Origin of the sequence: Halomonas sp. 5021, assembly GCF_036663435.1 — a bacterium.
Lineage (GTDB): Bacteria > Pseudomonadota > Gammaproteobacteria > Pseudomonadales > Halomonadaceae > Vreelandella > Vreelandella janggokensis.
In genome coordinates this window covers 1-56318 of sequence record NZ_JAXOVU010000010.1, presented here as the reverse complement: position 1 = coordinate 56318, position 56318 = coordinate 1, and the positions used below count along the sequence as shown (strand labels likewise).

General features: G+C 57.6%; 55 protein-coding genes (1 of these 55 running past the window's edge). 30 read left to right on the top strand and 25 right to left on the bottom strand.

Annotation, left to right across the window (positions count from 1 at the left end):
- On the top strand, window positions 1–1172 hold the 3' portion of the coding sequence (locus tag R3F64_RS14885) for a DUF3413 domain-containing protein (protein WP_332612288.1). 670 nt of this gene lie to the left of the window's left edge; only the last 1172 of its 1842 coding nucleotides appear in the window; the start codon falls outside the window, past its left edge; its stop codon occupies window positions 1170–1172.
- A gap of 2 nt (window positions 1173–1174) precedes the next feature.
- Here the strand turns inward: R3F64_RS14885 and R3F64_RS14880 are convergent, their stop codons facing one another.
- The 6 genes from R3F64_RS14880 to R3F64_RS14855 all read right to left on the bottom strand — a co-directional run bounded on the left by R3F64_RS14880 (window position 1175) and on the right by R3F64_RS14855 (window position 6316).
- The gene (locus tag R3F64_RS14880; protein WP_332612286.1) at window positions 1175–1555 is read right to left on the bottom strand and encodes a hypothetical protein; all 381 of its coding nucleotides are present in this window, start codon (window positions 1553–1555) and stop codon (window positions 1175–1177) included.
- Between the two features lie 121 nt (window positions 1556–1676).
- Window positions 1677–2828 carry an alpha/beta hydrolase gene (locus R3F64_RS14875; protein ID WP_264824447.1) on the bottom strand — a complete coding sequence of 384 codons (1152 nt, stop codon included), beginning with the start codon at window positions 2826–2828 and terminating at the stop codon, window positions 1677–1679.
- A gap of 131 nt (window positions 2829–2959) precedes the next feature.
- The gene (locus R3F64_RS14870) at window positions 2960–3385 is read right to left on the bottom strand and encodes a Rid family hydrolase (protein ID WP_085920260.1); all 426 of its coding nucleotides are present in this window, start codon (window positions 3383–3385) and stop codon (window positions 2960–2962) included.
- Between the two features lie 78 nt (window positions 3386–3463).
- Entirely contained in the window at window positions 3464–4846 is a 1383-nt protein-coding gene (locus R3F64_RS14865; RefSeq protein ID WP_264824445.1) for an ATP-binding protein, read from the bottom strand.
- Window positions 4815–5501: a response regulator transcription factor gene (locus R3F64_RS14860; RefSeq protein ID WP_085920258.1), complete on the bottom strand. Its 687-nt coding sequence runs from the start codon at window positions 5499–5501 to the stop codon at window positions 4815–4817. The genes R3F64_RS14865 and R3F64_RS14860 overlap by 32 nt, the downstream gene beginning before the upstream one ends.
- Window positions 5501–6316: a MipA/OmpV family protein gene (locus R3F64_RS14855; protein ID WP_199284767.1), complete on the bottom strand. Its 816-nt coding sequence runs from the start codon at window positions 6314–6316 to the stop codon at window positions 5501–5503. The genes R3F64_RS14860 and R3F64_RS14855 overlap by 1 nt, the downstream gene beginning before the upstream one ends.
- 211 nt (window positions 6317–6527) lie before the next feature.
- Here R3F64_RS14855 and R3F64_RS14850 point away from each other — a divergent pair, with 211 nt between their 5' ends.
- The 3 genes from R3F64_RS14850 to R3F64_RS14840 are packed head-to-tail and all read left to right on the top strand — an operon-like array spanning window position 6528 to window position 11856.
- A complete protein-coding gene (locus R3F64_RS14850) occupies window positions 6528–7649 on the top strand; it encodes an efflux RND transporter periplasmic adaptor subunit (protein ID WP_332612281.1) in 1122 nt (373 codons plus the stop codon).
- Window positions 7646–10705 carry an efflux RND transporter permease subunit gene (locus tag R3F64_RS14845; RefSeq protein WP_332612279.1) on the top strand — a complete coding sequence of 1020 codons (3060 nt, stop codon included), beginning with the start codon at window positions 7646–7648 and terminating at the stop codon, window positions 10703–10705. The genes R3F64_RS14850 and R3F64_RS14845 overlap by 4 nt, the downstream gene beginning before the upstream one ends.
- A gap of 8 nt (window positions 10706–10713) precedes the next feature.
- On the top strand, window positions 10714–11856 hold the full coding sequence (locus tag R3F64_RS14840) for an amidohydrolase family protein (protein WP_332612277.1): 1143 nt from the start codon (window positions 10714–10716) through the stop codon (window positions 11854–11856).
- A gap of 206 nt (window positions 11857–12062) precedes the next feature.
- Here the strand turns inward: R3F64_RS14840 and R3F64_RS14835 are convergent, their stop codons facing one another.
- Complete coding sequence (locus tag R3F64_RS14835; protein ID WP_422823505.1) at window positions 12063–12584, bottom strand: hypothetical protein; 522 nt, start codon at window positions 12582–12584, stop codon at window positions 12063–12065.
- Window positions 12585–12726: 142 nt separating this feature from the next.
- Here R3F64_RS14835 and R3F64_RS14830 point away from each other — a divergent pair, with 142 nt between their 5' ends.
- Both R3F64_RS14830 and R3F64_RS14825 read left to right on the top strand, forming a co-directional pair.
- Complete coding sequence (locus R3F64_RS14830) at window positions 12727–12879, top strand: hypothetical protein (RefSeq protein WP_176243727.1); 153 nt, start codon at window positions 12727–12729, stop codon at window positions 12877–12879.
- 28 nt (window positions 12880–12907) lie between these two features.
- Window positions 12908–13474, top strand: coding sequence for a sugar O-acetyltransferase (locus R3F64_RS14825; protein ID WP_199284770.1), 567 nt, complete (start codon window positions 12908–12910; stop codon window positions 13472–13474).
- A gap of 137 nt (window positions 13475–13611) precedes the next feature.
- Here R3F64_RS14825 and R3F64_RS14820 read toward each other — a convergent pair whose 3' ends face one another.
- The gene (locus R3F64_RS14820) at window positions 13612–14355 is read right to left on the bottom strand and encodes an SDR family oxidoreductase (RefSeq protein WP_268901059.1); all 744 of its coding nucleotides are present in this window, start codon (window positions 14353–14355) and stop codon (window positions 13612–13614) included.
- Between the two features lie 201 nt (window positions 14356–14556).
- On the opposite strand from R3F64_RS14820, the gene R3F64_RS14815 reads away from it, so the two are divergent.
- A complete protein-coding gene (locus R3F64_RS14815) occupies window positions 14557–15477 on the top strand; it encodes an AraC family transcriptional regulator (RefSeq protein ID WP_264824440.1) in 921 nt (306 codons plus the stop codon).
- A 25-nt stretch (window positions 15478–15502) separates the two neighbouring features.
- Here R3F64_RS14815 and R3F64_RS14810 read toward each other — a convergent pair whose 3' ends face one another.
- Complete coding sequence (locus R3F64_RS14810; protein WP_264824439.1) at window positions 15503–15895, bottom strand: RidA family protein; 393 nt, start codon at window positions 15893–15895, stop codon at window positions 15503–15505.
- A gap of 140 nt (window positions 15896–16035) precedes the next feature.
- On the opposite strand from R3F64_RS14810, the gene R3F64_RS14805 reads away from it, so the two are divergent.
- Together R3F64_RS14805 and R3F64_RS14800 are read left to right on the top strand one after the other, a co-directional pair.
- Entirely contained in the window at window positions 16036–16950 is a 915-nt protein-coding gene (locus tag R3F64_RS14805) for a LysR family transcriptional regulator (RefSeq protein ID WP_085920188.1), read from the top strand.
- Between the two features lie 89 nt (window positions 16951–17039).
- Window positions 17040–18695, top strand: coding sequence for an FMN-binding glutamate synthase family protein (locus R3F64_RS14800; protein WP_199284773.1), 1656 nt, complete (start codon window positions 17040–17042; stop codon window positions 18693–18695).
- A 49-nt stretch (window positions 18696–18744) separates the two neighbouring features.
- Here R3F64_RS14800 and msrQ read toward each other — a convergent pair whose 3' ends face one another.
- Both msrQ and msrP read right to left on the bottom strand, forming a co-directional pair.
- Window positions 18745–19365, bottom strand: coding sequence for a protein-methionine-sulfoxide reductase heme-binding subunit MsrQ (msrQ, locus tag R3F64_RS14795; protein ID WP_264824437.1), 621 nt, complete (start codon window positions 19363–19365; stop codon window positions 18745–18747).
- Window positions 19365–20384 carry a protein-methionine-sulfoxide reductase catalytic subunit MsrP gene (gene msrP / locus R3F64_RS14790; protein WP_199284775.1) on the bottom strand — a complete coding sequence of 340 codons (1020 nt, stop codon included), beginning with the start codon at window positions 20382–20384 and terminating at the stop codon, window positions 19365–19367. The genes msrQ and msrP overlap by 1 nt, the downstream gene beginning before the upstream one ends.
- Before the next feature lie 369 nt (window positions 20385–20753).
- Here msrP and R3F64_RS14785 point away from each other — a divergent pair, with 369 nt between their 5' ends.
- The gene (locus R3F64_RS14785) at window positions 20754–20978 is read left to right on the top strand and encodes a GDYXXLXY domain-containing protein (RefSeq protein WP_332612368.1); all 225 of its coding nucleotides are present in this window, start codon (window positions 20754–20756) and stop codon (window positions 20976–20978) included.
- A 9-nt stretch (window positions 20979–20987) separates the two neighbouring features.
- Here R3F64_RS14785 and R3F64_RS14780 read toward each other — a convergent pair whose 3' ends face one another.
- Window positions 20988–21899 carry a LysR family transcriptional regulator gene (locus R3F64_RS14780; RefSeq protein ID WP_264824432.1) on the bottom strand — a complete coding sequence of 304 codons (912 nt, stop codon included), beginning with the start codon at window positions 21897–21899 and terminating at the stop codon, window positions 20988–20990.
- A gap of 150 nt (window positions 21900–22049) precedes the next feature.
- Here R3F64_RS14780 and ycaC point away from each other — a divergent pair, with 150 nt between their 5' ends.
- From ycaC to R3F64_RS14765, 3 genes are all read left to right on the top strand, one after another.
- On the top strand, window positions 22050–22673 hold the full coding sequence (gene ycaC / locus R3F64_RS14775) for an isochorismate family cysteine hydrolase YcaC (RefSeq protein ID WP_085920196.1): 624 nt from the start codon (window positions 22050–22052) through the stop codon (window positions 22671–22673).
- Between the two features lie 88 nt (window positions 22674–22761).
- Window positions 22762–23343 (top strand): antibiotic biosynthesis monooxygenase, encoded by a 582-nt coding sequence (locus R3F64_RS14770; protein ID WP_085920197.1) that lies wholly within the window; start codon window positions 22762–22764, stop codon window positions 23341–23343.
- Between the two features lie 100 nt (window positions 23344–23443).
- On the top strand, window positions 23444–24391 hold the full coding sequence (locus R3F64_RS14765; protein ID WP_085920198.1) for a pirin family protein: 948 nt from the start codon (window positions 23444–23446) through the stop codon (window positions 24389–24391).
- A gap of 52 nt (window positions 24392–24443) precedes the next feature.
- Here the strand turns inward: R3F64_RS14765 and R3F64_RS14760 are convergent, their stop codons facing one another.
- Window positions 24444–25310 carry a pirin family protein gene (locus R3F64_RS14760; protein WP_085920199.1) on the bottom strand — a complete coding sequence of 289 codons (867 nt, stop codon included), beginning with the start codon at window positions 25308–25310 and terminating at the stop codon, window positions 24444–24446.
- Window positions 25311–25619: 309 nt separating this feature from the next.
- Between R3F64_RS14760 and R3F64_RS14755 the strand changes: the two genes are divergently transcribed.
- Window positions 25620–27347, top strand: a complete 1728-nt coding sequence (locus tag R3F64_RS14755; protein ID WP_085920200.1) for a mechanosensitive ion channel family protein — start codon at window positions 25620–25622, stop codon at window positions 27345–27347.
- A gap of 228 nt (window positions 27348–27575) precedes the next feature.
- Window positions 27576–27716, top strand: coding sequence for a hypothetical protein (locus R3F64_RS14750; RefSeq protein WP_332612268.1), 141 nt, complete (start codon window positions 27576–27578; stop codon window positions 27714–27716).
- Window positions 27717–27809: 93 nt separating this feature from the next.
- Here R3F64_RS14750 and R3F64_RS14745 read toward each other — a convergent pair whose 3' ends face one another.
- A complete protein-coding gene (locus R3F64_RS14745; protein WP_332612266.1) occupies window positions 27810–30953 on the bottom strand; it encodes an acyl-[ACP]--phospholipid O-acyltransferase in 3144 nt (1047 codons plus the stop codon).
- Between the two features lie 160 nt (window positions 30954–31113).
- Here R3F64_RS14745 and R3F64_RS14740 point away from each other — a divergent pair, with 160 nt between their 5' ends.
- Window positions 31114–31863 (top strand): helix-turn-helix domain-containing protein, encoded by a 750-nt coding sequence (locus tag R3F64_RS14740; protein ID WP_199284783.1) that lies wholly within the window; start codon window positions 31114–31116, stop codon window positions 31861–31863.
- Here R3F64_RS14740 and R3F64_RS14735 read toward each other — a convergent pair.
- Complete coding sequence (locus tag R3F64_RS14735; protein ID WP_233337359.1) at window positions 31860–32009, bottom strand: hypothetical protein; 150 nt, start codon at window positions 32007–32009, stop codon at window positions 31860–31862. The genes R3F64_RS14740 and R3F64_RS14735 overlap by 4 nt on opposite strands.
- Window positions 32010–32072: 63 nt before the next feature.
- On the opposite strand from R3F64_RS14735, the gene R3F64_RS14730 reads away from it, so the two are divergent.
- Window positions 32073–32279, top strand: coding sequence for a hypothetical protein (locus R3F64_RS14730; RefSeq protein ID WP_254902977.1), 207 nt, complete (start codon window positions 32073–32075; stop codon window positions 32277–32279).
- Between the two features lie 68 nt (window positions 32280–32347).
- Here the strand turns inward: R3F64_RS14730 and R3F64_RS14725 are convergent, their stop codons facing one another.
- The 5 genes from R3F64_RS14725 to R3F64_RS14705 all read right to left on the bottom strand — a co-directional run bounded on the left by R3F64_RS14725 (window position 32348) and on the right by R3F64_RS14705 (window position 35469).
- Window positions 32348–32686: an AzlD domain-containing protein gene (locus R3F64_RS14725; protein ID WP_085920203.1), complete on the bottom strand. Its 339-nt coding sequence runs from the start codon at window positions 32684–32686 to the stop codon at window positions 32348–32350.
- A complete protein-coding gene (locus tag R3F64_RS14720) occupies window positions 32683–33405 on the bottom strand; it encodes an AzlC family ABC transporter permease (RefSeq protein WP_085920204.1) in 723 nt (240 codons plus the stop codon). Before R3F64_RS14720 ends, R3F64_RS14725 begins: the two co-directional genes overlap by 4 nt.
- The gene (locus R3F64_RS14715) at window positions 33402–33932 is read right to left on the bottom strand and encodes a helix-turn-helix domain-containing protein (protein ID WP_332612261.1); all 531 of its coding nucleotides are present in this window, start codon (window positions 33930–33932) and stop codon (window positions 33402–33404) included. The genes R3F64_RS14720 and R3F64_RS14715 overlap by 4 nt, the downstream gene beginning before the upstream one ends.
- A 124-nt stretch (window positions 33933–34056) precedes the next feature.
- Window positions 34057–34338, bottom strand: a complete 282-nt coding sequence (locus R3F64_RS14710) for a hypothetical protein (RefSeq protein ID WP_085920206.1) — start codon at window positions 34336–34338, stop codon at window positions 34057–34059.
- A gap of 516 nt (window positions 34339–34854) precedes the next feature.
- Entirely contained in the window at window positions 34855–35469 is a 615-nt protein-coding gene (locus tag R3F64_RS14705; protein ID WP_085920207.1) for a CDP-alcohol phosphatidyltransferase family protein, read from the bottom strand.
- A gap of 284 nt (window positions 35470–35753) precedes the next feature.
- Here R3F64_RS14705 and R3F64_RS14700 point away from each other — a divergent pair, with 284 nt between their 5' ends.
- From R3F64_RS14700 to R3F64_RS14680, 5 genes are all read left to right on the top strand, one after another.
- Window positions 35754–37385, top strand: coding sequence for an SLC13 family permease (locus R3F64_RS14700; protein WP_085920208.1), 1632 nt, complete (start codon window positions 35754–35756; stop codon window positions 37383–37385).
- A gap of 94 nt (window positions 37386–37479) precedes the next feature.
- Window positions 37480–38625 carry an exonuclease SbcCD subunit D gene (locus R3F64_RS14695; RefSeq protein ID WP_332612257.1) on the top strand — a complete coding sequence of 382 codons (1146 nt, stop codon included), beginning with the start codon at window positions 37480–37482 and terminating at the stop codon, window positions 38623–38625.
- The gene (locus R3F64_RS14690; protein WP_332612255.1) at window positions 38622–41225 is read left to right on the top strand and encodes an SMC family ATPase; all 2604 of its coding nucleotides are present in this window, start codon (window positions 38622–38624) and stop codon (window positions 41223–41225) included. The genes R3F64_RS14695 and R3F64_RS14690 overlap by 4 nt, the downstream gene beginning before the upstream one ends.
- Window positions 41226–41342: 117 nt before the next feature.
- A complete protein-coding gene (locus tag R3F64_RS14685) occupies window positions 41343–42083 on the top strand; it encodes a tellurite resistance TerB family protein (protein WP_085920211.1) in 741 nt (246 codons plus the stop codon).
- The gene (locus tag R3F64_RS14680; protein ID WP_085920212.1) at window positions 42083–42562 is read left to right on the top strand and encodes a phosphatidylglycerophosphatase A family protein; all 480 of its coding nucleotides are present in this window, start codon (window positions 42083–42085) and stop codon (window positions 42560–42562) included. Before R3F64_RS14685 ends, R3F64_RS14680 begins: the two co-directional genes overlap by 1 nt.
- A gap of 80 nt (window positions 42563–42642) precedes the next feature.
- Here R3F64_RS14680 and R3F64_RS14675 read toward each other — a convergent pair whose 3' ends face one another.
- From R3F64_RS14675 to R3F64_RS14665, 3 genes are all read right to left on the bottom strand, one after another.
- On the bottom strand, window positions 42643–44025 hold the full coding sequence (locus R3F64_RS14675; protein ID WP_332612252.1) for an NAD-dependent succinate-semialdehyde dehydrogenase: 1383 nt from the start codon (window positions 44023–44025) through the stop codon (window positions 42643–42645).
- Window positions 44026–44197: 172 nt separating this feature from the next.
- Window positions 44198–44824, bottom strand: coding sequence for a peptide-methionine (S)-S-oxide reductase MsrA (gene msrA / locus R3F64_RS14670; protein ID WP_442908836.1), 627 nt, complete (start codon window positions 44822–44824; stop codon window positions 44198–44200).
- A gap of 98 nt (window positions 44825–44922) precedes the next feature.
- Window positions 44923–45831 carry a LysR family transcriptional regulator gene (locus tag R3F64_RS14665; RefSeq protein ID WP_199284791.1) on the bottom strand — a complete coding sequence of 303 codons (909 nt, stop codon included), beginning with the start codon at window positions 45829–45831 and terminating at the stop codon, window positions 44923–44925.
- Between the two features lie 139 nt (window positions 45832–45970).
- On the opposite strand from R3F64_RS14665, the gene R3F64_RS14660 reads away from it, so the two are divergent.
- The 5 genes from R3F64_RS14660 (at window position 45971) to R3F64_RS14640 (ending at window position 51451) form a co-directional block, all read left to right on the top strand.
- Entirely contained in the window at window positions 45971–47488 is a 1518-nt protein-coding gene (locus R3F64_RS14660; RefSeq protein ID WP_199284792.1) for a CoA-acylating methylmalonate-semialdehyde dehydrogenase, read from the top strand.
- Window positions 47489–47514: 26 nt separating this feature from the next.
- On the top strand, window positions 47515–49176 hold the full coding sequence (locus tag R3F64_RS14655; RefSeq protein ID WP_332612249.1) for a GMC family oxidoreductase: 1662 nt from the start codon (window positions 47515–47517) through the stop codon (window positions 49174–49176).
- A 191-nt stretch (window positions 49177–49367) separates the two neighbouring features.
- A complete protein-coding gene (locus R3F64_RS14650; protein ID WP_009101184.1) occupies window positions 49368–49571 on the top strand; it encodes a cold-shock protein in 204 nt (67 codons plus the stop codon).
- Window positions 49572–49729: 158 nt separating this feature from the next.
- Window positions 49730–50398: an alpha/beta hydrolase gene (locus R3F64_RS14645; protein WP_085920217.1), complete on the top strand. Its 669-nt coding sequence runs from the start codon at window positions 49730–49732 to the stop codon at window positions 50396–50398.
- 48 nt (window positions 50399–50446) lie between these two features.
- A complete protein-coding gene (locus R3F64_RS14640; protein ID WP_085920218.1) occupies window positions 50447–51451 on the top strand; it encodes a YihY/virulence factor BrkB family protein in 1005 nt (334 codons plus the stop codon).
- Window positions 51452–51506: 55 nt separating this feature from the next.
- Here the strand turns inward: R3F64_RS14640 and R3F64_RS14635 are convergent, their stop codons facing one another.
- A complete protein-coding gene (locus R3F64_RS14635) occupies window positions 51507–52916 on the bottom strand; it encodes a PhoH family protein (RefSeq protein ID WP_085920219.1) in 1410 nt (469 codons plus the stop codon).
- Window positions 52917–53232: 316 nt separating this feature from the next.
- Between R3F64_RS14635 and ybaK the strand changes: the two genes are divergently transcribed.
- The 3 genes from ybaK (at window position 53233) to R3F64_RS14620 (ending at window position 56116) form a co-directional block, all read left to right on the top strand.
- A complete protein-coding gene (ybaK, locus tag R3F64_RS14630; RefSeq protein ID WP_332612246.1) occupies window positions 53233–53700 on the top strand; it encodes a Cys-tRNA(Pro) deacylase in 468 nt (155 codons plus the stop codon).
- Between the two features lie 94 nt (window positions 53701–53794).
- A complete protein-coding gene (gene dbpA, locus R3F64_RS14625) occupies window positions 53795–55192 on the top strand; it encodes an ATP-dependent RNA helicase DbpA (protein WP_199284795.1) in 1398 nt (465 codons plus the stop codon).
- A 45-nt stretch (window positions 55193–55237) separates the two neighbouring features.
- The gene (locus tag R3F64_RS14620; protein ID WP_199284796.1) at window positions 55238–56116 is read left to right on the top strand and encodes a PA4780 family RIO1-like protein kinase; all 879 of its coding nucleotides are present in this window, start codon (window positions 55238–55240) and stop codon (window positions 56114–56116) included.
- Window positions 56117–56182: 66 nt separating this feature from the next.
- Here R3F64_RS14620 and R3F64_RS19430 read toward each other — a convergent pair.
- Window positions 56183–56318, bottom strand: a 136-nt coding sequence (locus R3F64_RS19430; RefSeq protein ID WP_442908837.1) for a transketolase-like TK C-terminal-containing protein, incomplete at its 5' end; no start/stop codon positions are given.

Here is a 56318-nt window from a genome sequence, read left to right as displayed (position 1 = left end):
AGGCGACGGAGGGCGAGGCGCAGGATTTGGTCTACCCCTCCGCGCCCCTGAGCTGCTCGCCGTCGGTGTCTACCGACAACCTGCTGCTGGTGCTGCTGGATACCCTGCGTCACGACATGCTCACGCCTGAGGTGATGCCGAATCTTTACCGGTACGCCCATCAACCCGGTTGGTTCAGGGCGCGTGAGCATATCAGTGGTGGCAATTCCACCAAGGCCGGCGTCTTCAGCCTCTTCTATGGCCTGCCCGTCACCTACTGGGATGCATTTACTGCCAGCCAGACGCCCCCGGTGCTGATGGAGCGATTAAAGGCCGCCGATTACCGCTTTCAGGTTCTCTCTTCGGCGACGTTGGTGAGCCCTGCCTTTGACCGTAACGTTTTTGCCGGCCTCAAGGATGTCTCGCTGGAGCCAGCAAAGGGCGAGCCCTGGGAGCGCGATCAGCAGGTCACCGATGACTGGCTAGCCTGGATGGACAACGAAGAGGCAAAGTCAGATGAGCGCCCGTTCTTTGGTTTCCTGTTCTATGACGCCGTGCACGGCTATAGCCATCCGCCAGACTTCCCGCGCTTCACGCCCTATTGGGAGCATATCAACCACCTGAGCCTGGGGCCTGACTTCGACCCCGAACCTTACTGGAACCGCTATCGCACGGCGGCGCGCTATGTGGATCAGCAATTGGGGCGGGTACTCGATGACCTGGAACGTCGTGGGCGGCTTGAGGATACGGCGATTGTGATTACCTCCGACCACGGTGAGTCCTTCAACGAACATGGCAAGAACTACTGGGGACATGGCAGCAACTATACGCCGGAGCAGGTCCAGGTCCCGCTGGTGATGCATTTGCCGGGACGCTCCGGTGGTGCGCTGAAGCGGCGAACGCACCACGCCGATATCGCACCGACGCTGCTCGAGGAACTACTCGACTGTGAGTCGGCGCCTCAGCATTACACCCTGGGGCAAAGCCTGTTGGACGCCGCCCCCCATCGCGACTGGATGCTTTCAGGCAGCTACATGGGTTATGGCATCCTGATGCCCGACTATCAGGTGGCCGTGCACCCGACAGGTGCCTTTGCAGTCTATGACTACCGCATGAACGAACTCGACGATATCCAGCTTGAGGCCCGGGTGTCGAACCAGGTACTCAGAGCGCTGTCGAGGTTCTATCGCTAATTCTATGCCAACATATATATAACGACGAGAGATCCAGTACCTGCCACTCCTATTATATTGGTGAGTTCTATTATCTCATCCTCAATATGACTCAGCAGCCAAGCTGTCGTGTCTTTTGATTTTATTTTGGAAAACATGAAGGCTGTCGTGCTAGCTTCAACACTGAAGACGGCAATGATGATTTCAATTGACTTTGCATCAAGCATGATAATGGGTAAAGCTAGAAAAAGAGTTAAAGAAGTTGCTATGCGTAAAGCAAAGTGCTGTAAATGGCTTAAGCTTTCAGGAGCATCAGATAACCAAACGTTTGAAAATAAAGTCTTCTCTTCCACGCGTCGCGTTAGAAAAAAATACTTGGATAGTGAAGACTTGGATATAAGCATGTTATTTCACCTGTTTTTTCTCAACGTTCATGTGCTATACGGCGATCGCTCGACCTTCGTTACTATTGATCGGGCGGCTCATCTCAAGGAATCCTGCTAACTTCAGTCGATTTTTCGTCGCTTAGTCACCTGTCACCTCGCGGATATTGTCGAGGAGTTCGAGAAAATAAGGATTCCAGGTTAATCGGGCATGGTATTTGTCCGCATCGCGCTGCCCCCATGCGCTAAACCACAGGGTGTCAGGGTCATCGGGCGGGGTGAGGTCGTCCTGGCCGTTTTCCAGCATGAGGTAGCTTCCCGCTTCCCCGTAATACCTATTCTCCGGCGCAAACAGCACATTCATGTGGGAAAAGTTGCTGATCCGCCGGTCGGGCAGGTAGCTGGTGAGGGGCGTAACGCGGGGATCGTCGAGGTGAGCCGGGGTGTCGCCGTACCATACGAAGCGTGATGACGGATGAGTAAAGCGGGTTTGAAAGGCATCGAGCGTCGCGTCGGGGTCGAGAACGCTGTCGTGCTGGCTCATGGTCATCAGCACGGGCTTATCGAAGCGCTCGGCATGGAGGTTTTTTTGCACGGCACTGACCGAGCGATAATACAGCGAGGCGCCGCGCGACGGCAGCGACCGGTACGTGACGATATTGTCCTCGTCGTCGATGTCGAGCCAGTCCCAGAAATGGGCAATTGCCGGGGCAAGAAACAGGTAATGGCTATCGGGGTAAAAGCCTGGGGAAAACAGCAGCAGCCCGTCGACATTGTCGTCGTGGTACGCATGGGTGGTGACCAGGTTGCCTCCGGTCGAGAAGCCACCCAACCAGAGTTCATCAACTTCATCTGCAAGCAGCTTGGTGTGATGGGCAACGGCGCTTTCCCAATCGTCATGGTCCGGCAACATCAGGTCGGCGGGGCGGCTGCCATGGCCGGGCAACAGAATCGAACGTACCAGCCAGCCGTCTTCCGCCATGGCGCTGGCCATATCCGTGAAATACCAAGGGCTTGAGCCCAATCCGTGCACGAACAGGATGCCGCGTTTTGCCTGTGTCGCCGGACGGCGCTCAAACGGTGCGTTGAGCGCTATCTCGCGGTGGCGGTCGTCACCGATGAAGGCGCGATTGTCGGCAATCCACGCCCGGGTGTCGCGAACGTACTCATCGAAGCTTGGTTGATCATGGCGCGGCAGGCTGCCCGAAGGTTGGAAACGCGGGGAGTCCGGCGGTACGGCGCAAGAGGCCAGCAATACCAGGGCGGAAAGCAGTACGCTTAGGCGAAGAAACATGGAAGTCTCCATCGGTGGGTGCTTACCTTTGTCAGCGCGTCGCTATGCGTTGCTTACCGGGAATGGTCGGGTAAACGGGCGAGGCGTTAGCTTACAAGCAGAACAAGGACGCCATGAGCGCCGACGATGATTCAGTTGTTCAAGGTGAACCCTGGCAGCACCGCTTCGGCCTCGATAGCGATCAACCATTCCGGTTCGGCTAGGCCGTGTACCATCAGCCAGGTGGCCGCTGGTGGCGCACTGGAGAAGCGGCGCTTAAGCGCTTCCATTACCACGTCCTGCTCGTAACGGGCCGATTCGGCCAGATAGATTCTCAGCATCACTACCCGCGAAAGGTCGCCATCAAGGTTCAATAGCAACCGTTCGACGTTGTCCAGTGCGGCCTCTGTTTGCGCTGCCAGCTCAGGCCCCGCCAAGTGGCCCTGGGTATCGACGCCTACCTGGCTGGACATCAGCACCCGGCATCCACCCTGGACCAGCACGGCCTGGCTGTGCCCTTCGTCCAGGGTATCGGGCAGGTTGGTCGGATTCAGGGGTTGGCGCCTTAAGATTTGCATAGCAACCTCGTTGGTAAGCTGATGGTTATCACGATCACTCGATCCATTGGGCGTGATGCGCTACAGAGCGCTTTTAAATCAATCGCTATCATTGGCATCGCTCGCTCTGCATAGCGTCATGGCCAAACCGGGGTGGGCGTTGTGGGCCGTAAGCACCCAACCGTGTGCCATGGCAATCTCCTGGCAGATGGCCAGCCCCAATCCAGCGCCATGGTCGCGCCGATGCGCCCCACGCCAGAAACGTGAGAACAGCAGGGCCAATTGTTCTGGTTCGACGCCTGGGCCACGGTCACGCACAGTTATTATATTTTCCTGGATCTCCATGCTGACGAGCGTCTGCTCGGGAGCATGCTGAATAGCGTTCTCCAGCAAGTTCTTGAGCAGGGTGAAGCATGCCCCGCGATCGGCCTTCCATGTCACTCCTTGATCCGCGGCAAGTACCGTTAAATGAACGTCGGCGGATTCCGCCATGCGTTGCAAGTAGGTGGAAGCTTCGTGGGCGATGTCGTGCATTCGAACAACGCTAAACTGGTAGTTGTGCGCCTCGCTCGCTTCGGCCAGCAGTAGCAGTTGTTGCACTTGCCGGGTCATGTACTCGACATCGCTCAATAGCGCCTGGCGGTCATTTCGCCCTTCCTCAAGCAACTCAACCTGCCCGCGGATCAGCGCCAGGGGCGTTTTTAACTCGTGGGCCGCGTGGCCGAGAAACTCCTGCTGGAGGCGATAACCCCGCTCAAGGCGTTCCAGAGCGTGATTGAAGCTATGTACCAGCGGGGCAATTTCCACAGGCACGGCGTCCGTATCGAGCCGGGCGTCTATAGAGCGCGGCGAGATAGCCGCCGCCGATTTGGAAACATCGCGCAGCGGCTTGAGGGTTAAGCGCAAGGTAATGTAGGCGCATAGACCGAAGGCAACGAACATGACAAAGCCAAACACCAGTACGCCCGCTGCCACCAGTGGAAAGGCGACGAGATAGAGGACATCAACGAATCTTGAACTGGCGACGAACTGCAGATACCACGTTCTTCCACCATGCTCAAAGGGCTCCGTGGCGCCGTAGAAAGTTCTGTCATCATACTCAAAGGAAAAGGTGCCACGCGCCAAACGTAGAGCCTCGCCGTCGGCTGGCCAGAAAGCTTCTCCGGCACTCGAGGCCACTGCCACGTTCCCGGCATCATCCAGAATCCGGTACGCCGTCTCGCGTTGTGGGCCTTCGTAGAGCCAAGCGCGGTCGTTCATGCTGGCGTCGAAACCGACGGGCCGGCCACGACTGTCGAACTCGATATTATCCACCAGCCCCTCGGCCGCGTCGGCCATATCCATACGAGGCAGTAGATCGCTCTGAAGCACCACTGCGGCGGCAATGACCAGCAGTGTGATACTCAGCACCATACCCGCCAAATAGGCCAGCAGCACCTTCAGCCTGAGGCTATTGAGCGTCATCCGCTTGACGAAGCGCATATCCCATCCCCCTGACGTTGGCGATCCGCTGGCGCGAACCGATAGCAAGAAGCTTTCGGCGCAAACGGTGCAGGGCGACATCCAGGGCGTTCGGTGTCACCGCCTCACTTAGCCCCCAGGCCGCCGCCTCCAGCGCGCTGCGGCGGACTACCTCATCGTGCTTGTATAGCAGCAACTGCATGATGTGCAGCTCCGCCGGCGCGAGGGTAATGCTCTTGTCGCCGCTAAACAGAACGCCGCTTTCCGTATGCAGTCTCAGGTCGCCATAACTCGTATCGATGGGGTGGAATTCCACCGGGCGGCGCAGCAAGGCACGGACACGTGCCACCATCTCATCCATGGCAAACGGTTTGGGAAGGTAGTCGTCGGCACCGGCTTCGAGGCCTTCTAGCCGGTCATGCAGCGCATCGCGGGCTGTTAACACCAGGCAGGGCACGCTAAGGCCCGCGTTGCGCAACTTCTTGAGCAATAGCAGCCCATCGCCATCCGGCAAGCCGCGATCGAGCACCAGTGCCTGGTAGGGCATCTGCTGCACGGCAGCCCAAGCCGAATCAATGCGGTCGACCACATCAACGGCGATGCCAGCGGCCACCAACCCATTGCACATTAAATGCGCTAGCCGGTCGTGGTCCTCGATCAACAGTATGCGGCTCATCAGAAGGTATAAAGATAGCCAGCTAACACGGCGTTTTGGGTCGAACGATCCACTAGCGGACTATCTTTGATTTCGTCCGCCAGGCTCGTGACCTCAACACCTATCAGCACAGAGTGATGCTGGTCAAACTGGTACACGCCGCGCACCCCCGCCTCGATATTGACACCCGATTCCCCTGAATAGGCAGGGCGATCGAAGCGAACTTCACTATCGCGAACGCCGAAGTAGTAATCGATGTTCTTGTCGTTCTGCCAGGACGCTCCCACGTGTGGGGTTAGCATTATATGCTCGCCGAATTCCCACGTTCTCTCCAGGCCTAGGTCGAAGCGCTGCCCGTCGCTGTTGCCGGAGGCGTCGGTGAGCCATTCGGCGCTGACCTCGAACAGCTCGTTTTCCCACTCCACGTTGGCCCCCGCCCAGAAGCCCCCTTTGCGCTCGTTCATGCCGTTGAGAATTTTGGCGTCGCCTTGCTCGTAGCCGCTCTCATCGTACTGGGCGACGATACCGAAATTGAGCTGTTGTGAGTTGCTGATGACAAGACTCGGCAGTTTAAATTCGATTTCCGGACCGAAGACACTAATGTACCGGTTTTCGACCTGGAACAAGGGGAAGGGGGTGTTTTCCCTGTCGATACCGGCATAGGGGTCCTGTTCGCTTATTGCACCTATGCCCAATCCCCAAGTGGTTCCGTCTGAATATTCTTCGTCAGCGAACGCCAACGGAGAGGCAATAACAAGACCACCAATAAAGGTGGCGGTTGCCAATCTCATAGTGATGAGGCGGCCGTTCAGCAATAGCGACTGATGAGAACTCATGGTTGCACTCCTAGCATAGTGTGTAAGTGAGAACGGTATGGAAGTGCCATCATCAGGAGCGCTATCTTACGCGTTTCTTACTGGTGCCGGATTTTTTAAAACGTTACCTCAGTAAGAAATGAGAAAGGAAGGCAGGCCGATAGTGGTTCAAAAGAAATGCTTGATGTCGTTTTTCATCAACGAACAGAACATTTTGGAACAGGCCTGAATTATGTCACCTCCGACCAGAAAAATGTATTTCGGCATTATGATTGTCGTGATCGCCAGCGCTGCCGCGCTGGCGTGTATGCAGGCGGTGTCGTCGGAAAGCGATGCCGTCGCCGAACCGACGGCGCAGCCCTCACTATCCGTCAACGTGACGACCTTAGAATCTCAGACACTTCCGACGACGATTGCGGCCAATGGTGATATCGCGGCGTGGCAGGAGATCAGTATCGGCACCGAAATTAGCGGCCTGCGGCTGGTAGACGTCAAGGTAGATGTGGGTGATGAGGTTAGGGAAGGGCAAGTGCTGGCCGTTTATAACGACACCACGGTGCGCGCAGAGCTGGCGAGAAGCCGCGCCGCCGTGGCGGAAGCCGAAGCAACGCTTGCGGAAGCAACGGCCAACGCCCAGCGTGCCCGCGGTTTGAAAACCACCGGATCGCTTTCAGAACAGCAGATTCAGCGATATGAAACCGCCGAGCTCACCGCACGAGCGCGGCTAGATGTTGCACAAGCCGAGAATGAAGCTCAAGCGCTACGCCTGGCGCAGACGGAGGTGGTCGCCCCGGACGATGGCTTAGTTACCTCCCGTACAGCCACGGTAGGCGCTGTCATCGGCACTGATCAGGAGCTGTTTCGGTTGACGCGCCATGGTCGCCTGGAGTGGCGGGCAGAGGTCGCCGCGTCCGATCTGAATAAGCTGCGACCGGGCCAGACTGCCAGGGTCACCGTGCCCGGTGGATATGAGCTCGAAGGGCGCTTGCGCACCATCGCGCCGCTAGTGGACACCGCTACCCGCAATGGCCTGGTCTATGTCGATCTTCCAGTAAGCGACGTCGCCCGAGCGGGCATGTTTGCAAGGGGTAAATTCGAGCTGGGCACCCGCCAGGTGATGACGCTACCCCGCGCCTCGGTTCAGCTACGCGATGGCTTTGGCTACGTCCATCGCGTCAGCGATGAAGGCCAGATAACGGAGCAGAAAGTTGCCCTCGGCCAGCACACTGAGGATCGAATCGAAATTGTCTCAGGGCTTGAGCCCGATGACCGGGTGGTTGCCTCTGGCGGTGCGTTTCTCGGCAATGGTGACCAGGTGCGGGTGATTGAGACCGACGTCGAGGAGGGGGTATGACGTTGAATACCTCATCCTGGGCGATTCGCAATCCTATTCCGGTGGTTCTGCTCTTCATCCTATTGACCTTCTGGGGGCTCATTTCCTTCCGAGGCTTGTTTATTCAGGACTTGCCGGATGTGCAGCTGCCCCTTGTGGAGGTCTCCGCCTCGTTGCCGGGGGCGGCCCCTGCCTTGGTGGAGAACGAGGTTGCCCGCAAGATCGAGGACGCCATCGCTACCATATCCGGCGTCAAAAACATCTCTACAACGCTGACGGATGGCAATGCCGACATTGCTATCGAATTCAGGCTGGAAAAGTCCTTGCAAGAGGCTCTTGAGGATGTGCGCGACGCGGTTGCTCGCATTCGCACGGAGCTACCCGCCGACCTGCGTGATCCAGTGATTCGGAAGGGTGAGTTTTTCAGTGAGCCGATTGTACGCTACGCGGTGACCTCCTCCGATCTAGACGATGAGGCACTCTCCTGGTTCGTCGATGACAAAATGACCAAGGCCGTCTTGTCGGTGCCAGGCGTTGGCTCGGTTCGGCGTATCGGCGGGGTCGATCGCGAAGTCCGCGTGGCATTGGATCCGGACCGCCTGCTGGCACTGAATACGACAGCGCTGGATATCTCACGCCAGCTGCGCCAGGCGCAGTTGGAGGCGCCCGGTGGACGTGTGGATGTCGGCGGCGCCGAACAGGCCGTGCGCATCATTGCCAACGCTGAATCCGCCGCCGAGCTGGCGGCAATGGAGTTGGCGCTCAGCGACGGTCGGCGCATTCGCCTTGATGAGGTGGCGACGGTTACCGATACCGTGGCCGAGCGGCGCTCGATGGCATTGCTTGATGGCGCGCCCGTTGTCGGCGTCGAGATGACCCGTGCCGAGGGGTACGGCGAGGTGGATGTGGCCGAGGGGGTGCAGTCTGCGCTCGCGGCGTTGCAGGTGCAATATCCCCATGTCGAGATCGAAGAGGCCTTCAATTTCGTCGGGCCGGTGCTGGAGAACTATCAAGGCTCCTTGCACATGCTATTCGAGGGGATGGCGCTGGCGGTGCTGGTGGTGTTCTGCTTCTTGCGCAATTGGCGGGCGACACTGATTGCGGCGGTCACGCTTCCTCTCTCGATCATCCCCACCTTCGCGTTCATGCACCTGATGGGCTTCACGCTCAATGTGGTGACGTTGCTGGCGCTCTCGCTGGTGATCGGGGTGCTGGTGGACGATGCTATTGTCGAGATTGAGAACATCGAACGGCACCTGCTAATGGGCAAGCCCCCGCGCCAGGCCGCCATGGACGCGGCGGCGGAAATTGGCCTGGCTGTCGTCGCCACCACCTTTACATTGATTGCCGTGTTTCTGCCCACCGCCTTCATGAGCGGCACCGTCGGGCAATTCTTCGTTCAGTTCGGTTGGACGGCCTCGGTAGCGGTGCTGTTTTCGCTGCTGGTGGCGCGCCTGCTGACGCCCATGCTGGCTGCATATCTGCTGCGCGCACCCCAACACCCCCCTCGCGATCCAGCTTGGATCAGCCACTATCTGGTCGTTGCCCGTTGGTGCCTGCGCCACCGTAAGACAACGCTCCTCGCGGCGGCGGCCTGTTTTGCAGGCGGTATCTGGCTGGCCTCGACCCTGCCGGGAACCTTCATACCCCCCGATGATAATTCCCAGACGCAGGCGACGCTCACCTTGCCGCCCGGTAGCACCTTGTCTGAAGCGGTGGCGCTTGCCGAGCAGGCACGCTCACGGCTGGTGACGCAACGGCATGTCGTCAGCGTTTTTGCGGCCATCGGTGAGAACTCCGGCAGCAGTGACTTTGATGTGACCTCTGTGGAACTGACCATTGGTTTGGCGGAACGCGCAACCCGCGCGGGCGTTACTCAGCAAGACATAGAGCAGCAGTTGCGCGTTGCACTCGCCACACTTCCCGGCGTGCGAACTCGCGTAGGCGACGAGGGGGATGGCTATGAGTTGGTGCTCGCCGGTGAGGATAGCCGGGTGCTTGAACTGCATGCTCGCCAAGTCGAGCGGGAGATGCGCGCTATTCCCGGCATCGGTGCGGTGAGTTCGACGGCCAGCCTGGTCAGGCCTGAACTCATTGTACGCCCTGATGTTGCCCGCGCCGCTGATCTTGGGGTCTCGGCTCAGGCCATCGCCGACACGCTGAGCATCGCAACCGTGGGCGACAACGCTGAGGACCTTCCTAAGTTGAACTTCAGCTCGCGTCAGGTGCCGGTGATGGTCCGACTGGCGGATGCCGCGCGGGAGGATATGGCGACCCTTAAACGGCTACCCGTGCCTGGTGCGAACGGACCCGTGCCGCTGGAGAGCGTGGCTACCTTTGAGTGGAGCAGCGGTCCTTCGGAAATTACCCGGCATGATCGTCTGCGCAACGTCAATTTCGAGGTGAGCCTGCAAGGGCAGCCTTTGGGGGAAATCGAACAGGCCGTGCAGGCACTGCCCAGTTTACGTCAGTTGCCGCGCGGCGTGTTTCAGGCCGCAGAAGGCGATGCGGAGGAAATGGAGGAGCTTGCCTCAAGCTTCGGTATTGCCATGCTGACCGGCGTGCTGTGTATCTATATGGTGCTGGTGCTGCTGCTCAAGGATTTCACGCAGCCGGTCACCATTCTGGTGGCGCTGGTGCTCTCCATCCCCGGGGCTTTCCTGGCGTTGTTCCTCACGCAGACGCCCGTGTCGCTGCCCGCCATGATCGGATTGATCATGCTAATGGGCATCGCCACCAAGAACTCGATCCTGCTGGTCGACTACATCATTATCGCCCGTCGGGTGCATGGGTTGGAGCGCGTGGACGCCATTGTTGATGCCTGCAAGAAGCGTGTCCGGCCCATCGTGATGACCACCATTGCCATGGGGGCGGGCATGATGCCGATCGCCTTGGGCTGGGCGGGCGATCCCAGCTTCCGGGCTCCCATGGCCTTTGTGGTCATTGGTGGGCTGCTCACTTCAACGCTTTTGAGCCTGCTGGTTATCCCGGTGGTGTACAGCTACGTGGATGACATCGGCAATATCCTGGGGCGGTTCAAGCTGCGCCCAAACCACGCAACGCAAACATCGGAGTAGAAATTGTCATGAAACAGATCGAAAAAAAACTAAAGAGTCTGACAATGGGACGCCGCAGTTTTCTAACTGGCGCGGCGGCACTTGGTGTTGGTGCCGGGTTGTCCGCGCCTACCATTATCTCCAGTGCTGCTGCGACAGAGAAATCGGTCATCGCATTGCGAGACCAGGATCTGCCATTTATCGCCACGGAAGAGACCTATACTACCGAGGAACTGATCGCGCTGAACGCGATTAACGATCAACACGTAGAGTACCTCAGGGAAACGGGTCTTGCAGAACTTGGCCCTGGCCGCATCGGCGCAATGGATAAGGCGGGGATCAATGTTCAAATCCTCTCCGCGCATACGCCGGGCGTGCAGAATGTCCCTGGTCAGGAGGGCATCGATTTCGCCTATCGTCTCAACAAGATGATTGCCGATGGCCCGATGGCCACCTACCCGGGGCGGTACCAGGCCTATGCAACCTTGCCTCTGCAGAACCCGGAAGCATCAGCGGACGAACTGGAACGCGCCGTTCGGGAAGATGGCTTTCTGGGGGCCATGACCAATGGATTCATTGGCAACAAATTCCTCGACCACCCGGATTTCGAGCCACTTCTGGCGCGCGCCGAGGCACTTGATGTGCCGATATACCTGCATCCAGGCTTCCCCCCGGAAGACGTGTTCAATATTTATTACAACACCATGCGGCCAGGGTATGACCAATTGTTCCAGAACTACATTTTCAGCGGTTCAGGATATGGATGGCACCAGGAGGTGCTGACTCAATGTCTTCGACTGATCATCACTGGGGTGTTTGATAAATTTCCTAAACTGCAGATGATTATCGGCCATATGGGAGAGGGCCTGCCGTTCTACTACGAGCGTATCGTGGGAGATATGAGCGAGTCGACTGAAGACTCGCTGAACAAGCCTATCGGGCAATACTTCAGTGACAATTTCTGGTACACAACCAGCGCATTCTTCCAGGATGAACTGCTTCATCTTTTGCTGAGGTACATCAGTGTGGATCGGGTGATGTTTGGAACGGATTACCCGTTTGCAGACATGAAGCAAGGCACCGACTGGTTTAGAGCGGTGGATCTGCCCCGTGACGCCAAGGAAAAAATTGCGTTCCGGAATGCAGAAAAGCTGTTTGGAATAAAGGTCTGACGCACCGGCCCGGGATCGAATGATGCCGATTGGTTTTGGTGTCAGCGGGGCCATAATCGGAGATCACTTTGGCTGTCGCTCAAGGGTACAGCAAAAGGATGCCAAGCAAGGCCTCTTGCCTCCTTGCGCCCCTACCCGCTGCTAGAGGCTTCCACCTATTTTGATCGCTCGAAGCAAGCCGGTGTGAGCGTCATGACGCTGATAACCTAATCATCGCGGCTTAGTGACTTTGCCGGGTCCTCTGCAATAACAACCAGTTCCCGGTCATTTTCCAGCGTTGCCAGGGCAACTTGATAGCAGTCTTCGATATGACGGTTGCCCATCATCTTCATGGCGGTGTAGCTGATGCCGCCTGCCACGGCGCTGCCAACGAAGGGTACGAACTTGGAGACGCCTTTTGCAGCGACCCTGACGCCCATCTTCTGTAGCAGCATCACGATCAGCTTTTTGGTGATGTATTTCCCCGCCATCTTGCTGCCCGTGTTGGAAATGGCCGTCATCACGAACAGCTTGGCTTCGGTATCCAAACCTTCGATTTGGTCAGGCGTTAGCCCGAACTGGTGATTAATCCTGGGGATCAGCCGCATCAAGATGGCGACGTCTGAGCCTACATCCACCCCCGGCAGGGGGATGATCGCCGCGCCGGCTGAAAGGCGTGAGCTGTTCGTGACCATTGCCTGGCACGACTGCTTGATGGCATCCAGGTCTTCCCGTGACGTGATCATCATGCGTTCCTCCTTCTCGCGAATGATAGGCGCTTGGCTAACGGCGAGCAGAGACGAGAGAACCGCTATGTTAACCACCCAAAACGTTTAGTTTCTATAGGTAATCTATGCGTATCAGTATGCTATTAAACGGCGGTAGACCGCCATGGCCTTCCTGGTCATTGGCGAATTGATCACGTCTACGCTTCTGAGCCAGCTAGTGATTCCCGTTGTCTACCGTGGTGTCGATGATATCGTGAATTTGCTGCACCGCTCGACGACGAACCGGCGCGAGACAATAAAGGCCGAGGTTGATTAACATGGGGCTCTAGCAAGGAAAGCGACTAATGCGAACAGAAAAAGACAAGATGCTAGCAGGAGAACTCTATAATCCTGCTGACCCGGTATTGAGAAAAGAGCAGGAGGAAGCAAGGCGCAAAGTGAGGCAGTACAATCAAGTACTGGAAACCGACGCTCAGCGCTTGAAAGCGTTAAAAGAGTTATTTGGCTCTACAGGGGAGTGTCTTTATGTAGAGCCCAATATTCGCCTGGACTATGGATATAATATTCATGTTGGTGAAAACTTCTTTGCCAATTTCGACTGCATACTGTTGGATGTTTGTGAAATACGCTTTGGCGATAACTGCATGCTGGGGCCGAATGTGCAGATTTATACGGCCACGCATCCCCTCGATCCGCATGAGCGCAATGCGGGTAAAGAGTACGCAAAGCCGATTAGGTTTGGAGATAACGTCTGGATTGGTGGCGGTGCCATCATTAACCCGGGCGTTAGCGTAGGCAATAACGTTGTTATTGCGTCGGGTGCCGTCGTTATTAAGGATGTGCCGGATAATGTGGTGGTCGGCGGTAATCCTGCTCGGGTAATTAAAAACATTGAAGTTGATAGAGCGTAATATTGAGTTAGCGTTGAAGTAAGGAGTTGTCTTCACCTCTCTTTGCTTTATCCATATCAGTTGGAGTCAATGGAAGAATGCACTGCAGTGCGTCAGCAAACAGTGCATTTGCCAGTTAGAAGGCTAGAGGAAAGGGCTTACATTTTACTGAGCATCTCGACCGCCTGATCGAAGTGTCCGTCGCGCTCCGCCCAACGCAGGAACTTTACGTTCTCCACCAGGATTTCCTTGGGCGTGGGTTGCTTGTGAAACAGTGTCATGACCTCTTCCATATAGTCATTAAGCGGCATATAGCCTTCGCGGGTCGACTGCCCAGGTGTCAGCTCCGTCTGTACCGCAGGTGGGGCCAGCTCGATGAGTTCAACCTTGCCCTTGAGCTGCTCGCGGAGCGAGATCGTATAGGAATGGATGGCTGCCTTGGTGGCGTTGTAGGTAGGCGTGCCGCTTAACGGCACAAACGCCAGCCCTGAGGAGACATTCACGATGGCGGCGTACGGTTGGTTGACCAGGTGGTCGGTCAGGGCATTGGTCAGTCGGATCGGGCCGAGCAGATTGGTGACGATCGTCTGTTCGGCATCAATGAGGTCATGGGTGCTGGTCAAGTCCTCGCGGCGCATGATGCCCGCATTGTTGATCAAAACGTTGAGCCTGGGATGCTCGGCGACGACGCGCTCCGCAAAGGTGGTAATGGCCGTTGGGTCTTCGACATCGAGGGCCATTGCGTGCATGTCATGCTGGCCTGCAATGGTTTCCTCTAGCGGCTCCATGCGCCGCCCGGCGACGATCACAGTGTTGCCCAGCGCGTTGAATCGCAAGGCTAGTTCGCGGCCAATCCCGGAACCACCGCCGGTAATGAGCATGGTATTGCCTGATGTTTTCATGGTTAACGCCTCCATTTCTGAATAACTCGGTATGACGAATGTCTTCGGCGTGGGTGTGATCGCCGAGCTGCCCCAGTGTTAATCATTCAGTGACGGCGGGGCTTGCCAGCCCATGCGCAAAACTTGCCTAATCCTGTAAGTGCAGCGAGTTTCCTGTTGATGGATGCTAACGTTGATCAACAGGCGGCGAGAGGAAAGCAGATGAATTCACTCAAACAGGCGGTTCAAGTCTATGCCAAGCACCACGCCAATCACGATGGCTTGGTGTTCACCTCAGTGCCCGGGCTTAGCATGATGTGCGTCGAAACCCCCGCCGGTGATTTGCAATCGGTCTACAAACCGCTGGTTTGCCTGGTTTTACAGGGGGCAAAGCGGATGACGGTCGGGCACCAGACCCGAGTGGTCGCTGGTGGGGAGTCGGTGCTCGTGAGCGCGGATATGCCGGTCGTCGGACGGATTATCCAAGCCAGTCAGGACGAGCCCTACCTGGCCGTTGCGATTGACCTGGATAGAAGAATATTGCGCGAGCTTACCGCGCATATGGGCAGCACCCGCACCCAGCGCCCATCCGAGATGCAGACACTATTCGCCGAAGACACTGAAGCCGAGTTGATTGACTGCGCATCCCGGCTGATAAAACTGCTGGATCGCCCCGATTCCGCGCCGCTTCTGCGTCCCGGCATCATGCAGGAGCTGCATTATTGGCTGCTCTCGGGGCCTCACGGCAATGCACTGCGTGAGATTGCCGATCCGGATAGCTACGCAAGCCGCCTCGCGGCCGCTATCGAGATTCTCAGAGCTAACTACACGTCACGTGTGCCGGTGGAACAGTTGGCGACTGAGGCAGGCATGAGTCTTAGCTCGTTTCACAAGCATTTCAAACACATGACGTCGCTAACGCCGGGCCAATACCAGCAGCGGCTGCGCTTGATCGAAGCACGCCGCCTGATGCTTGACGAAGGTGTGACCGCGAGCAATGCCGCCTTTGAAGTCGGGTACGAGAGTGTCTCTCAGTTCACTCGCGAATACGGTCGCCTTTTCAAGATGCCACCAAAGCGTGACGCGCTGCGCTTGCAGAAAACTATCGGGGCCGCCAGTAGAAGCGCTGCTCAGCCGAGATGAGTAGGCGCTTGAGTTATCAGGGTGTTTACTCGGGTAGCTTGGCAATGACCTTGATTTCAAAGTCGAACCCCGCCAGCCACGTCACGCCGACCGCGGTCCAGTTCGGGTAGGGTTTTTCCGGAAACGCGCGCGCCTTGGCTTCCAACCAGATAGGGAATTGGGCTTCCGGGTCGGTATGGAAGCTCGTCACATCGACGATATCGTCGAAGCTTGCCCCCGCTGCTTCAAGGACACTGTGTAGATTGTCGAAGGCAAGCTGCACCTGAGATGCAAAGTCCGGCTCGGGGGAGCCGTCTTCACGACTGCCGACCTGGCCCGACACAAACAGAAAGTCGCCCGAGCGGACGGCGGCGGAATAGGTGTTCTGCTCATAAAGCGCCTGGCGGCCCTGGGGAAAAACGACGTCTCGCTTAGCCATGTGAATCTCCTTCAGTGGTCGAATTCGACCGGTGAGTTACGGTGATATCACTTTAGGCCTGCCTTTGTGGTGGATAAACGGGGGATTCTGTTCAACATTGTTTGTAGTTTTCAAACAATCACGAGGTGCTTGTCGCAACCATGGATCGTTTCAATGCAATGCAGGCCTTTGCTCGGGTGGTGGAGACGGGCAGCTTTACCAAGGCGGCTGACACACTTCACATGAGCAAGACCAGCGTGACGCAGCTCGTGCAACAACTGGAAGCGCGCCTGCGCGTCAAGCTGCTCAATCGCACCACCCGCAAGGTTAACGTCACGGCGGACGGTGCCGCCTACTACGAGCGCGTCATCAAGCTGCTGGCTGATATGGATGATGCCGAAACCAGCCTGTCCAACGCCTCGGTGTTGCCTCGCGGCCGACTGAGAGTAGATGTGCCCAGCCCTTTCGCTCGCATGATCCTGATTCCTGCCTTACCTGCTTTTCACGCTCAATATCCCGATATTCAAATCGATATGGGCGTCAGTGACCGCATGGTGGATTTAATCGATGAAAGCGTGGACTGTGTGGTTCGGGGCGGAGAGCTTACCGATTTATCTTTGATGGCACGTCGCGTGGGTGATCTGACGCTGGGTGTTTACGCTGCACCAAACTATCTAAAAAGGGCAGGTGTTCCTTCACACCCCCAAGAACTGTCGCTCCCGCCTCACTACATTGTCGGTTTCAGATGGGCACGCACAGGCTCTGCCTTTCCCTATGCCCTGCACCGCAACTCAGAGCGTGTCACCGTGCAGGGGCGCTATGTGATCTCGGTCGACGATGGCAATGCTGGGCTTGCCGCGGGCCTGGCGGGGCTCGGCGTTATTTGGTTGCCTGATTATATGGCTAGGGATCACGTATCTTGCGGCGAGTTGGTACGTTTGTTTGATGATTGGCACCTGGAGCCGATGCCAATGTACATCGCCTTTCCACCCAATCGACACGTCAGCGCCAAGCTGCGTGTGTTCATCGATTGGGTCGTCGAGTTGATGGCGCAGCATGCGCCCGTCATGGGGTAAAAGCGGCTTGGTCGATCGTGCACTCTCTGCGTTATGCTAGGCGGTTTCGCCATGTGGTGTGAAACGACTCAAACGGAGTTTGTACGCTTATGATCAACCCCCGGGGGCTTACCCGCATTCCTCTCCGACATGCCACCTTTATTGCCTGTTTGTTGCTGTTGGCGATCTCGCTGATTGGGCTGATGTTTTCAATGATGTGGCTGTGGGGCGTGGTGGTCTTCGGCCTGCTGTCGGCGCTTGGGGTCCACGATGTACGTCAGCGTCGGCGTACCGTTAGCCGTAATTACCCCATCCTGGCCCACCTACGCTATATCCTTGAGTCGATAGGCCCGGAGGTTCGGCAGTATTTTATCCAGTCGGACTTGGACGCGCGGCCTTTCTCGCGGGAACAGCGGGCGGTGGTCTATCAGCGTGCCAAGAATGAAAGCGACAAGAAGCCGTTTGGCTCGTTGTTGGACATGTATCAGCCGGGCCATGAATGGATCAATCATTCCCTTCAACCCAGCACTATCGACGATCACGATTTTCGTGTTCAGGTGGGCGGCAGCCGCTGCCGTAAGCCCTATTCCACCAGTGTGTTCAATGTTTCGGCGATGAGTTTTGGTTCGCTGTCGGCCAATGCGATTGAGGCGCTTAACGCCGGAGCGCACAAGGGTGGCTTTTATCACGATACCGGTGAGGGATCGATCTCCCGCTACCATCGCAAGCACGGTGGTGATTTAGTGTGGGAGATAGGCTCGGGCTACTTCGGCTGCCGTAACGACGATGGAACCTTCAGCGAGGAGCGCTTTGCGGCGAATGCCTGCGACGATCAGGTGAAGATGATCGAGATCAAGCTTTCCCAGGGGGCAAAGCCCGGTCATGGAGGCATTCTGCCAGGCGCCAAGGTGACTGCTGAAATCGCTGAGGCGCGGGGCGTACCGATAGGCGAGGATGTTGTCTCACCCGCCGCCCATACGGCGTTTTCAACGCCGCTGGCGTTAATGCATTTTATCGCCCGCCTGCGCGAGCTTTCCGAAGGTAAACCGGTGGGCTTCAAGCTGGCGATTGGCCATCCATGGGAGTGGTTTGCCATTGTCAAAGCCATGCTTGAAACCGGCGAGCGGCCAGATTTTATTGTGGTTGACGGAGGCGAGGGCGGCACAGGGGCAGCGCCGCTGGAATTTATCAATCGGCTCGGGGTACCGCTAACCGAGGCGCTGACTCTGGTTCACAATACGCTGGTGGGTGCTGGTCTGCGTGACGAAATTCGCATTGGAGCGGCGGGCAAGATCATGTCCGGTTTTCATATTGCCCGCACTATCGCCCTGGGAGCCGATTGGTGCAACGCCGGTCGAGGCTTCATGTTTTCACTGGGGTGTATTCAGGCGCTCAACTGTCATACCGATAAATGCCCCAGCGGGGTGGCAACCCAGGACCCGAAGCGGGGGCAGCATTTGGATGTCGCCGATAAGTCTGAACGGGTCTATCACTACCACCGCAACACCCTAAGAGCGTTGGCAGAGATGCTCGCCGCCGCCGGGCTTGGTCATACCAGTGAGCTGGGCCCAGAGCACATTATCCGGCGGGTGTCAGAAAATGAGATTCAATCCTACGATCAGCTTTTCACGTTCTTGAAGCCTAACGAGTTGCTGACCGGGAACTGCCATCACACAGTCTTTGAGCACTACTGGGAAAACGCCCGGTCAGATTCGTTCTTACCGCCTTCGCGGATTGCTCAATTGCGTTTCACTAAACTGGAGTGAACGGCATAACGGCTAGACGCCAATCATTAGATGCGTTGCGTTGTGCTACTTACGCTCGACTCAACCGGTGGCGTAGTTTGGGCAGCGTGCGCGAGACAGGGGGCAGACGGGTGGCCATGACGAGCGCGCCAATGGCCGCATAGATTGCCCATTCGCCCATATCGGCGCGTACCACCCAGAAAAAGTGCAGCAGAACGAGGCCCAAGATAGCGTAGGAAAATTTGTGCAGCGGCTTCCAGCGTTTGCCCAGGCGACGCATCGACCATTTGTTGGACGTTGCCCCGAGTACGGCCAGGCCGATTAGCGCGATCATGCCGACGATAATATACGGGCGCTTGACGATTTCGCTGCCCAGCAGCGCCCAGTTAAGCCCCAGAATAAACAGCGCGTAACTGAGCATATGCAGGGTGGCGTAGGCGAGCGTCCACAAACCCAACTGGCGCCGGATCAGCGCGAAGCCTTTCCAGCGGGTTAGCTTGGTCAGCGGCGTCAGGCTGAGGGTAAACAGCAGCATCCACAGCCCGCCAATCCCGATGTTGAGCAGCAGGTAGCGCCCTGGCTCCGGGCCAGCGGCGTTGTTCGCCACCTGCCAACTCCAGACTATCAGCGGCGCGAGTGCAGCGAGAAACACTGCCACCCGCCAGGCCAACCATTTGCGCTGCGTTGCCATCAGTAGTGCTTCCTCAAGTCCATGCCCGCATAGAGCTCGGCGACTTCATCTTCGTAGCCGTTGAACATCCGGGTGTCGATGGTATTGGAATTGAACAGGGTGTTGGGTAGGCGGCGCTCGGTTGCCTGGCTCCAGCGTGGATGGTCCACATTGGGGTTAACGTTGGCGTAAAAGCCGTACTCATCCGAGGCAATCTTCTGCCAGGAGTTGACCGGTTGTTCTTCGACCAGCGAGATGCGCACAATCGACTTGATGCTCTTGAAGCCGTACTTCCAGGGAACCACCAGCCGCAAGGGGGCGCCGTTCTGGTTGGGCAGTTCGCGGCCATACATGCCCATGGCCATTATCGTCAATGGGTGCATGGCTTCGTCCAGGCGCAGGCCTTCCACGTAGGGCCAGTCGATGATCGAGAAGGATGAACGCTGACCGCGCATCTGCTCCGGGTCGACCAGGGTTTCAAAACGTACGTACTTGGCTTTGCTGGTGGGATCGGCGCGCTTGATGATTTCGGCCAGCGGGATGCCCAGCCAGGGAATCACCATCGACCACGCTTCGACGCAGCGCAGGCGGTAAATGCGTTCTTCAAACTGCGACGGTTTGACCAGGTCCTCAAGCGCAAAACGTCCGCCGTTGTTCACCTCACCGTCGACCACCACGCTCCACGGCTGGGTTTCCAGGCTACCCGCATGGCGGGCAGGGTCGCCCTTGTCGGTGCCGAATTCAAAAAAGTTATTGTATTGGCTAGCGTCATCAAAGGGCGCGAGCTTGTCCTTTTCAGGGTCGCTTGGGGTGATGGCATCCCACTTGGCGTCGCTGATCTTTTCTTTCAGCCAACCGGGGGCATCGCCTTCGGGAACGTCCGAATAGTCGTCGGCGGCGGCCTGGGCACCACCAGAGAGCGCGAGCCCTGCCCCCAGGCCTGCCATGCCGCCCATAAAGCGCCGTCGGGATAGGTAGATAGACTCGGGCGTGACATCGGATTCGTGCAAGTCACTCGGTTTGGCAATCTTTATAAGCATTGGATGCCTCCTGTGGGGGTAAGCCGTCGACAGAGGGTGGCTGGGTTCGCTATAACATCAGCATCGTTTTAAAGCATACGCATTCGACGCTGAATTGGATGAAGGGTTCTACACAACTTGTATGTAAAAGCTCATAAAAACAAGTTGCAGGTGATCTTTTTCTTGCCGAGCGGGTGTAACGATGAACGCTGGCTCGGTCATCCTTTTTAGTAGACAGTTTCAAAACCTTATTGCTCTGACCGACTGACAAGGAAAACCATGGCTTCAAAACGCCGTGAACTGGTGTCGTTAATTGAACAGGGAACACTACCGCCCGAGCAGGTGGCGCTGGTCATCGAGTCTGGTTCATCGTAGCTATTCTGCCTTTGCCTGGATGATGGCACCTCTTTAGCCGACGACGAACAGCAACTGCGCTATCGGATTCGCACTGGCCAAGTGCGCTTTGCCACTGATGCCTTCTTTTTCCAGGAAGGTCATGCTGAACGCTACGAGCCTGCCCGTTACGGCCGTTTTCGTATCAATGAAGATGGCGAACCCTTACTGGTTGCTCTCCATGATAGTGAGCTTAATCTGCTGGGAGCATCGGCTCGGTAGTCTCCCATGTCAGTATTCAGAACCAAGCGCGGCATAGCGTTCGGCAAGAAAATCCAGCAGCGCTCTGACCGAAGGCAGTAAGCCGCGTCGCGATGGGTAAACCGCATGAATGACTTCCCGCCGTGGTTCCCACTCGGGCACTACTTGCACCAAGGTTTTTGACGTGAGCGAATCTCCCAGCATCAAGCTAGGCAGTTGCACCACGCCGACGCCAGCTAAAGCCGCTTTATAGAGCGCGGTCATGTCGGTGGTAATAAAGCGTGGTGAATGTTCCACCACACGCTCGTCACCGTCACGCTTCAAGCGCCAAACATGCGGTTCTTCCGGCCGTGCCCGGCTTAAACTGGGCAGGTTGGCGAGCATCTCGGGGGTAGAGGGGACACCATACTCCTCAAGCAGTGTCGGACTTGCCACCAGGCACTGACCGCGATCCGACAGCACTTTAAGAATCAGGTCGCTGTCTTCCAGGGGGAGGGGGCGGGCACGCAGAGCGATATCCACGCCTTCCACGAGCGGGTCAATGCGCCGATTGGTGCCTTCGAGATGAACCTCTACCTCTGGGTAAAGGGTCATGAAGTCCGCCAGCATGGCACTCACGTGAAAGCTCAACAGCCCGGTGGGGCAGCTTATACGGATAACGCCGCAAGGGGCCTGCTTGCTCTCTTCAATGAACTGCTGGGCGGCTTCCGCTTCCACCAGCATCGCCTTGCAGTGCTGGTAATAACGGTGGCCAATATCGGTAAGCGTCAGGTGGCGGGTCGAGCGGTGCATCAGGCGAACATGCAACTGATTTTCTAGTTCGCCCACGCGCCTGCTCAGCTTGGATTTTGCGATGCCTAAGGCACGCCCCGCTGGCGAAAAACCACCGTGGTCGACGACCTTCACAAAGTAATACAGATCGTTAAGGTTGGGGGCCGTCATGTGTGTTCTCCCTATGCAACGCTGTGTCCTAATTTCTTTATCTAATCCTCGAATAAGCGGAATACTACACTCTATAAAGCATGTGGAAACGCATGTTGGCACTTCATTAGCCACTGCTCACTCAGCCTTGTAGATAAAAAGGAGTACATCATGGCCAAGCCCTATGTTCGTCTTGATAAAGAAAATGCCGCTGTTCTGTTGGTAGATCACCAAACCGGGTTGCTGTCGCTAGTACGTGACATTGATCCGGATCGTTTTAAAAATAACGTATTAGCGCTGGCGGATCTGGCTAAATATTTTGGACTGCCCACCATTCTCACCACGAGTTTTGAAGACGGTCCCAATGGCCCTCTGGTGCCCGAACTGAAAGCGATGTTTCCAGACGCTCCCTACATCGCACGTCCTGGGCAGATTAATGCCTGGGATAACGAGGATTTCGTTAGCGCCATAAAAGCAACGGGCAAAAAGCAGTTGATCATCGCCGGTGTGGTAACCGAAGTGTGTGTGGCTTTCCCGGCGCTCTCTGCTCTTGAAGAGGAATTTGACGTCTTCGTGATTACCGATGCTTCGGGCACCTTTAATGAGCTCACTCGTGATGCCGCCTGGGATCGTATGTCCACTGCAGGCGCACAACTGATGACATGGTTTGGCGCAGCCTGTGAGCTGCATCGCGATTGGCGCAATGATGTAGAAGGTCTCGGCACGCTGTTTGCCAACCACCTACCTGACTACCGTAATTTAATGAATAGTTACAGCACGCTGACCAGCAAGTAAATCGTACCCATGACGGGGGCGAGTGCGCCTCCGTCATGGCTTTTCAGGATGGCACCCACCGCGTGTCCATTGGTGATGGAAGATCACAATGATCTCTGAATCTCTTGCAGCTCCACCTAGCGAGTCGAGGGCGATCACACTGAAGATATGCCATCGTGTAAAGTCCGATGCCCGGGCCGAGTACGAGTCATGGTTAAAAAGAATTATTTATGTGGCCGCTCAGTATCCGGGGCATCTAGGCGTGCATATTTTGCGCCCTGCTGAGGGGCACAATGACTATGAAATCGCGCTAAGGTTTGCCTCCCATGCCGATGCAGGAAGATGGCTTGAGTCTGCCGAGCGAAAAGCACTGATCAATGATGCGTTACCTGCTTTTCGGGAAGAGGAGGTAATCGAGATTCAGAGCGGTATCGACTACTGGTTTTCGCCACCTAGTGCGCCCACCAACAAGCAGCCTGTGCGCTGGAAACAGTGGCTCGTGACCACCTCGGTTATCTGGCCGCTTACCCTTCTGGTTCCTGTTCTTTTGACACCGCTCTTTGCACTGCTCCCCTGGCTGAGTGCGTGGGGGATCAGGCACGGTATCGTCGCGGCCAGCGTGGTAGGGCTGGTGATCTATGTGGTGATGCCTCGCGTCGTCCGTCTGGTCGCCCCATGGATGTTTCGCTGATATGGATTAACTTAATAGAAGCGAGTACTGGCAGTTGACTGCCTCATACAACCAGGCACACGACATCGTTGTCTGCCTCTCACTGCTGGAGGAAAACCCTATGAGCTGGATGCCTGATTTAGAGCCCAAATGCCCATCCGCCGGTAGCGTGAATGATATCGAGACACTGATTGTTCCCCGTGCTCGGGACCTGGGTGGTTTCGAGGTGCGCCGTGCGCTTCCTGCTCCTAAACGCCAGATGGTGGGACCTTTCATCTTTTTTGATCAGATGGGGCCCGTTGAATTTCTGAAGGGTGAAGGCATTGATGTTCGCCCCCATCCGCATATTGGGCTTGCCACGGTGACGTACCTGTATCAGGGGGCGTTCCAGCATCGCGATAGCCTGGGTACTGACCAAATGATTCGTCCTGGCGCGGTTAATTGGATGGTGGCGGGCAATGGGGTCACCCACTCTGAGCGCACCAGTGCGATCACTCGCCAGCACAAACACCCGCTATTAGGTGTTCAGACCTGGGTAGCGCTCCCTGAGACGCATGAAGACAAGCCAGCCAGCTTTGAGCATCACAGCGAGGAAGCGCTGCCGATACTTAAAGGCGAGGGCAAGGAAGTGCGCCTGATTTTGGGCACGGCATGGGGAGAACGGGCGCCGGTAGAGACCTTCTCCGAAATGTTTTATGCGGATGCGATATTGCAGCCAGGCGCAAAGCTACCGTTACCGGATAATCATGAAGATCGAGGTATTTATGTGATGTCCGGCAGTGTCCTTATCGCAGGCGAGACCTTTGAGGCTGGCCGCATGATGGTCTTCCGACCGGGCGATCCGATAACAGTGGTGGCAGGAAAAGCGGGTTCTCGGTTGATGTTACTGGGAGGCGAAACCCTGAATGGGCCACGGTATATCTCTTGGAATTTCGTCGCCTCTTCCCGTGAAAAACTGGAGGCTGCCAAGCAGGCTTGGGTAGAAGCGGATTTTGAGCATGGTCGCTTTCGCCTTCCCCAGGGCGATGATGCGGAATTTATTCCTTTCCCAGGGCAGCCTGGAACATAAAACCAAAAGCTAGCTGCCCAAGGCAGCTAGCGGGTTAGCTCAAAAGTGAGTTTCAGGCGGGCATCTTTCCAAAACGTCCAGAGTTGAAATCATCGATTGCCGCAATGATTTCATGCTCGCTGTTCATGACAAAAGGTCCGTGACCTACGACTGGCTCATTCAGCGGCTCACCACTGAGCAGCAGAAAAGAGGTGTCGTTATTGGCTTCGATGCTCATTGCTTCTCCTTCCCTTGAGAGTTCGACAACCTGTGCTTCCCGAACTACCTGTTCGCCATTGACCTGTACGGTGCCATGCAGTACCACCAGAAGCGTCGTCCAACCGGTGGGTTGGTTCAGCGTGGCGACTTTGCCGCCTTTTAACTGAACGTCCCAGACGTTCATGGGGGAGTAAGTGCGCGCAGGCCCTGCATGGTCAAGGTGCTCACCGGCAATAACGCGTACTTGGCCTGCTTGATCCGGCAATTCGATCACAGGGATCTGAGCATTAAAAATAGCCTGGTAGCCAGGGGCTGCCATTTTGTCTTTTGCTGGCAGGTTGACCCACAGCTGGACCATTTCCAGCGAGCCGCCTGACTGCGTAAATGCCGGAGAATGAAACTCTTCGTGCAGAATGCCTGCGCCTGCGGTCATCCACTGTACATCCCCGGGGCCGATGACACCCCCTTTACCGGTGGAGTCTTGGTGCGCCACTTCACCCTGGTAAACAATCGTTACCGTTTCGAACCCACGGTGCGGGTGTTGCCCCACGCCGCGAGGCCGTTTTGCAGGCGTAAAGTTTGCAGGGCCCGCGTAATCGAGTAACAGAAAAGGGCTCAGCTGTTCTGAACGTTGACCATAGGAAAAAAGCGAACGAACAGGAAATCCATCGCCTACCCAATGAGCCCGTGGCGCATTCGTCACACGCAACAGTTTTTTCATCATGTACTCCTGTTGGCAGAGATATGTTGTCACGCAGAAATCATACTGATAGAACAAAAGGCGCAGTAGATGGGGTTTTTGGGAATCATTGTTGCGATATTGGAACGGAAGGCGAGCGGTGAGTGGACTAAGTTAACGACTTCCTTGTCCAAGTCGCCTGCATCGCCGCAGGTTATTGATGCACTCCACCTTGCTTCATAAAGCCAGGTAGGCTGTACTCTTGACTTCACTGACCAGGAAGGCCTGGAATGGCGCATTCCCGGCCTGTCGTCGGCAGACAAGTGGCCCATCTCAATCAATAAGGTAAGTATGAAAGCAACCGTCTCGTGGCCCGCGTGGTTAGTGCTGGTTCTGACCTTCACTTTTTCCAGCCTGTGCGCGGCGCAAACTCAAGGAGAAGAGAGCGAGAACCGTCGGTGGTTTAGCGTTGATTCGCTCAACACGGGGCTTGGCGAAGTACCTGAAGAAGCCAACCGCGTCACACCAAGGGAAGCCATGCGAAGCTTTCTTGATCTCACCGAACAGGGGGAGTACGAAAAAGCGGCGCACATACTCAATCTGTCGGAATTGAGCAACAGTGAGCAGCGCGAAAAAGGCCAGGAACTGGCTCGACAGTTGGCGGAAGTGTTCAAGCGTGGCGAACGGATCAGCGTCGATAACCTGTCGGGGCGAGAAGACGCCGTGATAGAAGACCCCGCTGGCCAAAACCCCCTTGTTGGCGAAACGCGGCGTAACCTGGAGTTGGCATCATTACGGGCTAACGGGCAAACCTATGATATCCGGCTTGCTCGCTATCGCGTGGGTGATGATGAACCGATGTGGCTGATCATGCCCATCAGCGTCTCGTATATTCCAGTGCTGTATGAAGAGTTCGGGCCATCGATGCTGGAGCAATATATCCCTGAACGCTTGCAGACGTCGTTTGGCATATTGCGACTGTGGGAATGGCTCGCTATTCCGGTTTTCTTGTTGTTCGTGGGCATGGTGGGCTGGGGGGTCCATCGCTTGATCGGTTTGATGTCGAACTGGTTGCCCGCCGGCGCTTTCCGCATGTTTGCCGAGCAGATTGGTATGCCGACGGCATTGATCGTGATGTCGCTATTCACCCAAATGCTGTTGAATTACGTCGTCTCGTTTTCGGCGGTGGCGACGACCACTTTTCGTGTTCTACTCATTGGTATTCTTGCTTGGGCGGCTGGCACCATCGCGATGCGCTTCGTGGATACCCTGATGCTGCGCATGACCCGACGCATGGTAGGGGAAATTGATGACACCAAGCCCAAGGATGATCGCAAATTACTGACGTCGCTCTATGCGCTACGCCGCATCATTATCCTGGTTTCCGTCACCGGCGTGTCGATTTATGTCCTCGGCCAGATACAGCTTTTTGAATCCATGGGGTTATCCATTCTGGCGTCTGCCAGCGTTCTGGCGGTACTGGTGGGTGTTGCCGGCCAGGCGGTGTTGGGCAATATTCTAGCGTCTTTTCAATTATCGTTTGCCAAGCCGATTCGCATTGGTGATCTGGTGATCTTTGAAGACCAGTGGTGCTATGTAGAAGGCATTTTTTATACCTTCATCCGCTTGAGAACCTGGGACGAACGGCGGTTGATCGTGCCTGTTACGTACTTTACGTCCAAGCCTTTCCAGAATCTCTCGGTCAAGAGTATCAAGATGTACCGATACGTGGAACTGACCCTGCACCTGAGTGCGGATATCGGGCTGATCAGAGACAAGTTTCTGGAGTTCGCAAAGGAAGAGGACTGCGTTATCGAGCACCACAAGCTGCTGTGTTATGTGACGGCCCAGACGGCAACGGCGCAAACCGTGTCCTGTTATTTAATGACCTCTGACCCCATGGCCGGGTGGACAGCGGAAATGAACGTAAGAGAAAAGCTCATGGCATTTATCCGCGATAATCACCCCGAATGGTGGCCGAGAGACGTCGTGGTTATAAGTCATCAGGATGTTGCGCGTGGGGCGAAAGTTAAAAGCTCCTCGGAGGCGGATAACGCTGAGGGGGAGCCGTCGGAATAGAATGAATCAGCGTCGACGGTAGGCGACGGGGGTGAGGATGAGGGAAGCCTGAAGGGAGTCTAAATGCCTTTAAACATCGTGCAGCGCGAGTTGCCCGACTGGGTCGCTACTTAAGGCCCGCCGGGCTTTCCTGCCATCATGCTGCTGCATGGCTCTGAAGGCGCGTGGGGGGGGGGAGCCACCGGGACGCGGTACTATTCGCCGCCCATGGCTTCTTGGCGTTCCCTTATGGCTACTCAAGCGGCGGTGTGGTCGGTTGAAATGACCAAGTGCCTGGAAAAACGCCTGCGTGAGCACGGTCGCAGCCCGGAAGTGCACTACTACGAAGACGAGGGTCATATACCTACCCAGCAGCGCTGGGTAGAATAGGCATTACGAGTTGCTTATGGGTTTCTTTTCAAAACATCTATAACTCACTGTGCATCATTTTACCCTGACCACGATTGCTCAATGACTGAAAGGTTAACGAGCAATCAAGGTCAAAAAACCATCTTCATCGATAAATCCTTCATCGCCGGTGACAAACCAACGCTGTTTGTCGAGCTCCTTGATGGCGGCGTCTGTGCGCTGCGGGTCACTAAGATAGCCTTTCATCACCTGCGGCCCGCTGATCAATATCATGCCCGCCTCGCCGGTAGTTAGTTCTGCAAAGCTTTCAGGGTCAACGATTTTGCAACTGGTGCCGGGCAGTGGCATGCCCACGGTGCCTGGCTTGCTGCCGCGTTGCACCTGCTGGTAGTTAGCGCCCATGGCGTCGGGCAGGTTGACCGATGCTACTGGTGCGGTTTCAGTCGCGCCATAGCCTTCGTAGATAGGCGTGCTGAATTTTTGAGCAAAGCTGGCGCGTACGCTCTCATCGAACGTCTCGGCCCCTACGACGACCGCCCGCAAGCTATCCAGCATTGGCGGGTAAACCTCTGAGCTATCGACAAACAACGGCAGCGAACTGGGCATACTAAACATAAGGCTGACTTGGTACTTGGCAATGGCGCCGGCGATACCTGGAGCATCGTTGGTGTCTTCGTGGCATACCAGCGGCAGCCCTTCAATCAACGGCAGCAGTTGGGTCACTGTGAGGCCAAAGGCGTGAAACAGCGGCAGTGAGCCCATTACCACGTCGTTGCTCTGTGTGTTGAGCACATCAGACGTTTGTTTGATATTGGCCATCAGGTTGCGGTGGCTCAGCATCACGCCCTTGGGTTCGCCTTCACTGCCACTGGAGAACAGAATGGCGGCAGTCGCGTCGGCATCGTGGCCGTGGCAGAAGCAGCGCTGTAGCAGCCAAGTCGGCAGTATTCTCACCGCAAGCCAGGTGCTCAAACGTTCGGCATGACCAATCGTGGTCTGCAGGTCTTCTAAAAAGACCACCTGCTGCTCACCAAGCCATTGGCTAACGTCGAGTCCGCGCTGCTCAAGCGTCTTCAAAAATCGCCGTGAGGTGAATACGGTGGTGATTTCCGCCTGGGAAAGGGCCGAGGAAAGTGCTTCCTGGTCGGCGGTGTAATTCAGGTTCACCAGCGTTTTACCGGCCAGCAGCGTGGCCATATTGGCAATGACCCCGGCACTGCTTGTGGGCAGCAGCAGGCCAACGTTCTGTCCTGGGTTGAGTTTGCGAATCCGTTTAGCCATGAGCAGGCTGGCGGTGAGTGCCTGGCTTGCGTTGAGTGGGTGGCCCTGGGTATCGGCCAAGGCAAGTTCGCCAGGGCGACGCTTAACACTTTGAATCCAGGCATTAGGCAGGGTGGGTAGGTCGTCCATGGCCTGCTGCCAGGAGCGGGTCGCCTGCTCGAAAATACGCCGTTTCAGCACATCCGCGGGGGTATCTTTGGGCAGCGGTTTGCCAAAGGCGACCACGACCGAGCGGTGCAGGGGCGCATTGCGCAGCTCCTTTAACTTGCTGGACGAGCGGGAAAACTGGCTACCCCAGAGGCCGCGGAGGTAGAAAGGCACGATTTTTACGTCGGGGTTAGCCATTCCACAGGCGCGCTCGTAGCCCCGGCGGAACTCACCCAGCTGGCCAGTGCGGCTGATCGCCCCTTCAGGAAACAGGCACACCACCTCGCCTGCGTTGAGTTGTTCAGCAACATCGGCCAGGGCCTTTTCGGCACCGCTGCCACGCTCGATGGGAATGCAGCCCAAGGATTTTAAGAACCAGTGCAGGTACCAGCGCTGATAGACCGATCTGAGCATGACAAAGTGCACGGGGCGGGGGCTGGCGATCTGTACCATGGCCCAATCCACCCAACTGATATGGTTGCCCAATAGCAGCACACCTCCCTGGGCGGGCAGGTTCTGCAAGCCATGCACATCGACCCGGTAGCGACGAGTCATCAAGAAGCTCAACAGGAAGCGCACCAGGCTTTGGGGCAGCTTAACAATGGTGTAACCGCCGCCGACCATCGCCACCGTGGCAATGAGCAACAGCAGGTAGTGGCTGTCTACTCCTGCCAGTGCGAACAGCGCCGTGAGCACCAAAAAGCCCAGCATGGCGATGTTTTGAATCCAGTTGTTGGCAGCCAGCACGGTGCCTAGCTCGTTGTCGGCGGCGTGAAACTGAATCAGCGCGTTAAGCGGTACGATAAACAGTCCACCCATCATGCCAATAAACACAAAGTTCAGCGCTTGACCAACAGGTGTGGTGAACAGCGGCAGGCACCATAGCCCCACGGCTACCCCAACAGCACCGACGGGAATCAAGCCCGTTTCTATGCGGTTATGTGAAAGCTTGCTGGCAAGCATGGAGCCCAGCGCAATCCCGATACCGCTAGCCGCCAGAATGCCTTGCAGTACCAGGGTGTTATCGATACTGAGGGCGTCTTTTGCATAGGCGGGAAAGGCCGCCAGTAGCACTTGGCCCACCGACCAGAAGGTGGCCAGGCCGATAATGGACAGCCTGATGACGGGCTGGCGGACGATAATCTGCAGGTTATCTTTTAGTGCAGCACCCCTAATGTAGCGTTGCCAAGTCAATGGAGTATCAGATTGCGTAGTGCTATCAAGCGGAAGACGGTAAAGCGTTGCCACCTGAATAGCGCTATTGAGTACCAGTAGCCAGCCCAGGGGCGCTATCTGGCGCAACAGCTGCGCTGGCGTTTGATCGGTAGGTGTTATCCAGGTTTCAAACAGTGCGGTAAACGCCACGGTACCTGCCAGAATGGCCCCAATGGTGACGGCCTGGATCAACCCGTTGGCTTCTGCCAGGCGCGGCTTGCCGAACAGCCCTTTTACCAAGCCGTACTTGGCCGGGGAGTAGAAAGCCGATTGGATCGCCAGCAGTAGCGTCATCGCAAAGGCCAGCCAGAACCAGCCTTGATAGTAAGCGGCGGTGATGCCCAGTGAAACCACAACGGCAGCCCAAGCTGATGTGCGCAGAATGCGCACCTTGGGGTAGCTGTCTGCCACGTGCCCCGCCGGGCTAAACAGCAAAATAAAGGGCAGCAGGATAAGTCCGTTGACCAACGCGGTGAGGACGACCTGTGTTTCACCGTCGTAACTTTTGAAGATCGTGTTCTGAATGACAATCTTGTGCCCCAGATCCACAAAAGCATTGAGGAAGATGGCGATCAGGTAGGGCAAAGCGCCTTTCAATTGCAGCAGTCGGTGCATGGTTGTGTAGCCTTATAAGTCCCTGTAAGTATTCGCACTTTCTAAGTAAGGCTTGCTTGTTGCAACTAATTTGCGAAAAGTTGTGTTATAAGTGCCGGTTGGTATCACTATCTGCTACTTTTTATGTATGGTGCGCCTTCATTCCGCTTACGAGATGTCTATGTCCCAAGCCGATTCGCTGATTGAAACGCTAAAACGCCAGCTTCGTGCTCAGGGTAAAACCTATGCCGATGTTGCCCGGTGGTTGGGGCTTAGCGAGGCCTCGGTGAAGCGCCTGTTCGCTGAAAAGCACTTTACTTTGGCGCGGCTAGAGTGCATCTGTGATCAGCTTAACCTTGAGTTCGTCGAACTGGTGCAGACCATGCAGGCAGGGGAGCAGCGTCTGCAGGAACTGACTCAGGCCCAGGAGCAAAGTATCGTCGATGACCGTGAGCTGTTTCTGGTAGCGGTCTGCGTTATCAATGGCTATAGCTTCGACGAAATTCATCACCAGTACCAGCTAAGCGAACTGGAGTGTACTAGGCAGTTACTCAAGCTTGAGCGGCTTCAGCTTATTGAGCTACTCCCCGGTAACCGTATCAGGCGGCGGTTAGCCGCTAATTTTCGCTGGCGGGTGAACGGGCCGATCCAGCGTTTCTTCCAGCAGTACATCGCCAACGAGTTTTTCCGCTCTCGCTTTGATAGCGACAGCGAAAAGCTGGTCGTACTCAATGGCTTGCTATCCCCCGCGGGTAATGCCGAATGGCAGCAGACCATGCAGCGTCTTGCTAAAGAGTTCCACTCCCTGTGTGAACGAGAAAGCGGGCTGCCTATTCACCAGCGGTTTGGCACCACATCTGTGCTGGCGGTAAGGCAGTGGCAGTATGGGTTGTTTCAGGATTATAAACGTGAAGCCGAAGCAAAATCCTAACGTGCTGCGCCACGAAAGCGAGCCGCTTCTTGCTCTAACCATTCGATGAAACGTGCCACCGCCGGTGGCGTAACGCCTTCAGAAGGCAGAATCAGTTCATAGGCGAACGGAGAAGCGAGCGGATACTGTTCCGCAAATGGGCGCACCAACACCCCGCTGGCGAGCCGGTCGGCCACCAGTGGTGGGGCGTTGGCCTGGCGTTTCTGGGCATGGTGATTGCCATGGCGCCGAGCGGTGCCTATAGCATCGATATTCTGATCGGCGATGGGCTGGGTTTGCTGGCAGGGCTATCTTGGGCAGCGACGACGGTAGTGATCCGCAAGACCTCGCTTTCCGAGGCGCCTGTGGAGCTCACTCTGAGCTATCAATTGTGTGTGACGGTGCTGCTGTTGTTGCCGACGGCGGCGTTATCCTGATTGGCATCGTACTGGTGACGCGATAAAGCGATTGATCCCGGCGTGGTAGGCGGCGGTTTGACGAGGGTTTACCCCACTAACGCCGCCACGATTTCCACCAGGCCAAACACGCTGACGCCAGCGGCAACAGGCCAACCCAGCGAGCGTAATCGCCACCACACCAACAGCGTGACGCCAAGCCCGATTACGGTCGCGATCCAGGAAATGAGACCAGGGCTCACTGGCACAATCGAAACGCCTAGCACGGCGGCAATCATCAGCGGACCGAGAATGCCAAGCCACTGGGGCATGGCATTCATGCCGGTGTCGCTATCCAGGCGACGCTGCATCCACATGAATGGCACCACCCGCATCAGCAGGGTACCCAGGGCCGACACTACAACGGCGAGCCAAAGCGCGGTGCTCATGAGTCACGCCTCCTTTTTTCGAATTTGACCGTATAGAAGCATAGCGCGCCGCAGGCAGCCGCCAGCGGAATCGCCACGTTGCTCCAGCCGATCAGCGTCAAACCCAGCGCAGCCAGAATGGTGAGCCCCATGGCCATTGCCCAGCGTTTATCGGTAAAGCGAGGCGCCACCATGGTAAGAAACAGCGCGGGGAGCGCGAAGGGCATAATCTCGCCCAATAGCGGCCAGCGGGCGGTAAACGCTTCCCCGGCGGTGGCGCCCACGGCAGTGCCGATGATCCAGGTGCCCCAGGCCAGCAGCGAGGCGCCGACAAACCAGCTAAACCGTTTGGCGTCAGGCAGCTGGGGTAAGCGCGTCAGGGCAAGCGCAAACACCTGATCGGTCAGGCCGTGCATCAGCCAGGGCCAGTGGCGGCTGCGCGGTAATAACGCCGCCAGGTTAGGGCCGTACACCACATGGCGTACGTTAATCAGCATTGTCATGGCTACGACGAGCCATAGTGGAGACCCCGCCGCCACCATGCCCACGAACAGGAACTGCGAAGCACCAGCGTAAATAAGCGTCGAGATCACGACCGCTTCCCAGGTGCTGAAGCCTGCCTGGGTGGCAATCAAGCCAAACGAAAGGGACACCGGTATGTAGCCGCCCAGTAGCGGAATGGCTTCACGAACGCCCTGCAACGCGCTTCGGGCGGGCGAATGTTGGGCAATCTGGCTCATGGTGTTTCGCCTTCTTTGCCGTAGGTAATGGTCATTAGCAGGGTGGCCGCCGCTGATTGGGTGCGGTAGAGGTGGGGTTGATCAGCGCAAAAGGTGACATGGCACCCGGGGGTCAGTGTTGTCGTGCCACCCTCAGGCCCGGCTTCCAGCCAGCCGCTGATCAGCGTGAGGGATTCTCGCGTGCCCGCTGTATGGGGTTCAGCATGCCGTAATGTATGGGGTGCGCAGCGCATCCAGTAGGCATCCACCTGGGGGCAATCCTTGCCCTGATCGATCAGGCGTACCTGAACGCCGTCTTCGCCGAGCGGCACGGAAATAGGCGCGACCAAGGTGCCGAAGGGCACATTCAACTGCACGGCCAGGCGCCAGATCGTGTCCAGGGTGGGGTTGCCGTTGCCTTGTTCGAGGCGGCACAGGTTGGATTTGGCGATGCCTGCCTCGCTGGCTAGCTGCGAAAGCGACCAGCCACGTTCAAGGCGGAGTCTTTGTAAATGGTGGCCAAGGGTCTTGAGTGAAAGTGAATCCATGGGAGCGCCGCCTCTTGGCTTTATAAATGTTCCTTTTATAGAACGTTCTATATAAAGAACAGGCGGCTGTCAAACTGCTTGCTAGGCTATGCTCCGTCGTCAGTGGGCGAGGGAAGATAGCCCGCTAGGCTAAGGCGGCGCTTTTTGAGGGCGTCGCAATGGGCACGCTCATGGCATCGATATTTGCGTAGCCCTTTTCAACCAGCGCAACCACGTCCGGGGATGAGCCCCAGCGCAACAGCATGGTGTCGATTAACTGTTCGGCTTCGTTAAAGCGGCCGCAGTGGCTAAGCAGCTTGGCCACGGTGTAATCGCAGGCGGGGGTGTCAAACATGTCGTCCTTGATTTCCTGAATGGCGAGTTGCAGTCCGGCCTGTGAAATCTCAATACGCTGTTCGCGTTGCATAGCACGTCTCCTTGTGAATGCGGGGTCGTCAATATCGGGCTCTGCCGATGTTTATTATGTTGTACCTGTATTGTACGAGGTGGAGCCTATTATAATGCTTCTCATCGTGCGATAACCTGGGATATGCAAACGAAAGGTTATTGCAGATTCACCTTCCCGAACAGCAATTGCCTTCAATTTTCTACCGCATTTATTTAAATAACATGGGTTTATATTTCAATGAAGGGGGCTGGAGTTATGAGCCTGGTAGTGTCACCCATGGTTCGCGTCCCAGTAAAAAAATTTATGCAAATCTTTGCAATGTTGGCGGTTAGCATCTAAGGTTACCGGTGTGTAGGACAAGGAATCGTCTGGCTCGCCAGGAAGGCAGGCTTACGGATAAGCCAGCAAGCCCGATAGGAAATCAAATGACAGGACGTCATACAGCACATGCCATGGAAAGGTATCCAGGAGGGATACAAACGACAGGAAGTCGGTGAGATGCATGAAGGCCCCCGAGAGGGGGTTTTTTTGTGTCTAAACATCACGCCTAAGGGTGAGGTAACCGCCCCATAGCCGTGTGGTGGTGGTGATCAGGCAGGCCACCGCGAAAATACTGGCGAGTAGCGGGAAATGCTGAGGAAACAGGCAAAACACCACCAACGCAACAAAGGTTTCGGTGCCCTCGGTGAGCCCTTCCAGGTAGTAAAACGCTTTTGTCGGAAAGTCGGGCCGCTCGACGCCGCGCTGTTTGGCGGCAATCGCAAACGCTAGAAACGACGTGCCGGTGCCGATAAAGGTAAACAGCAGGAAAGCGGCAGCCAGGGCATTCTCTGCCGGGTTGGCCAACGCAAAGCCCAACACGACGGCTGAATAAAAAACGAAATCCAGACCGATATCCAGAAACCCCCCTGCCTCGCTCGTCTGGCCGCTCACCCGAGCCAAGGCGCCATCCAGCCCATCTCCCAGGCGATTCAACAATACTGCCACCAAGGCAAGCGCGTAATGCTCCCATGCCAACAAGGGCAGAGCAGTGATGCCGATCAGGAAAGCGATAAAGGTCACCTGGTCGGGCGTGGCACGCCCGGTAAGCCGATGGGCGAGCCGTTCAAGTGGGCGATGGGTCAGGGGCATGGTCCAGCGGTCTAGCATACGGCGCTCCTTGGGGTGAATGACGATGAAACCAGCAAGCTAACATACCGGCCGAGCGGCGACCCGATCTATGAGGCCATGCTTATGAATTAAACTAAAGTCGTTATACTTTAGTATCAATGATGAATAAATCACTGGACGCCAGGCGCAGGGGCATGGAAAACGGGGGCCGAAGAAGGCGCGTGCCCTGACGGTTCCGGTCGCTATGGGTGGGTCGTGTGTATTCTTCATAACCTTACACACTTTCGGTGAGCGAAGTACGTCGTATGCTAAGCAATGGAATGATGACGGTGTGGAACCAGCTTTGGGCTTCCCACCAGCAGGCAAAAACCCTGTTACTGTGCGCGCTACCTACCACGGGCGGTTCGGGAAGCGGTAGTGCGTCTGGCAATAATGGCGCGGGCCCCGAGCCGCGTCCACCGGCGTATACAAAGCCGCAAAAAGTAGGGCTGCTGCTTGGCCCGCTGCTGTTCGCCTTTGTGGTGTTGTTCTTTCATCCTGCCGACCTGAGTTTTGAAGGCCGGATGGTGCTGGCCACGACGCTATGGGTCGCGGTGTGGTGGATTACCGAGGCGATCCCGATTCCGGCCACGTCGCTGCTGCCCATTGTCTTGCTGCCGATCACCGGGGCGCTGGAAAGCAGTCGGGTGACAGCGGCCTACGGCAACCCGATTATCTTCCTGTTCCTGGGCGGCTTCATGATCGCCCTGGCCATGGAGAAATGGGGGCTGCACAAGCGTATTGCGCTGGTGATCATTGGCCTGCTGGGAACCAGTATCAATCGCATCGTGCTTGGCTTCATGGCGGCCACCGGCTTTTTGTCGATGTGGGTGTCCAACACCGCCTCGGTGATGATGATGCTGCCGATTGGCACGGCGATTGTGTACCAGGTTACCCAGGAGCTGAGCAAAACAGATGGCGACCACAGCGACGATATCGATAAATTCAGCAAGGCACTGATATTTGGTATCGGCTACGGCGGCACCATTGGTGGCCTGGGCACCTTGATTGGCACGCCGCCCAATATCATCCTGGCAGCCACCGTGTCGGAGCTGTTTGGGGTTCAGATTTCCTTTGCCGAATGGATGTTCTTCGCCTTTCCCGTGGTGGTGATTCTGCTCTTTGCGGCCTGGCTGTTGCTGACCAAGGTAGTTTATCGCGTCAGGTTTGCCGATTTGCCTGGGGGCAAGGCGGTGATCGACAAGGAGAAGCAGGCCCTGGGCGCCACGCGCTTTGAAGAAAAAGCCGTGCTGGCCGTGTTCCTGTTCGCCGCCTTTATGTGGATCACGCGCTCGTTTTTATGGGAAGGACAGTTGCTCAATATTCCCGGCATCAACGACACCATGATTGCCATGGTGGCGGCCATTGCGCTGTTTTTGATTCCCTCCAAACGTCGCGGCGGCTGCTTGCTGGACTGGGAGGTGGCCAAGGATGTGCCCTGGGGCATTCTGCTGCTGTTCGGTGGCGGTCTGGCGATTGCGGCGGGCTTCAGCGCCTCGGGACTGGCCGAGTGGATCGGCGAGCAGATGAGCGTGCTGGAAGGCGTCAACTTCCTGCTGGTGATTCTGATGGCCAGCGCCATGGTACTGTTCCTGACCGAGATCACCTCGAATACCGCCACGGCGACGATGATTTTGCCGGTGCTGGCGTCGTTGGCGCTGGCGCTAAACGTGCATCCCTTCGTGCTGATGGTGCCCGCGGCCATGGCCGCCAACTGCGCCTTCATGCTGCCGGTGGGTACGCCGCCCAACGCGATCATTTTCGCCACGGGCAAAATCAAGATCGCCGAGATGGTGCGCAACGGCTTCGGGCTCAATATCCTGGCGCTGGTGTTGATCGTCGCGGCGGTCTATATCCTGCTGCCGATGATGTGGGGCGTTGATTTGACCAGCTACCCCGACGCTTTCCGCCGCTGATTCACTGACGGTTGAGCTTGTCCTTTAACGCCCCGCCAACAGCGGGGCGTTTTGCTAGTATGATGCCGTCATTCTTCTTGTTGCTGAGTTTGCCATGCGCCTACTGCACACCGCCGACTGGCACCTGGGTCGGCTGTTTCACAACCTTTCGCTGCTGGATGACCAGCGTTACGTCCTCGATCAACTGGTCGATATCATCGACCGCGAAGGCGTCGAGGCGGTGTTGATCGCCGGGGATATCTACGACCGCTCGGTGCCGCCTGCTTCAGCAGTGGCATTGCTGGATGACGTGCTGACGGCGCTGTGCAGCGAACGCAACCTGCCGGTGGTGATGATTTCCGGCAACCATGATAGCGCCCAGCGGCTGGGCTTTGGCGCGCGCCATTTACGCCAGGCCAGGCTGCATATCCTGTCTGATCTGACGGACATCGGGCGGCCGGTAAGGCTGTCCGCCAACGGGGTGGAGGTGGATGTCTTCGGCATCCCCTACGCCGATCCGGAGTACGTGCGCAGCCAGTTAGAGGTAGACGTGCGCGACTTCGACGGCGCCCATCGCTACCTGGTCGAGCGTATCAACGCCCAGCGCCACCCAACGCGCCCGACGGTACTGATGAGCCACTGCTTTGTGGATGGTGGCAGCGCATCCGACTCCGAGCGTCCGTTGACGCTCGGCGGTGCCGAGAGCGTCGCCTGGGAGCCCATGCAATCGTTCGACTACGTGGCGTTGGGGCATTTGCACGGCCCCCAATACCGTGGCGGAGAGCACATCCGCTACAGTGGCTCCCTGCTCAAGTACAGCTTTTCCGAAGCAAGCCAGCGCAAGGGCGTTACCCTGGTGGATATCGACGAACAGGGTGTCCGCCACATCGAGCACCGCCCTTTGACGCCGCGCCTGGACGTGCGCGTCCTGGAAGGCGAGCTGGATTCGCTTATTGCCCAGGGGCTTGGCGACCCTCATGCAGACGACTACCTACTGGTTCGCCTGACCGACCGCCACGCCATCCTCGACCCAATGGGCAAGCTGCGGGAAGTCTATCCCAACGTCATGCACCTGGAAAAGCCGGGCATGCTGGAATCCCGCGGCCGCCAACAGCTGGATCGCGAGCGGCTGCGTTTCAGCGCGCTGGACATGTTCAGTGATTTCTTCGCCCAGACCAGCGGCGAGGCGATGACCGACGAGCAGGCCGAGGCCATGAACGAGCTGATCAGCCAGCTCAACCGTGACGAGGAGAACCGATGACGCCGCTAAGCTTGACCATGCAGGCCTTTGGCCCCTTCGCCGGTCGTGAAACCCTCGATTTTACCGCGCTGGGGCAAAGCCCGCTGTTTCTGATCAACGGCCCCACTGGTGCGGGCAAAAGCTCGATTCTGGACGCCCTGTGCTTTGCGCTTTATGGCCAGACTACCGGTGCCGAACGTGACGCCAGCCAGATGCGCTGCGACCAGGCCGCGGCGGATGCGCTTACCGAAGTGACGCTGGACTTTCGCCTACGCGGCAACGCCTACCGGATACGCCGCGTACCCCAGCAGGAGCGCCCCAAGGCGCGTGGCGAAGGAACCACCACGCAAAACGCGGAAGCCCAGCTTTGGCAACTGACGGCTGAAGGCGAGCAGGGCGACTGCCTGGTCGCCAAAAGCGTCAACGACGCCACGACTCAGGTCCAGGGCCTGATAGGGCTCGACGCCAGCCAGTTCCGCCAGGTGATGGTGTTGCCCCAGGGCAAGTTTCGCGAGATGTTGCTGGCGGACTCGAAAGACCGCGAAAAAATCTTTTCTCAGCTGTTTCAAACACAGATTTTTCAACGCATCGAAGAGCATCTGCGGACCCAGGCCAACCAGATCGAGCGCGACGTCAATAACCACCGCCAGCGGGTGCAGGGTATCCTGCAGGCCAGCGATGTGGAAAACGATGCCGCGCTCGACGAGGAACGCCGTTCTCTGGAGCCCCGGCGCCAGGCCGCCCAGCACGACCTTGCCGAGGTCAGGGCGCGCCGTGAGGCCGCTGAAAACGCCGAGCGCCAGGGCAGGGAGTTACAGGCCCAGTTTGATCAACAGGCCAGGCTCAAGGCGGCCAGGAAAGAGCTGCTAGATCAGAAAGACGACATCGACGACGCCCAGGCAAGGCTGGCCGCTCATGCCCAGACACAGGCGTTGGCAACGGTTTACCAGCGCCTGCAAGCCGCCCAGCAAACGGCCCTGTCGACCCGTGATGAGCTCGCCCAGGCAGAACGCACTGTGGCCGACCAACAAGTCGCGCAGGCCGATGCCCAGCGAGCGCTGGCGGATGCCAAGCCGCCGTTTGAGCAGCTACCTGCGATGCGCGAGCAGGCGTTTCGCTTGCACCGTGCCGTTGAGCAATGCCAGGAACTGGCTGCGCTTGAGAGCCAGCGTGAGCAGCTTGCCCAGGAGGTTGAAAGCGCGGCGGCCGAGGTCACGCGACTGCGGCCAGGCGTTGAAGCCGCAGAGCAGCATGCCACCGCGCAGGAAATGCGCTGGCATCAAGGGCAGGCGGCGCTTCTGGCGGCGCGCCTGGAAACCCGAATGCCTTGCCCGGTCTGTGGCAGTCTCGACCACCCGGCCCCGGCGAGCGCCGAACAGGCGCCGGTGACCCAGGCCGAGGTCAAACAGGCCCGTACAGCGTTCGATAAAGCCCGTCAGGCGCTCTCGAAAGCCGAGCAGCACCATGCGCAGCTAAGCCAGCAACTCGCCGACAAGGCCTCGCATTGTCAGCGACTACGCGACGAACTGGGTGAGCAGTCCTCGCTGGAGGCGCTGGAAGCCGCGCAGGCCAAGCTCAAGGCCGATATGCAAGCCGCCGAAACCGCCTGGCAAACCGCTCAGGAAAAAGCCCAGCAGGCCCAGACAGCGCTGGCTCGCGCCGAGACAACGCTGGACGACGCTAAAAAGCGCCAAGCCCGCGCCAGTAGTGCCCTTGATGAGGCGCAGCAGGCGTGGCAAAACGCCCTGGCTGAGAGTGTCTTCGACGACGAAGAAGCGTTCAACCAGGCGCGGTTAACCGATGACGAGGAGCGACGGCTCAATGAGGCGGTGGCCCACTTTCAGCGCGAACAGGCCAAGCTGGAAGGGCAGTTGGAGGCAATTCACACTCGCCTTGAGGGGCAGGCATTGCCGGATCTAATCGCCCTGGCAGAACAGGTCGCTGAGGCAAAGGCCCAGGAGCAGGTCTTTGAAAAAAACTATCAGCAGCTGGCCACTCGGATTGAGCACTTGGATGCCACGCGAGAAAAGCTTGACGCCGCCCATGCCGCCCAGGCATCCCTTGAAGCCCAGTATCGGGTATGGGGTACATTGAGCGAGGTCGCCAACGGCCGCACGGGGCACCGCATCAGCCTGCAGCGGTTTGTGCTCGGCGTCCTGCTGGACGACGTGCTGATTCAAGCCTCCGAACGCCTGGTGCACATGAGCCGCGGTCGCTATCAGTTGGTGCGCCGGGAAGACCCATCCAAAGGCAATCGCGCCTCGGGGCTGGAGCTTGACGTGGCCGATACCTACACCGGCAAGAACCGTCCGGTGGCGACGTTATCGGGCGGTGAATCCTTTATGGCCGCGCTCTCTCTGGCACTGGGGCTTTCCGATGTGGTGCAGGCCTACGCTGGCGGCATTCAGCTGGATACGCTATTTATCGATGAAGGCTTTGGCAGCCTCGACCAGGATGCGCTGGACCAGGCGATTGCCATGCTTAGTGAGCTGCAAATGGGCGGTCGCATGATCGGGATTATTTCCCACGTCAGCGAACTCAAGGAGCAAATCCCGGTCCGTGTTGACGTGCGGTCGAGTCGTCAAGGAAGCTCGGTGGGCATAAAGGGTGCACTGCGTTAATGCCAGGGGGCATTAGGTTTTGCAGGCATGGTTCATGCTGCGTTCATGCAGCATGTTCTATAACGTGGGTTGGTCGTCAGCGAGTCCTGAAAAGACTCTCTACTTAGGAGTACAAGGATGAACGCAAGCAAGATTTTACAGCAACTGATGCAACAGGCAGGCGGTAGCCAGAAGGGCGGCAGCAGTGGTGGCGTCGATGTCAAAGGCATGCTGAGTGGCCTCTCTAAACAGCTCGGCGGGAGTGACCAGGGCGGCAAGTCAAGCGGCGGTTCATCGAGCGGGTTCGATATGAAAAGCCTGCTGGGTGGGGGCGCCATGGGCATGCTGGTCGGCTCCAAGCGCGGCCGTAAGCTGGGCGGCAAGGCCCTCAAGTACGGTGCCATTGCGGGTGTCGGGGTATTGGCCTGGAAGGCCTGGCAAAGCTCACAGGCTGGCAAAAACGCGTCCGGCGAGTCGCAGGGCAGCGCCGAAGGGGAGCGCGTCGAGGTGCTGGACGGCGAGTATCAGGAGCGCCGCAGCCTGGAGTTGCTGCAAGCGATGATCATGGCCGCCCGGGCTGATGGTCATATCGACGAGCAGGAGCAGGCGCTGATCACCGAGCAGATTGATGAACTGGGCGCCGATCAGGAAATGCATAACTGGGTCGAGCGGCAGCTAAAGGCACCGCTGGACGCCCAGGCACTGGCCCGTGAAGCGGATTCACCCCAGGCAGCGCGGGAAATGTACCTGATCAGCGTGGCCGTGACCGACGAGCAAAACCCCATGGAGCGCGCCTGGCTCGATCAGTTGGCAAGCGCCCTTGAGTTATCGCCTGACATGGCCCGCGAGCTTGAACAACAAGCCCAACAGGCCGGCTGATGCTTGATACGCTCAATTTCTGGGTCGCCACCGGTTTTGGTCTGGGGTTGGCGCCGGTGGCCCCGGGTACCTTCGGTTCGCTGATTGGCATACCGTTGGCGTGGTGGTTGCTGGGCCGGCCCGTTGGCTATCAGGTAGCGGTGATCGCGGTGCTATTGGTAGTGGCAGTGCCGGTATGTCACGTCGCTGCCTGGCATTACGCGGGTCTGGATCACGGCAGTATCGTTGCCGATGAATATGTCGCCTTTCCATTGGCCGTCATCGGGTTAACGGCCGCGCGCCAGCCGCTGGTCATGCTGCTGGCGTTTGCGGTCTACCGTTTTTTCGATGGCTTGAAGCCGCCGCCGATTCACCTGGCCGAATATGTTCATGGCGGCTTGGGTATTGTGCTGGACGACGTGATTGCAGCCCTTGTGACCTGGGTCGTGCTGGCGCTACTGTTGAAGTTCTGGCAACGCCGAACGCTAAAAAGTACCTGACAATGCGCCTTAACTAAAAAGCGCCGCAGGCTAAACCTGCGGCGCTTTTCGTCATTGCATCAAGTTGTACTTATCGAAGCCTATTCCTTGACGACGATGACCGACTTGGCGTTGACGAATTCGTGCATACCGAAGCCGCCATGCTCTCGGCCGTAACCGGAGTCTTTTACGCCGCCAAACGGCATTTCCGGGGTGGCCACGCCAAAGCCGTTGATAAATACCATGCCGGTATCGAAGTACTGGCTGGCAAGCTTGGTGGCACGCTTCACATCCTTGGAAATGATCCCACCGCCGAGGCCATAACGGCTGTCATTGGCAATGCGCATGGCATCGTCGTCATCCTTGGCGCGAATCAAGGCCGCCACCGGGCCAAACAGCTCGTCATCGTAGGCGGGCTGGCCGGGGGTGACGTTATCCAGCACGGTGACCGGATAGAAGGCGCCTTGGCCGTCGGGCTTCTGGCCGCCGCATAGAATCGTCGCGCCCTGGCGTACGCTTTCTTCCACCTGCTCATGGAGGTCGTCGCGTAAATCGACGCGCGCCATGGGGCCGACATCGGTGCCGTCTTGCGTGGGGTCGCCCACCTGCAGGGCGTTCATCCGCTCGACGAAACGCTCCTTGAAGGCCTCGTAGTTGGCCTCGGTCACCACAAAGCGTTTGGCGGCCACGCAGGTTTGCCCGGTGTTGTAGACACGACCCATCACGCAGGTGTCCACGGCGACGTCCAGATCAGCGTCGTCGAGTACCAGATAGGCGTCGTTGGAGCCCAGTTCGAGCACGGTCTTTTTCAGGTGCTCGGCGGCCTTGGCGGCGACCTTGCGGCCTGCACCGTCGCTGCCGGTCAGCGTGACGCCGCGCACCGCCTTATGGGCGATGACCTGGTCGGAGACGTCGTGGGAAATCACCAGCGTACGGAAAACGTTTTCCGGCAGGCCCGCCTCGCGGTAGATTTTTTCCAGCAGCAGGCCGCTACCGGTGACGCATTCGGCATGCTTCAGCAGCACGGCGTTACCCGCCATGATGTTGGCGATGGAATAACGCACGACTTGATAAGCGGGGAAGTTCCACGGCTGAATGCCGTAGATGACGCCCATCGGCGAATAGGTCACGATGCCGCGTTCACCGTTGCTCGGGTTGCGCGTTTCATCGGCAAGGGATTCCGGGCCGCGCTCGGCAGTGTAATCGCAGATGCCCACACACAGGTCGACTTCCTGATAGGCCTGCGAGGGCAGCTTGCCCATTTCCTTGACCATGAAGTCGGCAAGTTCTTCTTTGTGCGCCTTGAGCGCCTCGCCAATGGCCTTGACCACCTTGGCACGGTGTTCGAGAGGCTTGAGCCGCCAGTCGAGAAATGCCTGATGGCTGGCCTCCACGATCTGCATCGCCTGGCTTTCATCCATCAGCGCATAGGTCTGGAGTGTTTCGCCAGTGGTGGGATTGACGGTGGTGATGCTGTTGCTCATAAGATCTCCTATCTATAGATCAACATGGTGGAATCAACGCTGCTCTTAGAACCGCGTCCTGGCGCGTCGCTAGTCGTTGACCGACTGGTCTATTATGAATGTCTTGTTAATATAGTAGAAGATAGAGGGTGTTGCCTAATAGCCTCTCACTATGGGGAGATAAACGTCTCGGTCAGTCAAAGGTGGGCCCGCCGGCCTCGTCGCCCCAGACTTCTTCCAGGCGGTCGTCGCGTCTGCAGCTGAAGCGGTAGAACTTGTAGCGGACCGGGTTCTTCTCGTAGTAGTTCTGGTGGTATTCCTCGGCCGCCCAAAAAGCGTCCCCCGGCAGTATCTCCGTGGTTACGCTCTCTTCGAAGCGTTCTTCCATCTCTTCCTTGGAAGCTTCGGCCAGTTCGCGCTGTTCGTCATTCTGATAAAAGATCGCCGAACGGTACTGGTCGCCGACATCGCAGAACTGGCGGCCGACCGCGAAGGGGTCGATGTTGCGCCAGTAAATTTCCAGCAACTGCTCGTAGCTGATCTGGTCCGCGTCGTATTCGACCTTGACCACTTCGATGTGGTCGGTGTTGCCACTGCTGACGTCATCGTAAGTGGGGTTTTCCAGCTCGCCGCCGGTATATCCCGATATCGTGGCCGTCACGCCAGGCTGACGGTCGTAAGGCGGCTCCATACACCAAAAGCAACCCCCGGCAAATACCGCTTCCGCGGGCGTTTCAGCCTGCAGCGATGTACTGGTGATGCCAATGGCGGCCGTAGCGATACCCAGAGCTAACGGGCGAAACGGTAGGTGTTGCATCATGAGGTTGACTCCCGGTAGGTGAACCATGCTGTCGTCAGTTCTGAGTTGTTAAGTCGCCGGGTAGTTCACTTTCCTTATAAGCGAACGCTATCCCCTCGTTAAACCCGGCCTTGGCGTGGGGGCCATACGTCGTCCAGGGTTTTTAGCGCGGCGGCGATGGGTGGCTCGACGGAACGATCGTGTCGCCAAATCAGGCCCAGTGAACAGGGCAGGCGAACATGCTCCGCCACGGCCAGGCCGCTCTCCTGACGTTCCGCCATGGCCAGGGCATCCCGTGCCAGGCTAAGGCCCACGCCGGCGCGCACTAGATCGAGCATGCAGGCTTCCTGGTCGACCTGGGCGACACGGTTTGGCGTGATGCCGCCGTCGGCCAGGCGATGGTGAAGGAGCCGGTGGTGGACGGAGTCGGGGGGCGTGACGATCCACGGTAGACGGGCCAGAGACGTCCAGCGGGTGTCTGCCAGCCGCGCCTCCCAGCCGGCAGGGGCAATCACGTGATAGTCAAACTGGGTCAGCTCTCGCCAGGCCAGCGCCGAGTGGCCGGTACCTTCACCCGGGGGCGCCAGGTAAAAGCCCACGTCCAGCTCACCCTTTTCAATGCGCGTCAGTACGCGGCCACTCATGCCGTGGTGCAGCTCGGTTTCCAGCTGTGGCGCCCTGAGCATCAGGCGGCTTAAAAAAGCTCCCAGACGAATAAACTCGGGGTCGACGATGGTGCCGATGGTCAGTTTGCCGCGCAGCGTGCTGTGCAGGGCGCTGGCGGTTTGTTCAAAAGCGCTGGCGCTGGCCAATGCCTTTTCGGCGGCCGGCAGGAGAGCAAGGCCGTCGGCGGTCAGGCTCAGGCCTTGAGGACGTCGGTTGAAGAGAGCGAGCCCCAGGCTGGCCTGAAGCTGCTTCAACTTTAGGCTTACGGCGGGCTGGGTGAGGTGCAGTTGCTCGGCGGCGCGTGACACGCTGCCAGCGCGGGCAACCGCCACGAACGCCCGTAGTGTGGCGTATTCCTGCATGGGCGACCTTCTTGATGCGCATTGTTATTAATCAAGCTTATATCGTGGTTAAAAATTACTCAATTGATTGCCCCCGTTAGGCGGTTAATCTGGTGTTACCGCTATTTTAACTATCACGATACTTATAAAGGTTGCTTCCATGACCACCACAACGACCACCGCTATCCAGCATTTTATTAATGGCCAGGTAAGCCAGGGCACTGGCGATGCCCAGGACGTGTTTAATCCCGCGACGGGCCAGGTTAGCGGGCGCGTGTCGTTAGCCGGTGAGCACGATGTGAATGCCGCCGTGGACGCCGCCCAGGCTGCGTTTCCTGCCTGGGCCGATACGCCGGCCATTCGCCGCGCGCGGGTGATGTTCAGGTTTCTGGAGTTGCTCAACGCCAATAAAGACGCGTTGGCCGAGGCGATCACCAAAGAGCACGGCAAGGTGTTTACCGATGCCCAGGGTGAAGTGGCGCGGGGTATCGATATCGTCGAGTTCGCCTGCGGTATTCCCCAGTTGATGAAGGGCGACTATACCGAACAGGTGAGCACCGGTATCGATAACTGGACGGTACGCCAGCCGCTAGGTGTAGTGGCGGGGATTACGCCGTTCAACTTCCCCGTCATGGTGCCCATGTGGATGTTTCCTGTGGCCATTGCGACGGGTAATACGTTTATCCTCAAGCCGAGCCCGCTGGACCCCAGCGCCTCATTGATGATTGCCGACCTGCTCAAGCAAGCCGGTTTGCCCAATGGTGTGTTCAACGTGCTGCAGGGCGGTAAAGACGCGGTTGAGCGGCTGCTGGATCACCCTGACGTCAAGGCACTGTCGTTTGTCGGCTCCACGCCCATCGCCAACCTCATTTACGAGCGCGGTGCCCGCCACGGGAAACGCGTCCAGGCGCTCGGCGGGGCGAAAAACCATATGGTGGTGATGCCCGATGCACATCTGGATAAGGCCGTTGATGCTCTGGTCGGCGCCGCCTATGGCTCAGCGGGCGAGCGCTGCATGGCAATCAGTGTGGCCGTGTTGGTGGGTGATGTGGCCGATAAGATCGTGCCAGCGCTTGCGGAGCGCGCCAAGTCCCTCAAAGTGAAAAACGGTATGCAACTGGACGCTGAAATGGGCCCGATTGTGACCCGCGAAGCGCACCAGCGCATTACCGGTTACATCGACAAAGGCGTGGCCGAGGGGGCCGAACTGCTGGTTGACGGGCGCGAGTTTGACGCTTCACAGACCGGCGACGGCTGCGCAGATGGTTTCTGGATGGGCGGTACGCTGTTTGACCACGTCACCCCGGACATGACGATCTACAAAGAAGAGATTTTTGGCCCGGTACTGGTCTGCGTGCGGGTTCCCGATGCGGCCACGGCGATTCAATTGATCAACGACCATGAGTTTGGCAACGGCGTCAGCTGTTTCACTGAAAGCGGCAGCGTGGCACGGGAGTTTGGTCGTCGCATTCAAGTGGGCATGGTGGGTATCAACGTGCCGATTCCGGTGCCCATGGCCTGGCACGGCTTTGGCGGCTGGAAGCGCTCGTTGTTCGGCGATACCCATGCCTACGGCGAGGAAGGCGTGCGTTTCTACACCAAGCAGAAGTCGATCATGCAGCGCTGGTCCGACTCGATCAATGGCGGGGCGGACTTTGTCATGCCCACGGCTAAGTAACGCGCTCTCTTTGCTGGAGATAGCTCATGTCCGATACCTCTCATCAGTTTGACTACATCGTGGTCGGCGCCGGCACCGCCGGATGTCTGCTGGCCAATCGATTGAGCGCCAACCCCGATCATCGGGTGCTACTGATCGAGGCGGGCGGGCGCGATAACTATCACTGGATTCATATTCCGGTGGGTTACCTTTACTGCATCAATAACCCGCGCACTGACTGGATGTTCCGCACCGAGCCGGATAAAGGGCTCAACGGTCGCTCGTTGATTTACCCGCGGGGCAAGACCCTGGGCGGCTGTTCGAGCATCAACGGCATGCTGTATATCCGAGGCCAGGCGCGGGATTATAACCACTGGGCCGAGGTGACCGGCGACGATGCCTGGCGCTGGGAAAACTGCCTGCCTGATTTTATCAAGCACGAACACCATCATCGTCTGGACGAAGGTGGCGATGCTGATCCCGAGCACCGCGACTTCCATGGCCACGGCGGTGAATGGCGGGTGGAAAAGCAGCGGTTAAGCTGGCAAGTGCTGGATGATTTTGCTGAAGCAGCGGCACAGTCAGGTATTCCCCGGACACGCGACTTTAATCGCGGCGACAACGAAGGGGTGGACTACTTTGAGGTCAATCAGCGCGCCGGTTGGCGTTGGAATACATCAAAAGCGTTTTTGAAGCCGGTGCGACAGCGTCATAACCTGACCGTCTGGCACTCAACCCATGTCAACCAACTCCTATTTGCTAACGATGGCACAACACCCCGCTGTGTGGGTGCCGAGGTGGTGCGCAACGGTGAAACGCTGCGTGTGGGCGCCAACCGGGAAGTGATCCTGTCTGCCGGGTCGATTGGTTCGCCTCAGTTGTTGCAGCTTTCCGGCATTGGTCCCGCTGACCTGCTGGCCGAGCACGATATCGAGGCAGTGAGCGCCTTGCCCGGTGTGGGCGAAAACCTGCAGGATCACCTGCAAATCCGCTCGGTGTATAAGGTGCAGGGCGGTAAAACACTCAACACCTTAGCCAGCTCACTGGTAGGCAAGGCGAAAATTGGCCTGGAATATGCCCTTAAACGTACTGGTCCCATGAGCATGGCGCCGTCACAGCTGTGCATATTTACGCGCAGCTCCGAGGGGTATGACGACGCCAATATCCAGTATCACGTTCAGCCGTTAAGCCTGGAAGCGTTTGGTCAGCCGCTGCACCCCTATGCCGCGATTACGGCGAGCGTGTGTAACCTGAATCCCAGCAGCCGCGGGACGGTCAGGATTAAAAGCCGCGACCCGCGCCAGGCACCGGCGATAGCGCCGAATTACCTGAGTACGCCGGAGGATCGCCAGGTGGCGGCTGATTCCTTGCGGGTCACGCGTAGAATTGCCGAGCAGCCGGCCTTTGCGAAGTATCAGCCTGAGGAAGTAAAACCGGGCCTTGAGTACCAGAGCGACGACGAGCTGGCGCGCCTGGCAGGTGATATTGGCACGACGATTTTTCATCCGGTGGGCACCGCGCGGATGGGGCGAGACGACGATCCCATGGCCGTGGTCGATAGCCGACTGCGGGTGCGGGGTGTCACTGGCCTTCGGGTGGCGGATGCCAGCGTGATGCCGACGATCACCAGCGGCAACACCAATTCACCGACGCTGATGATCGCTGAAAAAGCCGCAGGGTGGATACTATCGGCGCGGTCATCATACTGACACTTTTTTACGCGATAGTATTGACGTGTGCTGAAACAAGGCGCATTCTTCTGAGCAGTAGGTTAGCAAGTCGAACGTTGTCAGCAGTATCGAAGCGCCGCAAGCGTTGAGTCTGGTGAAAGTTTCTTGTTCTACCCACTGCAACTCGGGTATTACCCGGCTTTAAATACGCTTTATCGAGGATTTCGATCATGGCAACTGGTACCGTTAAGTGGTTTAACGACACTAAAGGCTTCGGCTTCATTTCTCCGGACGACAACGGCGACGACCTGTTCGCGCATTTCTCCGAAATTCAGGCTGACGGCTTCAAAACTCTGCAAGACGGTCAGAAGGTTTCCTTCGACGTCACCCAGGGTAAAAAAGGCCTTCAGGCTTCCAACATCAAAGTTCTGTAATTCAGAACGGTGATGTGTGCCATCAGCCGATAGCTGATGTGCTGAAAAACCCCGCTTATGCGGGGTTTTTTGTATGTGTATGAAAAATCGCCACATTACTCGCCCTAGACGTTGCTTTGCGCTAGGGTGAGGTTTTTTTAAGCAAGGGATGAATCATCATGACAGCGCCTGGCGAACTCATTATCGAGCCGAAAAGCGGTAAACCCGCCGATGCGTGTGTGTTCATATTGCATGGTTTAGGTGCCGACGGGCATGATTTTGAACCTTTAGTTCCCGCGCTGGGTTTGCCGGCCAGCGCCAATGTACGTTTTATCATGCCTCACGCCCCGCGTTTGCCGGTGACCATCAACGGCGGGATGGTGATGCCTGCCTGGTACGATATCCTGGCGATGGACCTGGGCCGCCGGGTCGATGAAGCGCAGCTAAAGGTTTCGGCCAAGCGTATTCAAACGCTGATTCATGAGCAGATTGATCAGGGTATCGATAGCCAGCGGATTATTGTGGCGGGATTTTCCCAGGGCGGCGCCGTTGCTTATCATGCCGCGCTTTCGTTTCCCGAGCCGCTTGGCGGGCTCTTGGCAATGTCGACCTACTTCGCCACCGCCGACAGCATTGATCTGGCCGAAGCCAATCGACAGATTCCCATTGAGGTTCAGCATGGCAGCTTTGACCCCATCGTGCCGGAAAGCTTGGGCAAAAGCGGCGCTGACCGCTTAACGAGTCTGGGCTATGCCGTCAATTACCGGCAGTACTCCATGGCCCACTCGCTTTGCCCTCAGCAGGTAAGCGATATTGGGCGCTGGCTTTTACAGCGCCTGAGCAGCTAATTAAAACATTGACGCTGTGCTGGTAAGCGTTATTTCAGGAGTAGGCGCATGTTTCGACCCTCGCGTGGCCGCCAAGCCGAACTCCCCAACGAAATTCCCAAGCCAGGCTGGCACGACATCGTCTGGCGTGTTTTGCGCTCGGCACGTCGTGACCGCATCATGCTGCTGGCAGCGGGTGTTGCCTTCTACGCGCTGCTTGCGTTGTTTCCGACCATTGCGGCGGTTATCTCTCTATGGGGGCTGTTTTCCGATCCGAATGAAGCAAGCCAGCAACTCTACAACCTCATCCGTTTGATGCCCCCCGAGGCGGCACAACTGATCGACAACCAGGCTCAGGAGGTGGTGGATAGCGTTGGGTCGAGTAATGAAATGGCGGCGCTGGTGAGCCTGTTGATTGCCATGTATATCGCCTCCAAGGGGGTCAGTGGCCTGATCGTGGGGCTGAACGTGGTGTATGGCGAACAGGAGCAACGCAGCGTTTGGCGTTTGGCTTTGCTGGTTACCACCATGACGCTCGGCATGATTGGCATGACGCTTCTGACGCTGGGATTCATAGGCCTGGTGCCGATGCTGGTCGATGCATTGGCGGTTGTTACCCCTCTGGACCGGATTATTGATTTCATGCGCTGGCCAGCCTTGCTGGTGATGATGAGTGCTGTCATCGCGCTGCTTTATCGCTTTGCGCCCTACCGGCGTGCCGCAAAATGGGAGTGGCTGAGTGTCGGCACCATGGTGGCAACGCTGCTTTGGCTGTTGGGGTCGGGCGGACTGTCGCTTTACGTGCGCTACTTTTCCAACTTCAGCGAGCTATACGGCTCCCTGGGGGCTGTAGTGGTACTGATGCTGTGGTTTTTACTCTCGGCGTTTGTAGTATTGCTGGGTGCCGAAATCAACTGCGAGCTGGAGCGTCAGACCCGCCAGGACACGACCATTGGTCAGGAACGCCCGCTGGGACAGCGCGAGGCCTACGCCGCCGACACCCTGGGGCGTCAGCATCCGTGGCACGAAAAGGACGACACCAAAATGCCGGGGGATAATAACCGCCACGACTAATCTGATGCGCTCCGCCTCCTGCCTTAGGGCAGGAGGCGGGCTTGGTTTTAAAGCGTTACAGGAGTTCTTCGGCGGCCAGGGCCAGGCGGGAACGCTCGACGCTTTTCAGCGTGATATGCCCGGCATGGGGCCAGTCGCGGAATCGCTCTACCACGGCGGCCATGCCGCAGGTATTGGCGGTCAGGTAAGGGGTGTCGATCTGTCCTACATTGCCCAAGCAGACGATTTTGGTATTGCGCCCGGCCCGGGTGACCAGCGATTTTAGCTGCTTGGGCGTGAAGTTCTGCGCCTCGTCGATGATCAGAAAGGTGTCGTTGAGGGTACGCCCGCGCATGAAGCTGGGCGCGCGTATTTGTACCCGAGAGCCGATCAGCTGCCGTGTGGCGCCGTTGTCCCAGGTGGACTCGCCTTCATCGTTACGTAACAGGTTATCCATGTTGTCGTGGAAGGCGCCCATCCACGGCGACATTTTCTCCTCCTCGGTGCCGGGTAGAAAGCCGATATCCTCGCCCATGGGAATCGGCGCGCGGGTAAACACAATGCGTTCGAACTGCTTTTGATCCAGGGTCTGCTGGAAGGCGGCGGCTAGTGTCATGTAGGTTTTGCCGGTACCCGCGTTACCGGCGATGGTGACCAGGTCGATCTCCGGATCCATCAGCAGGTTGAGGGTGAAGTTTTGCCGACTGTCGTGGGCGTGAACTCCCCAAACGCCCGCATGGTGACGGTAGTTGGTGAGCAGTTGCAGCCGTGCCGAGGTAGGCCCCAGCTCGCGGATGATCGCCTCGAACTCAGCACCGTTTTCGCTATCCGACACCAGCATACCCACGTGCCAGTGACGCGGCATGTCGCCACTTAGTTGGTAGAAGGTGTGATGGTCGATGCGTTCGACGGTCACCTCCACGTTAAGCGCTTCCCAAAGCGAGGCGCCGTGCGGGCCTGCAGAGGTGTATACCTGGGCGCCTTCGATCATCGCGTCGCTGTCGTCGAACGCACGATCATTCAGGTAATCCTCGACGGGCACTTTCAACGCTGCTGCCTTGACGCGCAGGTTGATATCTTTGGTGATCAGGATCACCGAGGCATCGGGGCGTTCTTCGCGCAGCCGACAGGTTTCGGCGAGGATACGGTTATCGGGGCTGTCGTCCAGGGAGTCAAAGGGTTTGAGGTCGCGGTAGCAAAGAAAATGCAGCTTGCCGGACTCCCCGGTGATACGTGGAATCGGGATGCCGCTTTGAATTTCGTCGAAGGTGACCTGGCTGGTGAGGTCTGAAAGCGTACGGCTGATCTGGCGCGCTGTACGGGCGATTTCGCGGATACCGTTTTTGTGCTTGTCCAACTCCTCCAGGACGGTCATGGGAATAACGACATCGTGCTCGTCAAAGTGGTAGAGCGCGGCGGGGTCATGAATCAGGACATTGGTGTCCAACACGTAAAGCCTGGTTGCTTTCTTATCGAGTCGTACCATCGTGGCATTCACTCCGTGGTTGACGGCAACGTCGACACTGGCAGGTGCGTCTTACGTCCTAATGACACTTGCCTGTGTCGTTAAGATGGCGTGTCCTGGTACCTCCTTATTTAGCGCTTTTTAATAGCTTGGAAGGCATTGGTGTTTTTTGCCAATAAATCTCTTTCAACGAACGATGTCAACGCGAAGCGAGCGCTCTGAGGCTGGCATCTATTATGCTATCGTCGATGACGGCGCTTGGAGCGCAGGCTCGCCCGTTGCCGCGTATCAATCCGACGACTTAAACGAAGAACACTGTGTTGGCGATGAGGTTTCCATGACACCCGCGATTAATAGCGCAAAACGCGCAGGCATTGCCTTTCAAGTTCACGAATACACTCACGAGCCGACGGCCGAATCCTATGGTATGGAAGCAGCGGAGAAGCTCGGCATTGCGGCTGAGCAGGTATTTAAAACGCTGGTCGTGAAATTGGACAGCAAGCAGCTGGCGGTGGGGGTTGTGCCCGTCACAGGGCAACTGAACCTGAAACAGATCGCCAAAGCCGCCGGGGCCAAAAAAGCCGCCATGGCGCAACCCGATGAAGTGGAACGCACAACGGGTTATGTGCTGGGGGGTGTCAGCCCGCTGGGGCAGAAAAAGCGTCTGGCTACCTTTATCGACTGCTCTGCCGACGCGTTCGCCACGATTTATGTCAGCGCTGGAAGGCGCGGGCTTGAAATCGAGCTGGCGCCCAAGGATCTGCAAGCCCTCAGCCAAGCGCAACTGGCCCCTATCCTGGCATGACAACAGGGCGCGAGGAGGCGCTTTCTGGTATGGTGCGAGGCATTAAGGCCGCTCATGCTTAGCGGGGTATTTTCGCCCCTTCAGGAATTTTTCTGTGTCCGACACTTCTTTTGCTTCTCTGGCGCTGCCCAGCGCACTCGCCAGTAATCTCGACTCGCTGGGCTATCACCACATGACGCCGGTTCAGGCACAAAGCCTGCCGCCCATGCTGGCCGGCCGCGATGTCATGGCCCAGGCCAAAACCGGCTCGGGTAAAACCGCCGCCTTTGGACTGGCATTGCTGGCCGAGCTGCGCGTCGAGGCGTTCGCCGTTCAGGGGCTGGTGCTGTGCCCCACCCGGGAGCTTGCTGATCAGGTGGCTGAGGAACTACGCCGCCTGGCCCGAGCAATGCCCAACGTGAAAATCCTCACACTTTGCGGGGGCGCGCCGCTGGGGCCACAGCTTTCGTCGTTGGACCACGGTGCGCATATCGTGGTCGGCACACCGGGGCGCATTGACGAGCACTTGCGTAAAGGCTCTCTGACGCTTGGCTCGCTAACGACTCTGGTGCTGGATGAAGCTGACCGCATGCTGGATATGGGCTTTCAGGAAACGATCGACGCCATCATTGCCGACACCCCGGCAGACCGCCAGACGCTGCTGTTTAGCGCCACCTTCCCCGATGAGCAGACATCCGGCGGACTGGCGGCGATGACACGCGGCGTGATGCAGGACCCGGTGACGGTCAAGGTGGCCGAGGTTCATGACGCCACCACCATCGACCAGCATTTCTATCAAGTCGCAAGTGAAGACGCCCGCTTTGCCGCACTCAAACAGCTGCTGTTGGTTAACCGGCCGACCACCAGCGTGGTGTTCTGCAATACCAAGCGCGAGACTCAGGCGGTGGCCGACCAACTGGTAGATGCCGGTTTTAGTGCGGTCGCGCTGCACGGTGATCTGGAGCAGAAAGACCGCGACCGACTGCTTGTCTTGTTTGCCAATCAAAGCGCGTCTATTTTGGTAGCCACCGACGTGGCAGCCCGTGGATTGGATATTGCCCAACTGGATGCGGTGTTCAACTACCAGATCGCCCGTGAGCTGGATGTCCACGTCCACCGCGTGGGTCGCACCGGGCGGGCTGGGGCGAGCGGCATTGCCTGTACCCTGGTAACCCCCAAGGAAACCTACCGGCTGGAAAAGCTGGCCGACGTGTTGGGTGAAACCCTGACCACCGAGCCGCTGCCCAAGGTGACCAATGCTATGCCGTTCGAGCCACCCATGGCCACCCTGCAACTGGCTGGCGGCAAGAAAGACAAGTTGCGTCCCGGCGATATTTTGGGTGCACTGACCAGTGAAGGCGGCTTGCGCGGTGACCAGGTAGGCAAGATAAAAGTGCTTGCTCGCAGCGCCTACGTGGCGGTTGTACGGGACCGGGTTCAGCAGGCCCAGGCAAAGCTTGAGCGTGATAAGTTGAAAGGGCGAGCCTTTCGCGTCCGTCGCATTCGCCATTAAGTGTCTATTTGAGCGTGAACTAAAAAGGAGCCAACGCAGCGACCCATGAAAATTCCTAAACGATTACAGCCCTTGGTCGATGACGGCATGATCGACGAAGTACTGATGCAATTGATGAGCGGTAAGGAAGCCCAGGTTTATGTGGTGCGCTGCGGCGAAGAAGAGCGCTGTGCCAAGGTCTTCAAAGAAGCCAAGCAGCGTAGCTTCAAGCAGGCGGCCCAGTACCAGGAAGGACGTAAAGAGCGTAATACCCGCCGCGCCAGAGCGATGTCCAAGAAAACCCGTTACGGACAGAAAGAGCAGGAGCAGGCCTGGCTCAATGCAGAAGTCGATGCGCTTTACCGGCTGGCCGGTGCAGGTGTGCGGGTGCCCGAGCCCCATGGCTTTGTGGATGGCGTCCTGCTAATGGAAATGATCACCGACGCCGACGGCAACGTGGCCCCACGCCTCGATGAAGTCACCTTGACGCCGGAGCAGGCAGAGGCCTACTACGCGAAGGTGATTCAGGACGTGGTACGCATGCTGTGCGCCGGTTTGATTCACGGCGATCTGTCGGAGTTCAACGTGCTGGTAGATGCCCATGGTCCGGTGATTATCGACCTTCCCCAGGCCGTGGATGCCGCCGGTAATAATAGCGCCGCGGCGATGCTGTATCGCGATGTGGATAACATGCGCAACTATTTCGGCCAGTACGCCCCCGCGCTTCTCGATACCCATTATGGTAAAGAAATGTGGGCGCTGTACGAATCCGGCGAGCTGCACCCCGACAGCAAGCTCACCGGTCATTTCGACTTTGATACCCATATCGCCGACGTGGATGAACTGATGGAAGTCATCGACGACGCCAAAGAGGAAGAAGCCGAGCGACAGGCGCGCATGCGCGACGATGGTGAGGATGATGGCGAGATTCCACAGCCTTACTGATCCCGCAATGAATAGGCTCCTCTGGCCTTGTGCCAGCGCGAGGCGCTGTTGCAATGCGATCAAGGCCTAGCCGAGTAGCTCATTGGCCTGTTTGACGACGTTTTCGACGGTAAAACCGAAATGCATGAACAGGTCGCCCGCCGGGGCCGATTCGCCGTAGGTGGTCATGCCGATCACCCGGCCATCCAGGCCCACGTACTTG

Coding starts and splice junctions, on each gene's coding strand:
- R3F64_RS14705 (WP_085920207.1), bottom strand. CDS start 35,469: ATGCTAGACCGCTGGACCATGCCCCTGACCCATCGCCCACTTGAACGG.
- R3F64_RS14635 (WP_085920219.1), bottom strand. CDS start 52,916: ATGGTACGACTCGATAAGAAAGCAACCAGGCTTTACGTGTTGGACACC.
- R3F64_RS14810 (WP_264824439.1), bottom strand. CDS start 15,895: ATGGCTAAGCGAGACGTCGTTTTTCCCCAGGGCCGCCAGGCGCTTTAT.
- R3F64_RS14805 (WP_085920188.1), top strand. CDS start 16,036: ATGGATCGTTTCAATGCAATGCAGGCCTTTGCTCGGGTGGTGGAGACG.
- R3F64_RS14685 (WP_085920211.1), top strand. CDS start 41,343: ATGAACGCAAGCAAGATTTTACAGCAACTGATGCAACAGGCAGGCGGT.
- R3F64_RS14715 (WP_332612261.1), bottom strand. CDS start 33,932: ATGGATTCACTTTCACTCAAGACCCTTGGCCACCATTTACAAAGACTC.
- R3F64_RS14690 (WP_332612255.1), top strand. CDS start 38,622: ATGACGCCGCTAAGCTTGACCATGCAGGCCTTTGGCCCCTTCGCCGGT.
- R3F64_RS14745 (WP_332612266.1), bottom strand. CDS start 30,953: ATGCACCGACTGCTGCAATTGAAAGGCGCTTTGCCCTACCTGATCGCC.
- R3F64_RS14845 (WP_332612279.1), top strand. CDS start 7,646: ATGACGTTGAATACCTCATCCTGGGCGATTCGCAATCCTATTCCGGTG.
- R3F64_RS14710 (WP_085920206.1), bottom strand. CDS start 34,338: ATGCAACGCGAACAGCGTATTGAGATTTCACAGGCCGGACTGCAACTC.
- R3F64_RS14830 (WP_176243727.1), top strand. CDS start 12,727: ATGGCCTTCCTGGTCATTGGCGAATTGATCACGTCTACGCTTCTGAGC.
- R3F64_RS14850 (WP_332612281.1), top strand. CDS start 6,528: ATGTCACCTCCGACCAGAAAAATGTATTTCGGCATTATGATTGTCGTG.
- R3F64_RS14730 (WP_254902977.1), top strand. CDS start 32,073: ATGGTGATTGCCATGGCGCCGAGCGGTGCCTATAGCATCGATATTCTG.
- R3F64_RS14755 (WP_085920200.1), top strand. CDS start 25,620: ATGAAAGCAACCGTCTCGTGGCCCGCGTGGTTAGTGCTGGTTCTGACC.
- R3F64_RS14620 (WP_199284796.1), top strand. CDS start 55,238: ATGAAAATTCCTAAACGATTACAGCCCTTGGTCGATGACGGCATGATC.
- R3F64_RS14835 (WP_422823505.1), bottom strand. CDS start 12,584: ATGATGATCACGTCACGGGAAGACCTGGATGCCATCAAGCAGTCGTGC.
- R3F64_RS14880 (WP_332612286.1), bottom strand. CDS start 1,555: ATGCTTATATCCAAGTCTTCACTATCCAAGTATTTTTTTCTAACGCGA.
- R3F64_RS14680 (WP_085920212.1), top strand. CDS start 42,083: ATGCTTGATACGCTCAATTTCTGGGTCGCCACCGGTTTTGGTCTGGGG.
- msrA (WP_442908836.1), bottom strand. CDS start 44,824: ATGATGCAACACCTACCGTTTCGCCCGTTAGCTCTGGGTATCGCTACG.
- R3F64_RS14665 (WP_199284791.1), bottom strand. CDS start 45,831: ATGCAGGAATACGCCACACTACGGGCGTTCGTGGCGGTTGCCCGCGCT.
- R3F64_RS14720 (WP_085920204.1), bottom strand. CDS start 33,405: ATGAGCCAGATTGCCCAACATTCGCCCGCCCGAAGCGCGTTGCAGGGC.
- R3F64_RS14675 (WP_332612252.1), bottom strand. CDS start 44,025: ATGAGCAACAGCATCACCACCGTCAATCCCACCACTGGCGAAACACTC.
- R3F64_RS14695 (WP_332612257.1), top strand. CDS start 37,480: ATGCGCCTACTGCACACCGCCGACTGGCACCTGGGTCGGCTGTTTCAC.
- R3F64_RS14640 (WP_085920218.1), top strand. CDS start 50,447: ATGTTTCGACCCTCGCGTGGCCGCCAAGCCGAACTCCCCAACGAAATT.
- msrP (WP_199284775.1), bottom strand. CDS start 20,384: ATGCTTATAAAGATTGCCAAACCGAGTGACTTGCACGAATCCGATGTC.
- R3F64_RS14655 (WP_332612249.1), top strand. CDS start 47,515: ATGTCCGATACCTCTCATCAGTTTGACTACATCGTGGTCGGCGCCGGC.
- R3F64_RS14860 (WP_085920258.1), bottom strand. CDS start 5,501: ATGAGCCGCATACTGTTGATCGAGGACCACGACCGGCTAGCGCATTTA.
- msrQ (WP_264824437.1), bottom strand. CDS start 19,365: ATGGCAACGCAGCGCAAATGGTTGGCCTGGCGGGTGGCAGTGTTTCTC.
- R3F64_RS14700 (WP_085920208.1), top strand. CDS start 35,754: ATGACGGTGTGGAACCAGCTTTGGGCTTCCCACCAGCAGGCAAAAACC.
- R3F64_RS14645 (WP_085920217.1), top strand. CDS start 49,730: ATGACAGCGCCTGGCGAACTCATTATCGAGCCGAAAAGCGGTAAACCC.
- R3F64_RS14660 (WP_199284792.1), top strand. CDS start 45,971: ATGACCACCACAACGACCACCGCTATCCAGCATTTTATTAATGGCCAG.
- R3F64_RS14870 (WP_085920260.1), bottom strand. CDS start 3,385: ATGCAAATCTTAAGGCGCCAACCCCTGAATCCGACCAACCTGCCCGAT.
- R3F64_RS14875 (WP_264824447.1), bottom strand. CDS start 2,828: ATGTTTCTTCGCCTAAGCGTACTGCTTTCCGCCCTGGTATTGCTGGCC.
- R3F64_RS14815 (WP_264824440.1), top strand. CDS start 14,557: ATGAATTCACTCAAACAGGCGGTTCAAGTCTATGCCAAGCACCACGCC.
- R3F64_RS14750 (WP_332612268.1), top strand. CDS start 27,576: ATGGCTACTCAAGCGGCGGTGTGGTCGGTTGAAATGACCAAGTGCCTG.
- R3F64_RS14650 (WP_009101184.1), top strand. CDS start 49,368: ATGGCAACTGGTACCGTTAAGTGGTTTAACGACACTAAAGGCTTCGGC.
- R3F64_RS14855 (WP_199284767.1), bottom strand. CDS start 6,316: ATGAGTTCTCATCAGTCGCTATTGCTGAACGGCCGCCTCATCACTATG.
- R3F64_RS14840 (WP_332612277.1), top strand. CDS start 10,714: ATGAAACAGATCGAAAAAAAACTAAAGAGTCTGACAATGGGACGCCGC.
- R3F64_RS14800 (WP_199284773.1), top strand. CDS start 17,040: ATGATCAACCCCCGGGGGCTTACCCGCATTCCTCTCCGACATGCCACC.
- R3F64_RS14770 (WP_085920197.1), top strand. CDS start 22,762: ATGATCTCTGAATCTCTTGCAGCTCCACCTAGCGAGTCGAGGGCGATC.
- R3F64_RS14825 (WP_199284770.1), top strand. CDS start 12,908: ATGCGAACAGAAAAAGACAAGATGCTAGCAGGAGAACTCTATAATCCT.
- R3F64_RS14780 (WP_264824432.1), bottom strand. CDS start 21,899: ATGACGGCCCCCAACCTTAACGATCTGTATTACTTTGTGAAGGTCGTC.
- R3F64_RS14725 (WP_085920203.1), bottom strand. CDS start 32,686: ATGAGCACCGCGCTTTGGCTCGCCGTTGTAGTGTCGGCCCTGGGTACC.
- R3F64_RS14760 (WP_085920199.1), bottom strand. CDS start 25,310: ATGAAAAAACTGTTGCGTGTGACGAATGCGCCACGGGCTCATTGGGTA.
- R3F64_RS14820 (WP_268901059.1), bottom strand. CDS start 14,355: ATGAAAACATCAGGCAATACCATGCTCATTACCGGCGGTGGTTCCGGG.
- ybaK (WP_332612246.1), top strand. CDS start 53,233: ATGACACCCGCGATTAATAGCGCAAAACGCGCAGGCATTGCCTTTCAA.
- R3F64_RS14765 (WP_085920198.1), top strand. CDS start 23,444: ATGAGCTGGATGCCTGATTTAGAGCCCAAATGCCCATCCGCCGGTAGC.
- R3F64_RS14740 (WP_199284783.1), top strand. CDS start 31,114: ATGTCCCAAGCCGATTCGCTGATTGAAACGCTAAAACGCCAGCTTCGT.
- ycaC (WP_085920196.1), top strand. CDS start 22,050: ATGGCCAAGCCCTATGTTCGTCTTGATAAAGAAAATGCCGCTGTTCTG.
- R3F64_RS14865 (WP_264824445.1), bottom strand. CDS start 4,846: ATGCGCTTCGTCAAGCGGATGACGCTCAATAGCCTCAGGCTGAAGGTG.